Origin of the sequence: Rhodococcoides corynebacterioides, assembly GCF_019834675.1 — a bacterium.
Taxonomy (GTDB): Bacteria; Actinomycetota; Actinomycetes; order Mycobacteriales; family Mycobacteriaceae; genus Rhodococcoides; species Rhodococcoides corynebacterioides_A.
The window spans coordinates 1-57671 of record NZ_JABUBU010000004.1 but is presented as its reverse complement, the minus strand read 5'-3'; the positions used below and the strand labels follow the sequence as shown (position 1 = coordinate 57671).

Here is a 57671-nt window from a genome sequence, read left to right as displayed (position 1 = left end):
AGCACCGGCACGCAGTCGGCCGCGAGCACCACCAACGCGAGGTCGCGCTCGGTGGTGACCAGCGCGTCCGTCGCCGGGACGGTCTCGCGCACCGACCCGTCGACCACCGTGACGGTCCGTCCGTGGATCTGGTCCATGAACACGAGCCGATCCGGGGTCAGCCCGATCTTCTCCGCGAGTCGCCGCCGGTTCGCCGCGACGTCCGCCGGGCTGTCACCGACGTGGTCGCCGAGGTTGAACGCGTCGTAGGGAGGCTTGGACACGCCTCCGGCGCGTGACGTGGTCACGCGCCGGACGCGGTAGCCGGTCGGTCGGCCGGGAGCGCTCACCGACGCATGAAGGAGGGGACGTCCACGTCGTCGTCGCCCTCGTCGTCGGACACGCGCACCGGATGACCCGTCGCACGGGCGGCGCGCTCCCCGATCGGCGGGAGCGACGACTTGGTGGGGGCGTCGCGGAACACGGCGGGTCCGTCGTCCTCGGTATGGAGGTCGCCGGCCCGTCCGGACCCGACGGTGGCGGCGCGGGTCTGACCGGGCGCGGCCTCGACGGGGCGACGGGCGGGGCCGCTGCCGTCGAAGCCGGCCGCGATGACGGTGACCCGCACCTCGTCACCGAGCGAGTCGTCGATGACGGTGCCGAAGATGATGTTGGCGTCGATGTGGGCGGCTTCCTGCACCAGCGACGCGGCCTCGTTGATCTCGAAGAGGCCCAGGTCGGACCCGCCGGCGATGGAGAGCAGCACGCCGCGCGCACCTTCCATGGACGCCTCGAGCAGCGGGGAGTTGATCGCGGCCTCGGCGGCCTTGATGGCCCGACCCTCGCCGCGCGAGGAGCCGATGCCCATCAGCGCGCTGCCGGCGCCGGACATGACGCCCTTGACGTCGGCGAAGTCGACGTTGATCAGTCCGGGGGTGGTGATCAGGTCGGTGATGCCCTGGACGCCGTTCAGCAGCACCTCGTCGGCGGAGCGGAACGCGTCCATGAGGCTGACCGCCGCGTCGCCGAGCTGCAGCAGCCGGTCGTTGGGAATGACGATCAGGGTGTCGCACGACTCGCGGAGGGACTGGATGCCGGTGTCGGCCTGTCCCCCACGGCGCTTGCCCTCAAACGAGAAGGGACGGGTGACGACGCCGACCGTGAGAGCGCCGAGCTTGCGCGCGATGCTGGCCACGACGGGCGCGCCGCCGGTTCCGGTGCCGCCGCCCTCACCCGCGGTGACGAAGACCATGTCGGCGCCCTTGAGCACCTCTTCGATCTCGTCCTTGTGGTCCTCGGCGGCCTTGCGGCCGACCTCGGGATCGGCGCCGGCGCCGAGGCCGCGGGTGAGTTCGCGGCCGACGTCGAGCTTGACGTCGGCGTCGGACATGAGCAGCGCCTGGGCGTCGGTGTTGACCGCGATGAACTCGACTCCCTTGAGTCCCTGTTCGATCATGCGGTTGACCGCGTTGACGCCGCCGCCGCCGATGCCGACGACCTTGATTACGGCGAGGTAGTTGTGCGGGGGCGTCATGGGCTCTCGCCTTCCGTGGTTGGTGTGTGTCGTCGAGATGCTCGAGTCGAAACCCTCAACGTGAACCATAGGGTTATAGTTATGTCAAGTAGTTCGACCGGGCAAACGCTAGAGACCGCCGACTCCGGCGTCCGGGAGGCGCGCCGAGACGCACCGAGAAAAGCCGAGAATTCCGGCGGGTCCGTCGTGAGATGTCCTCACGCGGGTCACCTGACGGTCGGCAGGTCCGGACTCGACACGTCGTAGGTCCGGCCGGGCTGCGTGAGCAGCGGCAGAGCGATCGACGCCTTGTACTCGCCGTCCTCGCTGCTCCCCCACACCACGACCCGTCCGTCGACCAACGTGAGCGAGACGTTGGAGATGGTGGGCGCGTCGATCTGCACGACCTGCGACCGCAGCGGCGGCGGCAGCACCGCGAGCACGTCCAACGCCGCCCGCGTCTCGAGATTGCCGTACGACGGGCTCGCTGCCACCAGACGGACGACGCCCGGCGGCGGCGGTTCGACGGCGAAGTCGACCCCCTCGGCGTCCATCAGGTGCGTGCCGTCGGGTGCGTCGAAGAAGACCACCGGCACCCGTTCTCGCACGGTCACCCGGACCGTCGAGGGATAGACACGTTGGACGCGCACCGACGCGACCTTCGGAATGCCCGCGACACGCGTCGCCGCGGCGTCCGTGTCCACCCGCGGCAGCGGCGTGCCCTCGGCCACGGCCAACGTCGTCACGATTTCCTGCCGGTCCACCGCGGCGTTGCCCGTGACGTCGACGGTGTCGACGGCCCAGATCGGTCCGAACCACGACACCCCGAGGAACACCGCCGACGCGACGACCGCGGCCACGATCGCGACACGAGCACGACGGCCGATCCGCGGCTCCCGGGCGGGTCGGGTCCGATCGGAGGTCCGGGTGCGCCGCTCCGACCCCGACGACCGCGAGGACGACGACCGCTGGGACGACCGCGGGGCGCCCACGCGACGAGGCGCCGCGGGACGTCGCCGGCCGGTCGCGCGTCCCCCGCGCGCACCCGTCATCGGCCCGACCCGGACCGCGTGCAGCAGCCCACCGTCAGCCCCGCGGCAGAGTCGAGCGCAACGCGTCGAGAATCTGGGACCCGAGCATGGTGACGTCGCCCGCGCCCATCGTGACCACGACGTCGCCGGCCTCGACCAGATGCGCGACCTGGCGCGGCACCGCCGACAGATCCGGTTGGTAGTGCACCGGCTTGGTGACCGCGCGCGCGACGGTCGCACCGCTCACGCCCGGCACCGGTTCCTCGCGAGCGCCGTAGACGTCGAGCACGACGACCTCGTCGGCAAGGTCGAGAGCCGCGGCGAACTCGTCGGCGAAGGTGGCCGTGCGGGAGTACAGGTGCGGCTGGAAGACGACGAGCACCCGGCCCGGATGCTCGGTGTCCGCGGTGCGGACCAGGTCGGCGGCGGCGCCGAGCACGGCGCGCACCTCCGTCGGGTGGTGGGCGTAGTCGTCGAACACGCGCACTCCACGCTCGCGGCCGCGCAACTGGAACCGCCGGTGCACCCCGGCGAACCCGGCCAGACCCTCGACGACCGTGTCGGGATCGGCGCCGAGCTCGATGGCCGCGACCATCGCCGCCATGGCGTTGAGCGCCATGTGGCGACCGGGCACGCCCAGCCGCACCGTGCGGTCCCGCTCCTCCCCCGCGAGCCGGAAGTGGACGACGCCGCCGGTGTCCTCCGGCTTCCACCCGAGCAATCGTGCGCCGGTCTCCACACCCGCGAGGTCGACGTCGTCGGCGCCGTAGGCGAGCAGACGGACCCCCTCCGGCGCCCGCTCGGCGATCCGACGGGCGAGCGCGAGCGAGCCGGGATCGTCGGTGCACACCACCAGGGCGCCACCCGGACGCAGGCGCGCGACGAAGTCGTCGAACACCTGCATGTACGCCTCCTCGCTGCCGAAGTAGTCGAGATGGTCGGCCTCGACGTTGGTGACGACGACCAGGTCGGGGTCGTACTGCAGCAGCGACCCGTCGCTCTCGTCGGCCTCCGCGACGAACACGTCACCGGTGCCGTGGTGGGAGTTGGTGCCGGCCTCGTTGAGCTCCCCGCCCACCGCGAACGACGGGTCGGCGCCGCAGTGCTGCAGGGCCACGACCAGCATCGACGTGGTCGACGTCTTACCGTGCGTGCCCGAGACGAGGACCGTGCGGAAGCCCGCCATGAGGCGCGCGAGCACCGCGGGACGCAGCAGAACGGGAATCCCGCGCTCCCCCGCCGCCACCAGTTCCGGGTTTGTCTTGGGAATCGCCGCGTGGGTGGTCACCACCGCCGTCGGTCCCCCGTCGAGCATGTCGAGCGCCGACGCGTCGTGCCCGATGCGCACGAGCGCGCCGCGCGCCCGGAGCGCCTTGACTCCCCGACTCTCCTTGGCGTCCGAACCGGACACCGCGCCGCCGCGGGAGAGCAGGATGCGCGCGATGCCGGACATGCCGGCGCCGCCGATGCCCACCATGTGCACGCGCGAGAGATCCTCGGGCAGGTCGGCGAGGGCACCCTCGTCGGCGGGCAGGTGGGCGGCCGGGTTTCCGGACGGCGTGGACACGACCGAGTTCTCCTGGTTCACGAGGTCGGCTTCCGCCGAGTGCGAGCGGTCTCGAGCACGATGCGCGCCACCTCCGTCGCGGCGCCGCGGTGACCGGCACCGGCGGCGGCGACCCCCATGCGCCGGACCGCGTCGGGATCGGTGACGAGCGGAACGACGCGCGACGCGACCGTCTCGGGCGTCAGCTCCGCGTCCGCGATCACCACGCCACCGCCCGCGGCGGCCACGGGACGGGCGTTGAGTTCCTGTTCGCCGTTGCCATGGGGCAAGGGTACGTAGACGGCGGGCAGTCCGACGGCCGACACCTCCGCGACCGTCATCGCCCCGGACCGACACAGGGCGACGTCGGCCGCGGCGTACGCCAGATCCATTCGGCTCAGGTACGGCACGGCGACGTACGGCGCCTCGGGTGTGGACGCGACGTCGAGCGTGTTCTTCGGGCCGTGCGCGTGCAGGACCGACACGCCGGCCGCGGCGAGCGCGGGGGCCGCTCCGGACACCGCCTCGTTGAGGGATCGCGCACCCTGCGACCCGCCGAACACCAGCAACACGGGCCCGTCGGCGGGCAGGCCGAAGTGCGCGCGCGCCTCGGCGCGGACGGCGGCGCGGTCGAGGTCGGTGATGGTGGGACGCACCGGAATACCGATCACCTCGGCGTCCGCGCGGCCGCGGGCGTGGACGCCCGACTTCGCGACGGCGGCGAGCACGCGGTCGGCCACCCGCGCGCCCACCTTGTTGGCGACGCCCGCGCTCGCGTTGGCCTCGTGCACGATCACCGGGACCCGTCCGCGGGCCGCGAGGTATGCCGGCAGCGCGACGTATCCGCCGAAGCCGATCACGACGTCGGCGTCCACCTCCGTCAGCACCGCGCGGGTGGCGCGCACCGAGCGGACGACGTTCGCCGGCAGCGCGAGCAGCGGCCGGGACAGCCGCCGGGGCAATGGCACCGGCGGGATCAACTCCAACGCGTAGCCCCGCGCGGGCACCAACGTGGTCTCGAGCCCGCGCTCGGTGCCGAGGGCCGTCACGCGAACCTCGGGATCGAGCTCGCGAAGGGCGTCGGCGACGGCGAGCGCCGGCTCGATGTGGCCTGCCGTGCCGCCTCCGGCAACGACGACGGACACGGGGGCAGGGCGAGTCATCGGCGACGTCTCCGTTCCGGCGATCCGGGATCGTGGGGCACAGCAGCGCGCGGGCGGGCGGTCCGGGCCTGCGCGGCGGCGGGCTGGGCAGTGCGGGCCCGGTCCGCGCGGGGCTTGCCGGCGCGGGGCTGGCCGGCGCGCGACCGGTCGGCGCGGGTCTCGGCGGACCGCGCCCGGCCGGACCGGTCACCGCGTGCCCCGGCCGGCTGGGGCGCCGACCGGGCGGGCGCGCGGACCGGACCCGCGGCGCCGCGCCCCTGCAGCCGGGCGCGCTGCGCTTCGACCGGCGAGTACGGCTGCGGCACCGGCAGACGCAGCAGACGTCCGACCTTGCCGTCGTGCCCGGACGCCAGGGCGGCGACGGCTTCCGGCTCGTGCCGCGAGATGTTCGCGAGCAACCCGAGCACCAGCAGCGTGATCGCCGTGGAGGTACCGCCCGCGGACACCAGCGGCAGCTGCAGACCGGTCACCGGCAGCAGCCCGACGACGTAGCCGATGTTGATCGCGGCCTGCGCCAGGATCCAGACGGTGAAGGTGGCCACCAGGATCTTCATGAACGGATCGGGCACCCGCGCCGCGATCCGCAGACCCGTGAACACCAGCAGACCGAAGAGCCCGATGACGGCGACGCAGCCGACCAACCCGAGCTCCTCGCCGATGATGGCGAAGATGAAGTCGTTGTGCGCGTTGGGCAGGTAGCTCCACTTGGCGCGGCTCTGGCCGAGGCCGAGTCCGAACACTCCGCCGTCGGCGAGCGAGTACAGCGCCTGGCGGGACTGGTAACCGGCGCCCTGGGGGTCGTTGCCCGGATCGAGCCACTGCGTGACGCGGGCGGACCGATACCCCGCGGTCATCGCGAGAACGACGGCCGCGACGAACAGACCACCGACGATGGAGACGAACCACTTCAGCGGCAGTCCCGCGAACCACAACAGCGCCATGAGGATGATGCCGAGGGCCACGGTGGTCCCGAGGTCGGGCTGCAGGACGATCAGGCCGAAGATCACCATGGCGGCGGGCACCAGCGGGATGAGCAGGCCCTTGAGGTCCGCGCGCTCGGCGCGGCGGGACGCCAGCAGGTGGGCTCCCCAGACCGCGAACGTCACCTTGGAGATCTCGGACGGCTGGAGGCCGACGCCGCCGATCATGAACCAGCCGCGGGTGCCCTGCGCCACCGTGCCGATGCCGGGGATGAGCACCAGCACCAGGAGCACGACGGAGACGACGAAGAGCGGGAACGACCACGCGCGGATGACGCGAATGGGCAGCCGCAGCGCGACGACGAACGCCACGACGCCGACGACCGCGAAGATGACCTGACGGGTGAACATCGTGTACGCCGACCCGTCCTCGGCGTAGGCCTCGACGGACGAGGCGGAGAGCACCATGACGACACCGAGAGTGGTCAGCATCGCCGCGACCGTCACGACGAGGTGGAACGACGCGAGCGGCCGGTCCATCCAGGTGTCGACCGCGCGGGGTGCGCGCAGCGACCAGCGGGAGCGCGGGGCGCGGCCCGTGCTCATGCGGGGTGCCCCGGGCGGTCCAGCGGACCCAGATCCGCCTCGGTGAGCGCGGCGACGGCGGCGGTGAAGCTGTCCCCGCGGTGGCTGTAGTCGCGGAACTGGTCGAAGGACGCCGTGGACGGGGCGAGCAGGACGGTGGACCCGGGTTCCGCTCGGCGTGCGGCGGCGCGGACGGCCGACGCCATCACTCGCTCACCGTCGGTCACATCCGTCTCATCGGCCACAGCAGCATCGTCCCCCGGCGGTACGTGAACCACGGGGACATCCGGCGCGTGTCGCCCCAGTGCCGCCGCGATGGCGTCGCCGTCGCGGCCGAACACCACGGCCGCGGCGAGCCGCGACTTCACCTCCGCCACGAGGTCGTCCACCTCGGCGCCCTTGAGCAGTCCGCCCGCGAGCCACACGACGCGCTCGTGCGCGAGGATCGACGACCGCGCCGCGTGCGGATTGGTCGCCTTGGAGTCGTCGACGAATCGCACTCCGCCGAGGTCGCGCACCGTCGCCGCGCGGTGCGGACCCACCCGGAAGGCCTGCAGCCCGCGCGCCACGGCGTCGGCGTCCACCCCCACTGCACGGGCGAGCGCCGACGCGGCCAACGCGTCCTGCAACCCGGCCGGGCCCGCCGGCTCGATCTCCCCCGCCGCGACCAGAGGAACACCGTCGCCGAAGGCACGGTCGACGAGCATGCCGTCCTCGACGCCGAGGTCGCCTGCGGCGGGAGCCGACGCGGTGAAGCCCACCGTGCGCGGCGCGGCCGCCCGCTCCCGCAACGACGACGCCACGGCGTCGTCGAGTCCGACGACGGCGACGTCCCCGTGCAGAGCCTGCAGCTTCGCCTCGACGTACGCGTCCATCCCGCCGTGCCAGTCGAGGTGGTCGGCGGCGATGTTGAGGACCACTCCCGCGGCGGGCCGCACCGACGGCGCCCAGAACAGCTGGAACGAGGACAGCTCGACCGCGAGGATCTCGGCGCGGGGCGATTCGGACCGCAGCGCGTCGAGAACCGGGACGCCGATGTTGCCGCACGCCGACGCCGGGCGCCCCGAGGCGTCCAGGATCGACGCGAGCATCGACGTGGTCGTCGTCTTGCCGTTGGTGCCCGTGACCACGAGCCACGTCCGCGCGGGTCCGTGGACCTCGGCGCGGTCGACCCGCCAGGAGAACTCGATGTCGCCCCACACCGGCACGCCGACGGTGAGGGCGGTGGTCAGCAGCGGCGAGTCCGGTCGGAACCCGGGGCTGGTGATCACCAGCGCGAACTCGGCCACCGCCGCCCGGTCGGGGGCGATGCGGTCCATCGTCACGGTGTCCGCGCCGAGGTCCGCGCACGCGGCCAGGGCGTCGGGATCGGAGTCGGCCACGGTGACCCGAGCGCCGAGCGCGGTCAGCGTGGGCAGCAGCGCGCGACCCGACACCCGGCCACCGGCGACGAGGACGCGCCGGTCCCGCAGGTCGCGGGGGTCCGTCACCGCGTCGATGTCCCCGGCCACGATCAGTCTCCGACCGCGGCGAGGTACTCGCTGTAGAACAGGGCCAGACCCACCGCCGACGAGATGGCCGCGAGCAGCCAGAACCGGATGATGACCGTCGTCTCGGCCCACCCGCCCAGTTCGAAGTGGTGGTGGAACGGCGCCATGCGGAACACCCGTCGTCGGCTGGAGCGGAACACCGCGACCTGAATGACCACCGAGGCGGCCTCCGCGACGAAGAGCGCGCCGATGACGACCATGAGCAGTTCGGTGCGGGTGACGATGGACAGTCCGGCGAGCAGGCCGCCGAGGGCGAGCGAACCCGTGTCCCCCATGAAGATCTTGGCCGGTGCGGCGTTCCACCACAGGAACCCGATGCAGGCGCCCGCGGCCGCCGCACAGATCAGCGCCAGATCGAGCGGGTCGCGGACGTCGTAGCAGCCGGGACGCGGCTCGGTGGTGCACGACTGCCGGTACTGCCAGAAGGTGATGACGGTGTACGCGCCGAGCACCAGGGTCATCGACCCCGCAGCGAGACCGTCGAGGCCGTCGGTGAGGTTCACCGCGTTGGACCAGGCACTGACCAGCAGATAGCAGAACAGGATGAAGACGATGCCGCCCATTGACACGGTCGCGATGTCGCGGACGTAGCTGAGCTGCACGCTGCCGGGGGTCAGGCCCCCGGCCCCGTTGAACTGCAGCGCGAGCACGCCGAAGATGACGGCGGCGAACAGCTGGCCCACCAACTTGGCCGTCTTGTTCAGGCCCAGGTTGCGCTGCTTGCGAATCTTGATGAAGTCGTCGAGGAAGCCGACCACGCCGAGCACGGTGGTCAGGCCCAGCACCAGCAGCGCCGACACCGACGGCCCGTCGGCGTCGTACGCGATGCCGATCAGGTGCGAACCCCAGTAGCCGGCCCACAGACCGGCGAGGATCGCGACGCCGCCCATGGTCGGCGTGCCGCGCTTGGAGTGGTGGCTGGCCGGACCCTCGACCCGGATCTCCTGGCCGAAGCCCTGGCGCGAGAACGCCTTGATGAGCACGGGCGTCAGCAGGATGGCGACCGCCAACGCGATGCCACCCGCGAACAGAATCTGTCTCACCGAGTCTCCCCCTGCTCTGCGAGCATCGCCTCCGCGACGGTCCACAAGCGCACCGACTGCGACGCCTTGACCAACACCAGATCACCGGGCGCCACCTGCTCGCGCAACAGCTCGACGGCCGCGTCCGCGTCCGGCACCAACACCGACTCGTCGCCCCAGGACCCTTCCATCACCGCACCCTGATGCATGCCGTGCGAGGGGCGGCCGGTTCCGACGACCACCAACTTGTCCACGGCCAGTCGCACCGCGAGGCGGCCGATCCGATCGTGCTCGATCACCGAGTCCTCGCCCAGCTCCGCCATCTCGCCGAGCACCGCCCAGGACCGCCGCGCACTGCCGCGGTCGGCGCGGGCCATGGTGACCAGTGCCTTCAGGGCGGCGCGCACCGAATCGGGGTTGGCGTTGTAGGAGTCGTTGATCACGGTCACCCCGTCCGGGCGCGTGCGCACGTCCATGCGCCGCTCCGACGCGGCGCGGGCGTCGCCCAGCGCGGCCGCGATGTCGTCGACGGCCATCCCGCACTCGAGCCCGACGGCCGCGGCCGAGAGGGCGTTCGAGACCTGGTGTTCGCCGTGCACCTGCAGCGCGACCGGCGCCGAGCCGGACGCCGTGTGCAGCGTGAACGACGCGCGGGCCTCGGCGTCGAGGACGACGTCCGACGCCCGCACCTGCGCGCCGCCGCCGTGCCCGTAGGTGACGACGCGGGCGGTGGTCTTCTCCGCCATGGCGGCGACCAGACGATCGTCGGCGTTGAGGACGGCGGCACCCCCGTCGGCGGCGGCGGGCAGGGCCTGGACCAGCTCGGACTTCGCCTCCGCGATGTTCTCGCGCGACCCGAATTCCCCGAGGTGGGCGGTGCCCACGTTCAGCTCGACGCCGATGCGCGGCGGCGCGATGCGCGCGAGCTCGGCGATGTGGCCGCGCCCGCGAGCCGAGAGTTCCAGCACGAGGAAGCGGGTCGACTCGTCGGCCCGCAGCACGGTCCACGGGTGGCCGAGCTCGTTGTTGAACGATCCGGGCGGCGCGACGACGGTGCCCGCGCGCTCGAGGACCGCGCGGATCAGATCCTTGGTCGACGTCTTGCCCGACGACCCGGTGATGCCGACGACCGTCAGGCCGTTCTCGATCAATCCGGTCACCGACGCGGACGCGAGCGCGGCGAGCGCCGTCAGGACGGCGGGACCGGCTCCGGCCGGGTCGTACGCGGGCAGGTCCGGGCGTGGAGTCGGCTCGACCACGACGGCGGGGACGCCCACCGGCCGCGCCGCCAGCACCACGGCCGCACCGGCCGCGACGGCGTCGGCCGCGTGATCGTGCCCGTCGACCCGCTCACCCGGCAGCGCCAGGAACACCCCGCCGGCCGTGACCTTCCGCGAGTCGAATTCCACCGTGCCCGTGACCCGGACGTCCGGATCCGGCACGTCGTGCAGGGTCCCCCCGACGATGTCCGCGATCTCCCCGATCGACAGTGCTCTCATGACGTCCGGTCCTCCCCGAGTTCGTCGATGGACGGTCCGACTGTGGCCAGTCCGTCGATGGCCAGGGCCAGCGCCTCGCGATCGTCGAACGGATGCACGACGTCGCCCACCTTCTGGCCCACTTCGTGTCCCTTGCCCGCCACCAGGACCACGTCGCCTGGCCGCGCCCAGCGCACGGCGTAGGTGACGGCGTCGGCGCGCGGCGAGACCTCCACCACCTGCGCGCGGTCCGCCGGGGGGACGCTCGTCGCGCCCTCGAGAATCGCCGCGCGGATGCTCGCCGGGTCCTCCGACCGCGGGTTGTCGTCGGTGACGACCACCAGATCGGCCGCCGCGGCGGACACGGCGCCCATGACCGGACGCTTCTCCGCGTCCCGGTCCCCGCCGGCTCCGACGACGACGGCGACCCGTCCGGTGCTCTGGCGCCGCAGCGTGTCCAGGGCCACCTCGAGGGCGGCGGGCTTGTGGGCGTAGTCCACCACCGCGAGGAAGGGCTGACCGCGATCGACCCGCTGCATCCGTCCGGGAACGTCCACCGTGCTCATCGCGTCCGCGGCGACCTGCGGGTCGATGCCGACCCGAGCGGCCACGGCCGTCGCCACCAATGCGTTGGCCACGTTGTACCGGCCCGGCAGCCGCAGCTGCGCCCTGACGACGCGGTCTCCGATCACGGCGTCGAAGGTCTGCGTGCCGTCGGCGCGGGCCTGCCAGTTCCGAGCGACGACGGCCGTGTCGTCGCGCGACCCGTCCGCCGACACGGTGGTCACCGGGCCGGCGCCGCCCGCGATGTCGGCCATGCGACGTCCCCACTCGTCGTCGACGCACACCACCGACTCGGCGGCGTGCACGGCGGACTCGGCGGCGAACAGACGCGCTTTCGCGGCGAAGTAGTCCTCGAACGTGTGGTGGAAGTCGAGGTGGTCCTGCGAGAGGTTGGTGAAGGCACCGACGGCGAAGTGCGTGCCGTCGACGCGGCCCAGCGACAGGGCGTGGGAGGAGACCTCCATGACGACCGTGTCGCATCCCTGCTCGAGCATGGCCGCGAACATCGCGTGCAGGTGCGGCGCCTCGGGGGTGGTCAGAGCGGAGGGCACCGGGTCGGTGCCGATGCGGGTCTCCACGGTGCCGATCAGCCCCGGGGTGCGGCCGCCCGCCCGCAGCGCTGCCTCGACCAGATACGACGTGGTGGTCTTGCCGGACGTCCCCGTGATCCCGACGACGGTCATCGACGCGGACGGATCGCCGTAGACGGTCGCCGAGACCGAGCCGAGCACGGACCGCGGACGCGGGTGCACCAGCACCACGACGTCGGTCGCGAGGTCGGCGAGGATGTCCGCGCCCTCCGGATCGGTGAGCACGGCGACCGCCCCCCGCGACACCGCGTCACCGGCGAAGCGCGCGCCGTGCGCCCGCGCGCCGGGCAGCGCCGCGAAGAGGTCGCCGGGGCGCACGTCCTGCGCGCGCAGCTCGATCCCTGTCACCGCGACGTCCGACCGGCCGTCACCGCCCCCGGCGATGGCTCCGATCGCGTCGGCGAGCGTGCCGATCGGCGTGACCGGGGGCCGCTGCGGGCGGAGGGACGAGCTGGGCACGGTGGTGTTGCTCCTGGTGGTCGTGGGCGAAACAGCTGGTCACGCGGTGGGTGGTCCCACCGGCACGGGCGACGGCCCGCCGGCGCCGTCGAGGACGGCGAGCGGGCCGACGAATCAGATTACCGGCGCCTCGTGCCGCGCCCCGACCGGTCCGGTCGGGTCACCCCGCCTGGAGCACCAACCGGTCCGCCGCGGCGGACAGCGGCACCGCGTCGCGCTGCAGCATCCACGAGGCGATGGAGTGGAACAACGGCGCCGCGGACTGACCGCCGGAACCGTCCGCACTGCGCGTGGGGGCGTCGAGCATGATTCCGATCACGTAGCGGGGATCGTCCGCGGGCGCGATGCCCGCGAAGGTGATCCAGTAACTCGAGTTCGAGTAGCACTTGCACTCCGGATCGACCTGCTGCGCGGTGCCGGTCTTGCCGCTCACCTGGTAGCCCTCGATCCCGGCCTGCACGCCCGTGCCGCGCTGATCCCCCGTGTCGTTCTGCGTCACCGACCGGAACATGTCCCGCACCGTGCGCGCCGTCTCCGGGCTGACCACCTCGATGCCCTCGGGCTGCGGGGTCTCGGTGCGAGTGCCGTCGCGTCCGACCGTCGCGGACACGATGCGCGGCGGAACGCGCACGCCGTCGTTGGCGATCGCCTGGTACATGCCTGTCATCTGCAGCAACGTCATCGACAGACCCTGTCCGATGGGCAGGTTCGCGAAGGTGCCGCCCGACCACTGGTCGCGCGCCGGAACGCTGCCGGCGCTCTCGCCGGGCAGCCCGACGTCGGTGCGCTGACCCAGGCCGAACTTCTGCAGCATGTCCGCGTACCGGTCCTCGCCGACGCGCTGCGCCAGCATCAACGTGCCCACGTTCGACGACTTCCCGAAGACGCCGGTGGTCGTGTACGGCGCGACACCGTGATCCCACGCGTCCTTCACGGTGGCTCCGGCCATCGTGATGCTGCCGGGCACCTGCAGGACCTCGTCGGGGCGCGTGAGTCCGTCCTCGATCGCGGCCGCCGCGGTGACGATCTTGTTCACCGAGCCCGGCTCGAAGGGACTGGACACCGCCAGGTTGCCCATCTGCGCATCGGCCGGGTTGTTGCCGACGCCGATGGACGGATCGAAGGTGCCGTCGTTCGACATCGCGAGGACCTGACCGGTCTTCGCGTCCAGGACCACCGCCGACGCGTTCTTCGCGCCCGAGAGGTTCTTCGCCTGCTGCACCTGCTGCTGCACCTGGTACTGGATGTCGCTGTTCAGCGTCAGTTCGACGGTCGAACCGTCGATCGCCGGCTGCTGATCGCGCCAACTGCCGGGGATGACCGCGCCGTCGCTGCCCCGGTCGTAGGTCCGCGACCCGTCGGTGCCCGCGAGCACGGGGTCCATCGAGTCCTCGAGGCCGAGCAGTCCGTGGCCGTCCCACCCGGTGGCCCCGACGATGTTGGCCGCGAGCGCACCGCCCGGGTACTCCCGGATGTCCTGGCGTTCCAGTCCCACCTCGGGGAACTGCTCGGCGATCGACGCCGCGACCGCCGGATCGACGCTGCGGACCAGGTACTCGAAGGACGTGTCCCCCGTCATCTTGGCGATGAGGCCCTTCTCGGTGACCACACCGGCCAGGGTGTCCGCGACCCCCGCGGCGATGGCGTCGAGCCGATCGTCGGGCTCGGGCGCCGACGGGTCCTTCGCCTTGGCCTCCTCGAGTTCCACCCGCACCCGCTGCGGCTGGAACGTGAGGGCCTTCGCCTCCATGGTGAACGCGATCGGCTTGCCGTCCCGGTCCGTGATCGATCCGCGCGTGGCGGGGTCGACGACGGTCGTGGTGCGCTGACCGGCCGACTCCGCCGACAACGCCGGCGCGTCGACGCCCTGGATCCACAGCAGCTGCACCGTCGCGACGCCGAGCACGAGGAACATCGCGAAGCGGCCGTAGCGGAACCGGAAGTCGAACGTCTCCGTCCGCGATCCCCCGCGCCGGTTCGGCCCGCGTCCCCGCGGGGCCGGCGGGCGGCCCGAGTAGGCCGGACCGGAACGCGCCGGGTAGCGCGGCGCGGGGCCGCGGCTGCGGAGGGGGGGCTCGTCGCGTCGCTGGTTCACTGCGTGCCTCCGGTCGGCGGTGCCACGGGAACGGGCTGTTCGTCGACCGGCCCGGACGGTGCGGAGTTCTGTTGCGCGGGAGGAGCGGGTGCCGCGGGTGCGGGGCTCGCCGGTGCCGGGCTCGCCGGGGCCGGGTTCGCCGGGGCCGAATCGGCGGGAGCCGGGCTCGCCGGGGGTGCCGCCGTGGCGGTCCCGGGCGCACCGGTGGTGGGGGCTGCGCCGCGGTTCATCGGGGTCAGTGCCTCGCTCGACGTCGCCCCCGGGGCGGCAGCCGCGCCGGGGCGGGCCGGGGTGACACCGGCGCGACCGGGCGACGCCGCCGGCGCCGAGAACGCCGGGGCGGGCGGCCCCGCGGCCGGCGCCGGGGTTCCGACGACCTGAACGACGCCGTCGGGCTGCACGACCAACCGGGGCACGTCCTTGGTGGGGATCATGCCCAGCTCGGCGGCACGTCGCGCGAGTTCGGGCGCCGAGGCGGCGAGTTCGACGTCGCGCTGCAGTGCCGCAGCCTGTTCGCTGAGCCGCTGGTTCTCGGCTCGTGCGTCGCTGAGCTGGTAGGACTCCTCCGCGGCGCGGGTGCTGAGCAACAAGGTGCAGGCGAGACCGATCGCCAACAGACCGATGACGGCCGCGACGAAGGGAACGCGGGCGGCGACGGTACGACGGTCACGCGTCGTGGTGTCGACGTCCAGTGCCCGCGCACGTCGCTGACGCTTCTCGTAGGCACGTCGGGCCGCCCCAGTGCGGGCGGGCACGCGGACCGGCGCGACGGTGTCGACCACTCCGCCCGCTCGTCGGGTTCCGGTGGGCGCGTCCACGGATGCGCTCATGACGACCTCCTCGAGATGCGCTCGGCAGCACGCAGTCGCACCGGTGCCGCCCTGGGGTTGTCGTCGATCTCGGACTGCGGCGCCTTCTCCGCGCCGCGGGTGAGCAACCGGAACTCCGGCCCGCTCCCGGGCAGTTCCATGGGCAGACCCTCGGGAGTGGTCGACCGCGTCAGCGGCGTCAGCTCCTGCTTGACCACCCGGTCCTCGAGCGATTGGTAGGACATGAAGACGATGCGTCCGCCCACCGCGAGCGAGGTCAGTGCCGGCGCGATGGCGTCGCGCAGCGAGTCGAGTTCGGCGTTGACGGCGACTCGCAGCGCCTGGAACGTGCGCTTGGCCGGGTGCCCGCCGGTGCGTCGAGTGGCCGCGGGGATGCTGTCGTAGAGCAGTTCGACCAGAGGCCCGCTGGTGGTCCACGGCACCTGCTCGCGACGCCGGACGATGGCGGAGGCGATGCGGCCGGCGAACCGTTCCTCGCCGTACGTGCTGAGGATGCGGGCGATCTCACCGTGGGTGGCGGTGTTGAGGATGTCGGCAGCGGTCCGACCCGTCGTCGGATCCATGCGCATGTCGAGCGGCGCGTCGACCGAGTAGGCGAACCCGCGATCCGCGGAGTCGAGCTGCATCGACGACACACCGAGGTCGAACAGAATGCCGTCGACGCTGCCGACGTGCCCCAGCTCGGCGCGGTCCAGTGCGTTCTCGATGCCGTCGTACGTCGTGTGCACCAGAACCACCCGCTCACCGAAGCGGGCGAGCCGCTCACCGGCCATCGCGAGCGCGTCGGTGTCGCGATCGAGGCCGATCAGGCGCAGTCGTGGGTAGGTGGTGAGGAAGTGTTCGGCGTGTCCACCGAGGCCGAGAGTGGCGTCGAGGTAGACGGGGTCGCGGCCCTCGACGGCGTCGAAGGCGGGACCGAGCAGATCGTCGGCGCGGTGCAGCCGGACGGGAACGTGAGAGAAGGGGGACGGGGACCCCTGCTGCTCCGCCATCTCGCTCTCCCGCCGTGTCTCGCCGTGGTCTGCAGTCGTGTCGGTTGCGGTCGGTCTCGCCGTCCGTGGAGGGCGAATGCGCGCGAGGTCCCTGTCCGATTCAGGCACCTGGCGTCGGGGAAGTACGTCAGGGTCCTGGTCCGGCACTTGGCGTCGGGGAAGTACGTCAAGGTCCGGTTCGGGCAGAGGCCACGCGGCACTCGCCGCGGCCTCGGTCGGCTACAACATTCCTTCGAGCGATTCGTCCACAGCTTGCGAGAAATCTTCTTCGTGCTCCCGGGAGTAGGTCTCCCAGGACGAGGCGTCCCAGAGTTCGAGATAGTCCATCGAGCCGATGACGACGCAGTCCTTCGACAGGTTCGCGTACTCGCGGTGGGCGGCGCCGATGGTGATCCGGCCCTGCCCGTCGGGGTGCTGCTCGTCCGTTCCCGCCGCCAGGTTCCGGATGTAGGCACGGGCCCGCGGATTGGACCGCGATGCGGCCGCCAACCGTTCCGCCCGTTCCGCGAAGACGGCACGGGGGTAGATGGCCAGGCTGTGGTCCTGCCCTTTGCTCACCATCACCCCTCCTGCCAACTCGTCTCGGAACTTCGCCGGCAACGTCAGCCGGAACTTGTCGTCGAGCTTGGGCGTGTAGGTACCGAGGAACACCCGGCACCTCCCGCTCCTGTCCGTCGCGGCTTGCTCTCTCCGCTGACGGCCACATTACCCCACTTTCCCCCACTTTCAATCACTTCCTCCCCCCGGAGTAGTGACGTGTCATCGAAAGTGCAGTTCCGCCGCGGTGAGTTCTCGGGGGTGACGACGAGACCGGACGGCAGGACCCGGTTCCGCGACGCTGCTTCGACAGACGAACAGCGCAGCTCGAGTCGCTTTTCCGTGCGGGCGTGGAGGAAAGTGGGGGCCCGGACGACGTTCGCCGGCTCCGGTGGGGCGTCGTGGGGTGGCGCAGCTGGGCCGACACCCATACCGGAAGGCGCCGTCGGGCTCGGTGCCCGCACCTCGATCGCTCCGACTGAAATCCCGGCGAATCAGCGGGTCGAGGACACCGAGGCCCGACACCCGCGCGAGTTCTGCCACACGATCCGCCTCGACACGGCGGATCCGCGGATGTGCCCCGGATCCCGTAGCAAAACTCGCACCCTCGAGCCTCGGTGGACAGCAGTGCGGTGGCGGGCACGCACGAAAACGCCGAATGCGGCGCCTCGTGACGAGGCGCCGCATTCGGCGTGGAGATCAGGGAGTCGGCGCTGACGCCGACCCGTGTCGGTCAGCCCTGATCGAAGCGGCGGCGGAAACGCTCTTCCATCCGGGCCGAGAATCCGGGGCGCTTGGCGCCACGCTGACCCGAACCGCCGCGCGCAGTGGGGCCGGGACGACGTGCCCCGGAGGTCGGAGGCGCGGGAGCATCTCCCTCGCCGCCGTCCGACTCGGCCGCCGCCGCCGCACCGGGTTTCCGGACGAGCAGGAGGACGCCGGCGCCGAACATCACGGCGAACCCGACCAGGCTGATGATGGGGAACCCACCGGGTTTGAACGGCAACGCGACACCGGCGATCAGCAGCACGAGGCCGACGACGAAGAGCGCGATGGCTTGGAAGCGGCGACGAGTCGACGCGGCACGAATACGTCCGCCGCGCACGGTGGACGCGAACTTGGGGTCCTCGGCATAGAGAGCGCTCTCGATCTGATCGAGCATGCGCTGCTCGTGCTCGGAGAGTGGCACGGTACCTCCCCCGGCACTGGATGGGCTCTCACTCCCGGCCAGAAGTGAGAGGCGGCCGATCGGTCCGGCCACCTGCTGACGATGATACGAGCAGATTCGGTGGCGTACCACCTCGCTGCCACACCAGTATGCGGAAAAATCGGGCGGCGTGGTGGACCCGGTCCTCACGCGGACTGCGGGACCGCCTCGGACGGCGCCCGCAGACGGTCCTCGACCCGGTTCAGAAAGCGTCCGACCTGCGTGTAGAACTCGTCGGACTCCGCCGCGTCGAGACGGTCGGCGGACCCGGCCTCGATGGCGGCCCGCACCGCGGAGTAGCCCGAGAAGTACGCCGCCCAGTCGGCGAAGTCGGGCGCGGCGGTCTGCATCCGGACCCACGCGCTGCGCGGGGTGCCGCGCTTCGGCGTCGGGTCGACGCTGTCGAGCAGCGCCCCGGCCCCCCGGAGGGCGGCCACGTACGCCTCGAGGAACCGATCCGCCGCCGTCGGCGCGCTCGCCGCGTTCGCGAGCAGAGCGTCCGCACGCCGGAGCAACCCCGTCGCGCGGGACGGCGGACCGGCGGGCGCCGAGGGAGCTCCGAAGGTCAGCACCGTTCCGTGCCCGGCGCTCGCCCGGGTGCCGGCCCGAGTACTGCCGGCCCGCGTACTGCTGGGTGCGAAGCCTCTCACCATGGTCGAACCTCCTCGTGCACTCGGGCCGCTGTCCTGCTCGGGTTGCTGCTCGTCTGTCGCTTGTATGTCGTCCGCGTCGTCCTGTTCAACGGTGGGACGTGCGCGGTGATTCCGCCCGGCCGCCCGTGCGAAGAAGATCACGCCGGTCCGACACGAACCCCGCCCCGCACGTCCGGCCCGTCATCGCACGACCTCCATCGAACGTGTGTTCGATATCGAACAGTACCGTCCCACGCGCCGACGCGCCAGGGGTCGGGCGATGGGTACCGTGATCGAGTGCCCGGTTCCGTCGGGAGCGGAGGCATCACTCTGCTCGATCTCACTCCGCAGCAGATGCGTGCGCGGCTGACGGAGGCGCTCGCGGTGTACGTCGACGCGATGGGCTATCCGCCCGGCACCGACCTGCACCGGGCCCCGATGTGGTCGGAACACATCCTGCGTCCGGGCTGGCGCGCGGTGTGCGCCCTGCGGGACGACTGCGTGGTGGGCATCGCGTACTGCTATCGCGGCGACCACGGTCAGTGGTGGCACCGCCAGGTGCGCGACGGCATGCGCCGGGCCGGGTGGAGTCCGGGCCGTGCGGAATCGGTTCTCGCGGACTACGTCGAGCTCACCGAGCTGCACGTCGCACCGCACGTCCAGGGCGCCGGCGTGGGGAGCCGACTCCTCACCGCGCTGCTGGCCGACCGGAGCGAGCAGCGGGTGCTGCTGTCCACCCCCGAGGTCCACGCCGAGGACAATCGAGCGTGGCGCCTCTACCGACGCGCCGGATTCGTCGACGTGCTCCGTCACTTCCGGTTCGCGGGCGATTCCCGACCGTTCGCCGTCCTCGGGCGCGACCTTCCCCTGGACGTCGGCGAGCCCGACGTCCACCATCCGACCGCGGCGACGCCCGCGGCCACCATTACCGAGGAGCCGACCACGTGATCGACGCCGCCGTCATCGGTTCGGGACACAACGCTCTCGTCTCCGCCGCCTACCTGACCGACGCCGGCTGGTCGGTCCGCGTCCTCGAACGCGACACCGTCGTCGGTGGCGCGGCCTCCACCGTCGAGCGCTTCCCGGGACACAAGGTCGACCGCGGGTCGTCCGCGCACATCATGGTGCGGCAGACCGGGATCATCGAGGAGCTCCGCCTGGCCGATCACGGCCTGCGCTACCTGGACTGCGACCCCTGGGCCTTCGCTCCCCCGCCGCCCGGCACGGACGAGCCGGGCATCGTCTTCTCCGTCGATCTGGACGCCACGTGCGCCTCGATCGAGGCCGCGTGCGGACGTCGGGACGCGGACGCGTACCGACGGTTCGTCGATGTGTGGGGACCGCGCAGCGCCCGGGTCATGCGCTCGTTCGGCGCACCGCCCACCGGGCGCGCGTTCTTCTCCTCGTTCTGGGGCATGGACGCGTCGGACGGGGCCGCGGCCCTGTCGCGCGAGTTCCTCGCGTCCGGCGACGCACTGCTCGACCGCTGGTTCGACAGCGAGCGACTCAAGGCCGCGCTCGCGTGGTTCGGCGCGCAGTCCGGTCCGCCGATGTCCGAACCGGGCACCGCACCGATGGTCGCGTTCAACACGCTGATGCACACCACTCCGCCCGGTCGTGCGGTCGGCGGCAGCGGCGCGCTCTCCGTCGCCCTCGCCACCAAGATCGAGGCCGACGGCGGCACCGTCACCCTCGGCGACGCGGTCACCTCGGTGAGTCGGCGAGGCGAGGGATGGTCGGTCCGCACCGCGAGCGGCGAGGAGGTGCGAGCGCGCACGGTGATCGCCGGATGCCACGTCCTCACGACCCTCGATCTGCTCGACGCGGGCGGATTCGACACCGCGACCACCGACTCGTGGCGTCGTCAGATCGACGTGGGCCCGGGCATCGGCATGGTGGTCCGGGCCTCGACCTCCGCGTTGCCGCAGTACCCGAACACCGACGTCGCGGACTCGTCGCAGGGCCTGCAGTTGCTGGTGCACGACCGCGCCCAGCTGCGCCGCGCGCACGGCGCCGCCTCGGCGGGCGACCTGCCGCCGGCGCCGGTGGTGCTGGCCATGAGCTTCAGCGCGGTGGATCCGTCCATCGCGGCGCCCGGCGAGCACCAGGTGTCGCTGTGGTCGCAGTGGCACCCCTACCGCCTGGCCGACGGACGCTCGTGGCGCGGGGGATCGCCGGAGGTCGCGGAACTCGAAGGCGACCGCATCGTGGCCGAGGTCGACCGCTACGCCCCGGGGTTCGCCGACACGGTCCTGCGTCGGCACACCCAGTCGCCGTGGGACCTCGAGCAGGAACTGGGCTTGATCGGCGGCAACGTCATGCACGTCGAGATGTCGCTGCACCAGATGATGATGTGGCGTCCGATGCCCGCGCTGGCCGGGATGACGGTGCCGGGTGCGCCGTCCTTCTTCCTCACCGGGGCCTCGACCCACCCGGGCGGCGGCGTCTCCGGGGCGTCCGGTCGCAGCGCGGCCCGGCTGGCGCTCGCCGAGCGCGCCGGTTCCCCCGTGCAGCGGCTCGTGTCCCGGCTCGGCGCGATCGTGGGACGGTGACGTGACTCCCGCGACCCGGACCCCCGCCGTCGCGCTGGGGTTCGCCGCGGCGGCCGTGGCGGCGCAGATCGCCTACCCGCTGGCGTCCGGTTCCGTGAAGGACGCGATCACGTTCGCCGTGGTCGCGCTCCTCGCGGCGGCCTGCATCGCGCACGCTGCGCGCTCGCGCGGCGGTGGATGGGCCCTGACGATGGTGTTCGTCACGGCCGGAATCGGACTCACCGCCGAGATCGTCGGGACACGCACGGGCATGCCCTTCGGCTGCTACAGCTACGCGCAGGACCGCATCGGCCCGTCCGTCGCGCACGTCCCGGTCGTGGTCCCGTTCGCCTGGACCGCCGGGCTCTACCCCGTGTGGACGGCCGCGACCGTCATCACCGAACGCGCCCGGGCCGTCACCGCGCCCGCTCGCATCGCGACGCGCATCGGCCTGACGACCGTCGGCGTGGTCGGGTGGGACCTCTACCTCGATCCGCAGATGGTCGCCGACGGCCAGTGGACCTGGTGCAGCGCGTTCGACGGTCTGCCCGGACTGCCCGGTATCCCGTGGACCAACTACGTCGGATGGTTGCTGGTCGCGTTCCTCATGGCCGTGGCCATGGAGATCCTCGGCCGCGCCGTCCCGGAACGGACGGCGGTGTCGAGGTCGATTCCGCTGGGGCTCTTCCTGTGGACCTGGCTGGGATCGGCCCTGGCCCATGCGGTGTTCCTCCCCGACCTCGGGTGGTCCGCCCTGTACGGACTGGTCGCCATGGGTGTCGTCGGCGTCCCCTTCCTGCTGGCGGTACGTCGGCGCAGCGCCGCGCCGACCCCTCTGCGTGTCGATCGACCCGTGCACTGACGAAGGGTCTCCGGCTGGCACCATGACCGCTGTGCTCACGCCCGTCGAATCCCGCACCGCTCGCCCCGCCCGCACCCGCGCGGTGCGTCGCCTCGCCGTCGTGACGCTGATGGCGCTCGTGGCGGTGCTGCTGTCCGGGTGCCTGCGCGCTCAGGTGTCCATGGGCGTGTCGTCCGACGACCGCGTCTCCGGACGCATCGTGGTCGCCGTGGTGCCGTCCGCGGAGGGTGACACGGGCCCCGGTCTCGACGTGCCGAACAGCCTGTCCGGCAAGATCCGCGTGCAGCCCTACTCCGCCGACGGGTACGTCGGCAGCGAGGCGCTCTTCAGCGACCTGACGTTCGGCGACGTCCAGCAGCTCGGCGGCCTGTCCGATCAGGCGGCCGGGTTGTTCCAGCTCTCCCTGGCCCGAGCCGGTGACCTGGTGTCGCTGTCGGGTCAGGTGGACCTGGGCACGGTGCCGGCCGAGGGCAGCGACGTGCAGTTCACCATCGCCTTCCCCGCCCGCGTCACCACCACCAACGGGGCACGCGAGGGCGACAACGTGGTGTCCTGGGCCCTCCCCGCCGGCGAGCGGAGCACGCTGCGCGCCGAGGTGCGGTACTCGGATCCGAACACCCGCAGCTTCGCCGGATGGGCGGGCATCGTCTTCGGCGTGACGGTCGGCGTCGCCGCGATCGTCGGTGGGATGGCCTACGTCGCCCGCAACCCCGTCCGGCGGTCGCGCCGGCCCGAGGACGCCGTCCGGCCGTCACGTCGACCGACCGACGCACGCTGACCGTGTACGACCGCCTCGTGCGGATCGGTTCCCTGGCCGCCGCGGCCACCGCGGTGCTGACGGTGGTCAACGCCCGCACGGCGCCCGTGATCGCCCCGCGACGCGCGGCGGCGGCGGCACGGGAGTGGGATCGGGCGCAGGAGCAGGAGCGGGTCACCGTCTGCATCCCGGCGCGCGACGAAGCGGAGCGCCTCCCCGATCTGCTCGCCGATCTGCTCGCGCAACGCACCGCCGCGTCCCTGACGGTCCTGGTGCTCGACGACGACTCCACCGACGGAACGGCGGACGTCGCCCGATCCACCGCCGCGGGTGATCCCCGGGTCCGCGTGGCCACCCGTCGATCGGACGGGGCGGACGGCGTCGGCAAGTCGATGACCTGCATCGACCTCGGGCAGAGGGCGCTCGAGGAGACCGATCCGACGGTGGTGGTCTTCGTCGACGCCGACGTCCGACTCACCCCGGACGCCCTCGACGCAGCGGTGTCCTGCCTGCGCGCCCTGGACACGACCTTCCTCAGCCCCTGGCCGGGACAGGTCGCGGTGACCGCGGCCGAGCGGCTGGTGCAGCCGCTGCTCTCCTGGTCGTGGTCGGTGAGCCTGTACGTCCGCGGCGCCAATCGAGGGCGACGTCCCTCCATGGGCGTGGCCAACGGTCAGTTCCTCGTCATGGACGCGGCCGCGTACCGGGCCGTCGGGGGGCATCGCGTCACGCGCGGCGCCGTCGCCGACGACCTGACGCTGGTCCGCGAGTTCCGGCGACGGGGGTTCCCGACGGCCGTCGGCTACGGCGGCCGCGTGGCCACCTGCCGCATGTACGACGACGCCGCGCAGGTCTGGGCCGGCCACGGCAAGTGGCTGTGGTCGCAGTTCGGTCGGGGGCCCGTCGCGGTCGGCGTCGGGGCGCTGGTGTCGGCGATCTGGCTGATCCCGCCCACCGGACTGCTCGCGTCGTCGGCGATCACCCGCCGCTGGGCGGCGACGGGCTACGTCGCCGGCGTGGTCTCCCGCGTGGTGTCCCGCCGCGCGGAGGGCAGCCCGGACTCTCTCGCCCGCGACGTCGTCACGTCGAGTTGGCACCCGGCGTCGATCCTGGTGGGGACGGCGCTGGCGGTGTCGAGCGACCGCGGTCGACGCCGCGGCACGCTCACCTGGAAGTCACGCGTTCTCGACACCCGTCGCTGACCCGGTCATCGCGGGCGCCGGGCGCGCGAGGCCGAGGTTGGCGACGACCTCGGAGGTGGCCTTGGCGAAGTTCAGCGTGATGAAGTGCAGACCGGGGGCGCCTTCCGCGATCAGCCGCTCCCCCATCTCGGTGGCGAGGTCGATGCCCACGGCCCGCACGGCGGCCCGGTCCTCCTCGCTGCCGGTGCCCGCCGCGGCGGCGAGCCGCGCCCGCACCGACGCCGGCAGTTCGGAGCCGGAGAGCTCGACGGCACGCTCGATGGAGCGGATCGAGGTGATCGGCATGATCTCGGGGATGATCGGCTTCGCGCCCTGCTCGGGGTCGTACGCGGCGACGCGGTCGCGCAGGCGCAGATAGTCGTCGACGTCCCAGAACATCTGCGTGATCGAGTAGTCGGCTCCGGCGCGCAGTTTGCCGACCAGGAAGCGTGTGTCGTCCTCGAGCGTCGGCGACCGGTGATGACCGCCGGGGAACGACGCCACCCCGACGTGGAAGTCGCCGAGGTCCTTGACCAGCCGGACCAGGTCCTCGGCGTACTCGACGCCCTCGGGGTGCTTCTCCCAGGTGCCCAGGGGATCGCCGGGCGGATCGCCGCGCAGCACCAGGATGTTCGCGATGCCGCGGTCGGCGTACGCACCGACCATCGAGCGCAGTTCGGCGACGCTGTGGCCCACGGCCGTCAGGTGCGCCACCGGCACCAGGGTGGTGGAATCGGCGAGGTCGCCGGTGACCCGGACGGTGCGATCGCGCGTGGACCCGCCCGCGCCGTAGGTCATGGACACGAACGCCGGGTGCATCTGTTCGAACGCGCGCACGGTGCGCCACAGGCGGTCCTCGCCGGCCTGGTCGCGGGGCGGGGAGAACTCGACGGAGAAGGGCACGCGTCCGTGCGTGGCCGCTGCCAGGCGGTCGACGACGGACGGGGTGCGCGAGGCACGTGATCGTTCGGTCACTCGCACAGCATAGAAGCGGTGTACCGGGCGGTGACGGTGACGCGGTGTGACCGGCCCCTCGCCCGCGTCGTCGCGGGGGGGTCGTCTGTCGGCACGGGGGTGTCCGAATCAGCGTTAGAGTGCGGGCAGGCGGCGTCCTTGCCCGCCGGGTCCGCAGCCGTCGAGCGGCGCGGACCTCGACCCGCCCGTCCCTGCGCGTTCCCCGGAGGAAACCCTGTCTGCCGCCTCTCTCCCGACCACCGGCGTCGACCCCGTGCGCCGTGGGGATCCCGCGACCGTCACCGGCGACCGATCGGAGTGGCCCCGCGGGTCCTTCGTCCAAGCCGTCGAGGGCGTGCTCGACTCCTTCGTCGACTCGCGGCGACCGACGGTCGACACCGTCGGCCCCGTGTACGCCGAGGCGGTCGAGGAACTGCGGTCCTTCGTGTTGCGCGGCGGCAAGCGGATCCGCCCGTCCTTCGCCTGGACGGGCTGGCTCGGCGCGGGCGGTGACCCCGGGGGGCCCGACGCGGAGGCCGTGCTGCAGGTCTGCTCGGCCCTCGAGTTCGTGCAGGCCTGCGCCCTGGTGCACGACGACATCATCGACTCCTCGCTGACCCGCCGGGGATTTCCGACGGTGCACGTGACGTTCGCCGAACGCCACCGTCGGTCCGAGTGGATCGGTGACCCCGACGCGTTCGGCGAGGCGGTCGCGATCCTGCTCGGCGATCTGGCCCTGTGCTGGGCGGACGACCTGATCCGCGAGGCCGACCTGCCGATCGAGACGGTCCGGCGGGTGGGGCCGATCTGGTCGGCGATGCGCACCGAGGTGCTCGGTGGGCAGTTGCTCGACATCGCGGTGGAGGCGCGCAGCGACGACTCGCTCGACGCCGCCCTCCGCATCGACCGGTACAAGACCGCCGCGTACACGGTGGAGCGCCCGCTGCTCCTCGGCGGCGCGTTGGCCGACGCCGACCCCGCGCTGCTGGACGTCTACCGCACCTTCGGCGCCGACATCGGCATCGCCTTCCAGCTGCGCGACGATCTGCTGGGGGTCTTCGGCGATCCCGCGGTGACGGGCAAACCGTCCGGCGACGACCTCCGTGAAGGCAAGCGCACGGTGTTGATCGCCGCGGCGCTCGACGTCGCCGACCGCGACGATCCCGCGGCCGCCGAGACCATTCGCGCCGGATTGGGCACCGACCTGACGTCGGCGCAGGTCGACGAGATGCGGGCGCTGCTCTTCCGCCTCGGCGCGGTCGACGAGGTCGAACGCCGCATCACCACCCTGACCGAATGCGCACTCGCCGCGCTGTCCGGCGCCGACGTCACCCCCGACGCCGCGGACCGCCTCGTCGCCATGGCGCACGCCGCCACCAGGAGAACCACATGACGTCCACCCTCGCCACGGTCACGGGACCCACCGATCACGTCGTGGTGGTGGGTGCCGGTCTGTCCGGACTCGCCGCGGCGCTGCACCTGCGCGGATCGGGCCGCGAGGTCACCTTGATCGAACGCGCGGACACCGTCGGCGGTCGCGTGGGATCGGTGGCCGCGCCGGGATACCGCATCGACACCGGCGCCAGCGTGCTGACGATGCCCGAGCTCATCGACGAGGCACTGGCCGCCGTCGGTGCGACCCGCGAGTCGACCACGCCGCCCCTGCGTCTGCACGCGCTGCACCCGGCGTATCACACGCGGTTCGCGGACGGGACCAGCATCGACGTGCACTCGAACGCCGAGCGCATGGTGGCCGAGGTCGAGCGGACCTGCGGGCCGGAGGAAGCGGCGCGCTACCGGCGACTGCGCGGGTGGCTCGCCTCGATGTTCGACGCCGCGTACGACCGGTTCGTCGGCGGCAACTTCGACTCGCCGCTGGACCTGGTCGCGGAGCCCTCGTCGCTCCGCCGGACGCTGACGCTGTTGAAGCTCGGCGGGTTCGCCAAGCTCGGCGGCAAGGTCGACGCGTTCGTCCACGACGACCGGTTGCGCCGCATCTTCACCTTCCAGGCTCTCTACGCCGGGGTCGCGCCGGCGAAGGCCCTGGGCGTCTACTCCGTCATCGCGCACATGGACACCTCGCTCGGGGTCACGTTCCCGGAGGGCGGGATGCGGGTCATCGCCGAGTCGATGGCCGACGCGTTCACCACCGCCGGCGGCACCCTGCGCACCGGGGCGACCGTCCGCAGCATCGAGCAGGGCGGCGGTCGCGCGCGGGCCGTGGTGCTCGACGGCGGAGAGCGGATCGCGTGCGACGCGCTGGTCCTGACCCCCGACCTCCCCGTCGTCGACGCGTTGCTGGGCACCGCGGGCGTGAAGACCCCGCGTCGTCGTATCCGCGCGTCTCCGTCCGCGGTGGTGGTGCACGGCCGCGTGCCGGTGTCGGTCACCGAGACCTGGTCCGCGCAGTCGCACCACGTCATCGACTTCGGGGCCAACTGGGCCGAGACCTTCCGCGAGCTCACGGCGCGGCGCGGGAAGGGGTCGTTGATGAGCGATCCGTCGCTGCTCATCACTCGCACGTCGCTCACCGATCCGGGCCTGCGCGTCACGACGGACGGGGTCGAGTACGAGCCGATCTCCATCCTCGCCCCCTGCCCCAACCTCGACACCGCCCCGATCGACTGGGACACGGTGACCGAGCCGTACGTGCGCGAGTTGCTGCTCGAGATGGAACGACGGGGGTACGACGGCATCGCGGAGGCGCTGACGATCGATCACGTCGACACGCCGACCACGTGGGCCGAGCAGGGCATGATCGCCGGCACCCCGTTCTCGGCGTCCCACGTGTTCCGTCAGACGGGTCCGTTCCGTCGGCGGAACCTGGTGCCGGGGATCGAGAACGTCGTGCTGGCCGGGTGCGGCACCACCCCCGGGGTCGGGGTGCCGACCGTGCTGATCTCCGGACGGCTCGCGGCGCAGCGCATCGACGCCCTCGCCGGTCGGTCGCGCGTCTGACGCGTCCGGCGGCGGCGCACCGCGGCGGTCCGTGCGTGAACCGGTCCGCGATGCCTCTAAACTCTCTGTCGGACCGCACGCGGTCGGTCACACGTCGGGTTCGAGGCAATCGGGGAGGAACATGTCCACGCCCTCCCTCGGTCGGCTCGACGCGGGGACGGACCCGTCCGGTGTCCGCGGATTCCTGTCCGGCGCGGCGGGCCGCGCGACCCTCGTCGGTTTCGCCGGCGCCGCGCTGATCACCTTCGGCGGCTTCGGATCGGGTGCGGTTCGACGCCGCGATCCGCTGCTCGAGGAGATGCATCTGTCGTGGCTGCGGTTCGGACACGGCCTGGTGCTGTCCACCGCCATGGTGTGGATCGGCGTCCTGCTCATGATCGCCGCCTGGGTCCGCCTGGGCCGCGAGAGTCTCGCCCACCGCACCACGGTCGCGCGCCTGCGCTGGGTGGTGCCGGTGTGGATCGCGCCGCTGCTGCTCGCCGTCCCCATGTTCAGCCGGGACGCCTATTCCTATCTCGCGCAGGGCGCGCTGCTGCGTGACGGTTTCGATCCGTACGCCGTGGGTCCCGTCGCCAACCCCGGCATCCTGCTCGACAACGTCTCGAACGTCTGGACCACCACCACCGCCCCGTACGGCCCGCTGTTCCTGTTGCTCGGTGAGGGCATCACCTCACTGACCGGGGACAACGTCATCGCCGGCACCATGCTGCTCCGGCTGACGATGCTGCCGGGCCTCGCGCTGACCATGTGGGCCGTGCCGCGCATCGCCCGGCACTTCGGGGCCGATCCGGCGGTCGCGCTGTGGCTCGCGGTGCTGAACCCGCTGGTGCTGGTGCATCTCATCGGCGGTGTGCACAACGAGATGCTCATGGTCGGGCTCATGACCGCGGGCATCGCCGCCGTTCTCGATCACCGACACGTCCTCGGGATGGGTCTGGTGGCCGTGGCCGTGGCGATCAAGGCCACGGCGGGCATCGCGTTGCCGTTCATGGTGTGGATGTGGATGCAGCACGAGCGCACGCGCCTGCGCGCGGAGAACGACGCTCGTCGCGAGCGCGGCGAACCCACCCGCCAGGTGCGCACGCTGCAGCTCTTCGTCAAGGCGGCGGGCATCGGGTTCGTCGTGTTCGCGGCCGTGTTCGTGGTCTCGTCCGCCGTCGCCGGCGTCGGCATCGGGTGGCTGACGGCGCTGAGCGGATCGGCCAAGATCATCAACTGGCTGTCCCTGCCGACCATCCTGGCTCACTTCGTGACCGTCGGGACGGGCTGGTTCACCGGCGCCCGTCTCGGACCGGTGCTCGAGGTGACGCGCCTGCTCTGCGCGATCGCGCTGGTCGTGGTGCTCGTGACGGCCTGGTGGCGGTCCCGGCATTCCGAGCGCAGCTCGCTCCTCGGCATCCTGGTCTCGCTGGTGGCCATCGTCATCCTCTCCCCCGCGGCGCTGCCCTGGTACTACTCCTGGCCGCTCGCCGTCGCCGCCGGACTGACCATGTCCATCACCACGCTCACGGTGCTGGTCGGACTGTCCGCCTGGCTCATGCTGGTCTTCCAGCCCGACGGCTCCATCGGGCTGTACACGTTCCCGCACGTGGTGCTGGCCATCGTCGCCGCGGTCGTCGCCGCTCTGTCGCTGCGGCAGGTCGATCCCCTGCGACTGCGCTCGGTCACCCATCCGGACCCGGAGCCGCCGTTCGTCGGGGCGGACGCGGTGGAGCCGGCGCACCTGCCGGCGGACACGTCCGAGGCCGCCGTCGCGGCAGCGAACCCCGAGCACACCGTCGCGGCAGCGAACCCGGAGACGACTGCTGCGGAGTCCCCCGAACCGTCGGTGGACCGGTCCACCCGAGAGGTCAGCACGTGACGGATCTGCTCCGCGAGGGCTACGCCCTCTCCCGGGACGTCGCCCGCGAGCACGGCAAGACGTACTTCCTCGCGACGCGGTTGTTGCCGCCGGAGCGCCGTCCGGCGGTGCACGCGCTCTACGCCTACGCCCGCATGGTGGACGACATCATCGACGTGGACATGATCGCAGAGGCCGACGACGCCGCGGCCGTGGCGCACGACGAGGCGTTGCTCGATCGCATCGACGGGCGGTTCCGCGCCGGCCTGGTCGACGGGCCCGCGGCGGTGACGCCGCCCGCGGGCGAGGCCGTCACCGATCACGACCGGGTCCTCGCGGCGGCGGTGGACACCGCGCGTCGCTACGCCATTCCGGCGGAGTACTTCACGGCGTTCATGACGTCGATGCGGATGGACGTGCCGTCGTCGAGCATCTACACCGACCGCTACGCCACCCTCGACGATCTCCGGGTCTACATGTGGGGGTCGGCGGCGGTGATCGGTCTGCAGATGCTGCCGATCCTCGGCACCGTCGTCCCGGTCGAGGAGGCCTCCCCCGCGGCGGCCGCGCTCGGCGAGGCGTTCCAGCTGACCAACTTCGTCCGCGACGCGGGTGAGGATCTGGCCCGCGGTCGGATCTATCTGCCCGGGGACGTGCTGGCCGCGTACGGCGTGGACGAGGACCTGCTGCACTGGTGCCGTCGGACCGATCGGGTGGATCCGCGCGTCGCCCGCGCGCTGGCGGACGTCATCGCGACGTGCCGCGCGCTGTACCGCACCGCGGAGCCGGGCATCGATCTGCTCTCGCCGCGCGCCCGGCCGGGCATTCGGGTGGCGTTCGCGCTGTACCGGGACATCCTGGGCGCCGTCGAACAGGACGGCTATCGCTCGCTGTCCCGCCGCTCCGTCGTCGGGAATCGCCGACGCTCCGGGGTGGCCGCGCGCGCCGCCGGCCGCGGCCTGGCGGGGCGCATCCTGCCGACGGCGTCCTGACGTCGCCCTCGAACCCGGCGGCCCCCGGAATCAGGGGCCGTAGGAACCGGTGCCCTCGAGAACCGGGGCCTCTAGAACCCCATGGCCTGGGCGCGGCGGACGATCTCCCGGGCGTGGTCGCCATGCAGGACGTCCACCGGACGGCCGGGCAGGCTGGGGTCGTCCTCGAAGAGCCACCGCAGGATCGCGGTGTGATCGAACCCGCCGTCGAGGAGAACGGACACGGTGCCCGCCAGATGCTTGAGCGGCTGCCCGTGGTCGTCGAGGAACGCGGCCGGCACGGCCGGGACACGGTCGCGGCGGACGGCGATCAGCTTGTTCTCCCGGAGCATCTGGTGCACCCGGGTGACCGCGACGCCCATCGACCTCGACACGTCGGGAAGGGGCACGACCTTCTCGTCGGCGGGAATCACGTCGTCGCAGTAGGGAATGGCACTCACGGCTGACCACGGTAGTCACGGCGGTCGCCGGGGTCCAAGTCCGGACTGACTACCATCGAACGGCGGGTCGTCACTCGGCCCGGCCCCGTCCACGAGCAGGAGGTTCCCGTGACCGTGTCCGGTCCGTCGCTGCTCGGCACGTATCTGGAGCGGCGCTACCGCGTCGACGCGCCCATCGCCCGTGGCGGCATGTCGACCGTCTACCGCGGTCTGGACACCCGGCTCGACCGGCCCGTCGCCATCAAGGTGATGGACCCCCAGTTCGCCGGTGATCCGGAGTTCGTCCGTCGCTTCGAGTTCGAGGCCCGGGCCGTCGCGCGGCTCAACCACCCGGGGCTCGTGGCGGTCCACGACCACGGACGCGACGGCGACCACGCGTTCCTGGTCATGGAACTGGTCGAGGGCGGCACGCTCCGCGAGTTGCTGCGCGAGCGGGGCCCGATGCCGCCGCACGCCGCCGTCGCGGTTCTCCAGCCCGTCCTCGACGCCCTCGCCGTGGCCCATCGCGCCGGTCTGGTGCACCGCGACGTGAAGCCGGAGAATGTCCTGATCTCCGACGACGGCGAGGTCAAGATCGCCGACTTCGGATTGGTGCGCGCCGTCGCCGCCGCGACCACCACGTCGGCCAGCGTCATTCTCGGCACCGCCGCGTATCTGTCGCCCGAGCAGGTGTCGACGGGCACCGCCGACGCCCGCAGCGACGTCTACTCGGCCGGCGTCCTGCTGTTCGAGGTCCTGACCGGCCGCACCCCCTTCGACGGTGACACCTCCCTCTCGATCGCCTACCAGCGGGTGGAGAACGACGTTCCCGCACCGGGTTCCGTCGTTCCGGGCGTTCCCCGCCACCTCGACGCGGTGGTGCGCGACGCCACGCGCCGCGCGCCCGCGGACCGCTTCCGGGATGCCGGGACGATGGGCGACGCACTGCGCTCGGTGACCGCGACGCTCGGCCTGCCGAGCTATCGGGTGCCGGCCCCGGCCCGCTCGGCCGAGCATCTGTCCGCCGAGACGCTGCACGCCCCGCGCCCGTACGCCCCGCAGGCACCGCGCTCGCCCGACACCGCGATCGTGGCTGTTCCGGCGGCGTCGATCGGCAGCCCGTCCCCCACGCAGCACACCAAGATGGTCACCGCCGCCGAGCGACGCGATCCGCCCGCGGAGGCGTCGGGCCGCGGCGTGTTCGCCTATCCCGACTACGAGGCGGATCGGCGTCGGTCGCGCCGCGTGGCGCTCATCTGGCTCGCGATTCTGGTGGTCGCCGCCCTGGTGCTCGGCACTGTCGGTTGGTGGGCCGGGTCCGGGCGGTTCACCGCGGTACCGGCCGTCGACGGGCTCGACCGCACCTCGGCGGTGTCGGCCATCGAGGCGGCGGACCTGACCGCCACGGTCGAGGGCCGGTGGAGCGACGACGCTCCGGTCGACCGGCTGCTGGGCACCGACCCGTCGGCGGGATCGCGCGTCGAGCGCGGCGGCACGGTGGCCCTGCTGGTCTCGCAGGGCCGTCCCGCGGTGCCCGACGTGGTGCCCGGGGCGTCGCCCGACGAGATGACGGCGGCACTCGAGGACCGCACGTTCGTGGCGGTCGACGGCGGCGAGGCCTTCAGCAGTTCCGCCGACCGCGGCGACGTCGCAGCCCTGGATCCCGCGCCGGGGACGGTGCTGCCCGTGGGCAGCGAGGTCCGCGTGGTGACCAGCAAGGGTGCGCCGCCGGTCGACGTGCCGGACGTCCGCGGTCGCAGCGAGCAGGACGCACGCGCCGAACTCGATCGGGTGGGCATCACCGTCGCCGCCGTCGAAGAGGTGTTCGACGCCGACGTCGACCGGGGGTCCGTAGTCGCCACCGATCCCGCGGCCGGCACGGGTGTGACCGCCGGGTCGTCGGTGACGCTGCGGGTGTCGACGGCCGTTCCGGTGCCGTCGATGCTGGGCCGCACCGTCGGCTCCGCGCGGGAAGAACTCGAACGGCTCGGGCTCGACGTCCGGGTTCGGCAGGTCACCCGCACCGACCGGTCGCTGGTGATCTCCCAGACGCCCGGTCCCTCCGAGCGCATCGCGCCGGGAGGGACCGTGACGTTGGTGTCGCTGCCGTAGGGCCACAACGCCGAAGGGCAGCAACGCCACAGGACAGCGGCCCGGGCGGTCTCAGCCGCGCAGCATCTCCGCGACCAGGAACGCCAGCTCGAGGGACTGCTGGGTGTTCAGGCGGGGGTCGCACGCCGTCTCGTACCGGCCGGACAGGTCCAGATCCGAGATGTCCTGGGCGCCGCCGAGGCACTCGGTGACGTTCTCGCCGGTGAGCTCGACGTGGATGCCGCCGGGGTGGGTGCCCAGCTCGCGATGGACCTCGAAGAAGCCCTGGACCTCGTCGACGATGCGGTCGAAGTGGCGCGTCTTGTAGCCCGTGGACGCCTCGTGCGTGTTGCCGTGCATGGGGTCGCACTGCCAGATGACCTGGTGCCCGGTGGCCTGCACCTTCTCCACGATGGCGGGCAGCAGGTCGCGAACCTTGCCGTTGCCCATGCGGGAGATGAGGGTGAGGCGGCCGGGCTTGTTGGTCGGGTCGAGCCGCTCGACGTACTCGACGGCCATGTCCGGGGTCGTGGACGGCCCGATCTTCAGGCCGATCGGGTTGGAGACCAGTTCGGCGAACGCGATGTGCGCGCCGTCCAGCTGACGGGTGCGGTCCCCGATCCACAGGAAGTGGGCGGACAGGTCGTAGAGCTTGGGGTGCTCGTCGTCGTTGTCCAGGCGCAGCATCGCGCGCTCGTAGTCCAGCACCAGCGCCTCGTGGCTGGCGAAGATGGTGGCCTGCTTGAGGTTCGGGTCCGTCACGCCGCAGGCGTTCATGAACTTCAGGCCGTTGTCGATCTCGGAGGCGAGCTGCTCGTAGCGGGCGCCGGCGGGCGAGTTCTGCACGAACTCGCGGTTCCAGTCGTGCACCTTGTGCAGGTCGGCCATGCCGGCGCCGGTGAGGGCACGCACCAGATTCATCGCCGCACTGGCGTTGGCGTAGGCCCGCACGAGGCGCGACGGATCGTGCGCACGCACGGCCTCGTCGGCGACCAGGGAGTTCACCATGTCGCCGCGGTAGGACTTCAGGCCCAGCGCGTCGACGTCCGCGGAGCGCGGCTTGGCGTACTGACCCGCGATGCGCGCGACCTTGACCACCGGCAACGACGCGCCGTAGGTGAGGACGACGGCCATCTGCAGCAGGGTGCGGATGTTGCCCTTGATGTGCGGCTCGGTGTTGTCGACGAAGGTCTCGGCGCAGTCGCCGCCCTGAAGCAGGAACGCCTCGCCGCGCGCGACGGCGGCCAACTCGGCGGAGAGCCGCTCCACCTCGCCCGCCACCGTGATGGGCGGCACGCTCTCGAGAACCGTGCGCATCGCCTCGGCCTGATCGGCCGGCCAATCGGGCTGCTGCGCGGCGGGCTTGGCCAGCGCGGCGGCGAGCTGCTCGCGCAGGGCCTCGGGGAGCGGCGGGAGCTCGGGCAGGCGTTCGATCGGAACGTCGACAGTCCAGTTCACCAGACCAGGATAGGTGGTGACCGGTCACGGTCACGAGTCCGGTCGGGCGGTGCCGGACCACCCCGCGAGGTCAGCCTGCGGCGCGGGCGGCCTCGACGGCGCGGAACTTGGCCAGGTTGTGCCGCGCGTCGGCCAGCGCGTCGTGCGCGTCGTCCGGTGCGTCCGGCAAGGCGGGGGATCCGTGGTCCTGCCAGTACTGCTTCAACTCGCGGGTGAATCGCGGCATGACCCGCGGCAACGCCGTCATCGGCCCCCACAGCTGACAGAGCGCCACGTGGTCGTACGCCGCGACCCAGGCCCACATCTCGACGTCCCCGGCGCCTCCCGCGGTGACGAAGTCGAGGATCTCGTCCCGGATGCGGGCGCGGGACTGCCACAGCGACGACGAGTACGGGGGCAGCTTGGGCAGCACGTTCCGTCGGACCCAGGGACCGGCCCGCTCGGGATCGAACTCCGCCGACACCGCGTAGTATTCACGGCCGTCCTCGGCGACGATGCCGATGGAGACCAGATCGATCGTGCGACCATCCTCGATGAACTCGCAGTCGTAGAAGTAGCGCACGGTGGCCACCCTATCGGCCGGCCCCGGGACAGAAGGACCACGCATGCGGAGCACACCCGCGCCGACCGTCCACGTCGGCGACCCGCCCCGGTGGCGTCGGCCCCTGGTGCTCGCCGCCAAGGTCCTCACCGTCGTCGGCCTCCTGGCCGGCGTCGCGTTCAATCTGATCGGACTGCCTCCGCTCCGCGAGTGGGGCGAGATCTACCGCCTCGACCTCGACGTCTACCGCATCGGCGGCCGCGCCCTGCTCGACGGCGTAGACCTCTACGGGGTGCTGCCGGCCACCAGCGTCGACATCCCGCTGCCCTTCACCTATCCCCCGATGGCGGCCCTCGCCTTCGCCCCCATGGCGGTGCTGCCGCTGGCCGTGGCGTCGACCGTCATGACATTGATGACGATGGTGCTGCTCGCGGTGACCGTCGCCGTCACCGTGCGCTCCCTCGCGGACCTCGGCGCCCGCGACACCGCGTGGGTGGCCGCCGCCGGCACGGCTGCGGCGTTCGCGCTGGAACCGGTGTGGTCGACGTTCGACTACGGCCAGATCAACGTCGTCCTCATGTGTCTCGTCGTCCTCGACGTGCTGCCCCGCCGCACGCCGTGGCCCCGCGGTCTGCTCGTCGGGTTCGTCACGGCCATCAAGCTCACCCCGGCCGTCTTCGTCCTGTACTTCCTGCTCGCCCGACGGTTCCGCGCGGCGGCCACCGTGGTGGCGTCGTTCCTCGGGTTCACCGCGCTGGGGTTCGTCGCGACGGTCGACGGTTCGGTGCGGTACTGGACCGACGTGCTGATCGACTCCGACCGCATCGGGCACCCCGGGTACGTCGCCAACCAGTCGCTCACCGGCATGCTGGCCCGCCTCGGACTCGACGACGGGCCGCGCACCCTGCTGTGGCTGGCGTGCAGCGTCGTGGTTGGCCTGATCGCCGTCGTCGCCATGCATCGCGCCCTCGCGGTCGGCGACCGGCTCACGGCGCTGTGCGTCAATGCGGTTCTGGGACTGCTGGTCTCGCCCGTGTCGTGGTCGCACCACTGGGTGTGGTCGGTGCCGATCCTCGTGCTGTGCATCCACGCCGGGCTCGTGCGCCGGTCCCTCGCCCTCCCCGTCCTCGCCGTGATCGGCGCGCTGGTGCTGCACTTTCCCGCGCACTGGCGCCTCGGCCCCGGCCGATGGGACGGCTTGGGGTGGCCGATGTGGGATCAGATCCAGGCGTCGTCGTACGTGTGGTGGGGGGTGGCTTTCCTCGTGGTGGCCGCGGTCCTGCCGCGGCGCCGGACCCCGGAGCCGGTGGCCTGACGGGCCCGCGTGGAGCGGGACTCAGCCCGCGCGGCTGTCCGGAATCCGGGCGGCGCCGCCGTCGGAGCCCACCGCGTCACCCGACTCCTCGGTGGCCTTCTTCATGCTCGCGGCGTAGACGTCCACGTACTGCTGACCGCCGAGCTTCATGAGCTCGTACATGACCTCGTCGGTGACCGCGCGCTCGACGAAGCGGTTGCCGGCCATGCCCTCGTACCGCGAGAAGTCCAGCGGCTTGCCGATCTTCACGCCGACCTTGGTGGGCCGCGGCAGCTTGGAGCCGATGGGGTTCATCTTGGCCGTGCCGATCATGGCGACGGGGATGACGGGCACGCCGCTCTCGAGGGCGAGCCGGGCCATCCCGGTCTTGCCCTTGTAGAGCCGATCGTCCGGGGAGCGCGTGCCCTCGGGGTAGATGCCGAGGAGCTTGCCGTTCCGCAGCACCCGCAGACCCGCGTCGAGGGCGTCCTGGGCGGCGGACGCGCCCGTCCGGTCGATGGGAACCTGGCCGACGGAGCTGAAGAACCACCGCTGGAACCGGCCCTTGGCGCCCTTCCCGGTGAAGTACTCGCTCTTGGCCAGGAACGTGATGCGGCGCGTGACCACCAGCGGGAGGTAGAACGAGTCCAGGACGGCCTGATGGTTGCTCGCGAGGATGGCCGGACCGTCGACGGGGATGTTCTCGAGCCCCTCGACCTTCGGTCGCCCCAACGCGTGCAGCAGCGGACCGAGCAGGACGTACTTGAAGGCCCAATACCACATTCCCGACACGCCTTTCGTCGAACAGCCGCCCCCCGGATCCGCGACGATCGCGGGACGTTACGGGTCACGACTCTACCGTCGGTTTATGACACCAGCCACAGTTCGGACGTGCAGTCGGACACATCTCACGCAGCTGTTACCGACCGGTCATCCGCGGGACGCGCCGACCTCCACGCGAGCCAGCTCGGCGGCGCCGATCATGCCCGCGGCCTCCCCCAGTTGCGTGCCGCGGATCCGGGCGAGCGGTCGATGGCCGGCGCCGGTGATCTGGGCCGCGTAGTGCTCGCGTGCGGTGTCGAGGAACAGGGCCGACGACGTCGCGACTCCGCCCGCGATGACCATGCGATCGGGGTCGTAGACGTCCGAGACCAGGGCCAGTCCGATGCCGAGCCAGCGCGCGAACTCCGACATGGTCTCGATGGCGACCAGATCGCCGTCCTGCGCGGCCCCGGCGATCCGACGCCCGGTCAGGGACCCCGGGTCGAGGAACGCCTCCCGCGCCAACACCGTCGACCCGCGAGGGTTGGCGGCCAACAGCTCGATCGCCGTGTCCACCAACGCGGTGCCGCTGCAGTACCGCTCCCAGCACCCGCGCTTGCCGCACGCGCACTGACGCCCGTCGGGTACCACCTGCAGGTGGCCGAGTTCCGGGGCGATGCCGTAGCTGCCGCGGTAGAGCTTGCCGTCGATGAGCAGCGCCGCACCGATGCCGGTACCGATGGCGATCATGACCACGTTGCCCCCGCCGGCCGCGGCGCCGAACCGGTGCTCCGCCCACGCGGCCGCGTTGGCGTCGTGCTCGAGGATGACCGGGATGCCGAGGCGCTCGGTCATCTCCCGCGCCACGGGCCGGTTGATCCAGGGCAGGTGCGGTGCAAAGCGCACGACGGTGCGGTCGGAGTTGATGAAGCCCGCGACGGCGAGCCCCACGGCGGCGATGTCGTGGCGGCTCGCCAGCTCACGCACCGCGCGGTCGATCCCGTTCTCGAGCGCCCGCGACTCCTGGGGCGTCGGCGCCTGCGTGGAGTCGAGGACCTGACCGTCCACGTCGACCACCGACGCTCGAATGCTGGTGCCGCCCACGTCGATTCCGATGGTCAAGGGCTTGGCTCCGTGGCCGTGTGTTCTCACTGTCGTGCTCGGTCCTTTACTGCGTCGGCGGCGTCGAACGCTCCCGGGTGGGTTGCTGCGCCGTCGTCACGGTAATCGGCTGGTAGCCACCGGGGCGAACCGACGACGTCGATGCGCCGGACCCGGCGCCGTCCGCGGTCTCCGTTCGCGGGGCCGGGGAGGCCTTGGAGGCCTTGGAGGCCTTGGAGGACGCGGAGGACGCAGAGGACGCAGAGGACGCAGAGGACGCAGAGGACGCTGAGGACGCTGAGGACGCGGCGGTCGGGGACGCGTGCTCGTCGAGGTACGCGCGGACCACGGCGACCAGCCCGTCGAACTCGGTCGAGACCAGGGTGAGCAGATCGTGCCGTTCGCCGCGCAGCGCCGCCGCGAGCGCGCACAGCGGGCACCAGGAGCACCCGTCCCAGTGCGGGGCGTCGGGGTCGTCGAGTCGCCGCAGGGCGGGCTCGACCCGGTCGATGACGCGCTCGGCCAGGACCCGCAGTTCCGCCACGAGGTCACGGGTCTCCCCGGCGTCAGCCATCCCCGTCCTCCCGAACCGGGGCCGACGGTGCGGCGAGGTTCTCGGGCCACACGGCGGCGTCGGGAGTGAAGCGGACGACGAGTTCGCTGGTGGCGTCGGCCCCGTCGAACTCCGCGCCGGCGACCACGCAGCGTCGCAGGACCGACGCCAGCCGCAGCCGACGTCGCGCTCCCTGCGCACTCACGATCATGTCGTCCTCCACGCGTCCGACCGTCACCGTGGACGGATCCACGTACGGCAGCGGCACTCTCATCACGTACACCGACTCGAGCCCGCGTCCCGACTCGTGCTCCACCCGGGGCGCGAGCGCCGGAACCGATCCGGGCGCGGACGGGACCAGGTCGCCGATCTCGTCGCCGACCGCCGCCAGAGCCGTCGACCCTACCGGCTCGCTCGGCTGCTCGGTCACGGTCACGACGCGGACCCCCGGCAGCGACTGCTCCGCCGCACGCACCGCCGCGAGGTGCTCCGCGCGGCGCCGCTCGGCCCAGAACACGGCCGGATGCGTCCCCAGAACGGAGGTCGGGACCGCGCCACCGAGATCCGGTTGCACGCCGTCGATCACGAGGGCGCTCACCGCGAGGCCGTGGAACACCGTCCGCGTCAGCACGTCGCGGGCGCGGGCGACCGAGCGGCGGCCGGGTCCGGCGACGACGAGCGCGTCGGTGCGCGACGCGTCGCCGAGCACGGCGCCGATCCGGGTCACCGTCGCCACGATGCGGTCCACCACCTGGACCAGGACGGCGGCGCGCAGGTCGCCGCTCGTGGCGGCGACCACCCGCGCGTGCTGCGGCCAGATGCGGTCGAGGTACCCGGCGACCGACGTCGGCGTGGCGACGACGTCCGCCCACTCCCCCGCCGACGGGCCGTCGACGACGACGTGGTCGACGTCGGGCCGGTCGGCCAGGCGGATCACCTCGGCGAGACCGGCGACGGTCTCGGCGACGGGGACCCCGGTGAGTTCCTCGGCGTCGGGCAGGGACGGCCCGGCGCCGTGCTCGTGGGCGCCCGCGGCCATCGCGGCCAGGGTGCGGTAGCGCTCCTCGACCAGCGCGGCGGCGTCGAGTCGCACGATCTCGGGGCCGTCCACGGCGGAGCCGAGCAGCGCCGCGGGATCGGTGCCGTCCCACGCCACGAGCACCACGCGCGCGCCCCGTCGGTGGAGTCGCGTCGCCGTCGCGGCGGCGACGGTGGACCTACCGGCGCCGCCCGACCCCACCACGACGGTGAGGCGGGCGGGCGTTCCGGTCGCCTCGGCGGTCAGCCCTCGACCCTCTTCTTCAACTCCTTCAGGGCGGTGTCGGTGATGACCTTCTCCGCCTTGCGCTTGAACAGTCCGATCATGGGGATCGCGAGGTCGACGGTCAGCTCGTACGTCACCTCGGTGGTGCCGTCGCCGCGGTCGGCGAGACGGTAGGACCCCACCTGCGACTTCTGCATCTGGCCCTCGACGAGGTGCCACGACACGGAACGGTCTCCGTCCCAGTCGTATTCGAGCTCGTAGGTGTCCTTGACCATGCCGGCGTCGAGGACGAAGCGCACACGACGCGCGCGTCCGGTCGGACCGTCCTCGAGCACCTCGACCGACTTCGCGGCCTCGACCCACTCGGGGTACGCCGGGAAGTCGGCGATCACCGACATGACCGCCTCGGGCGTGCCACCGACGACGATGGATTTCGTGGTCTTGTCTGCCATGACTGCCCCTAGTCTTCGCGCGCGAGCGATCGTCGCGTCGGCACCATGATCGACGGTGCCACCGTCAGGTCCGCACGCCGGGGTCGGTTCCGGGGACGGACGTAGTGTGCGCGGGCGCCTCGCCCGGCGCTCGACCCGCCTCGAGCAGACCCTTCACCTCGAAGGACATGGCTTTGCCCGCGACCCGACGCGCGCGGTCCAGGACGGGCGCCGAGGCCGCCGGGTCGGTGGGCTCGGCGTGCAGGAAGTAGTGCAGGATCGCGCCGTCGAGGGAGGGCTCGAGCCAGACCTCCATGGTGCCCACCAGCTCCCCCGCGACGGCCCACCGCACCCCCTTGTCCCCACGATCCTCGGTCACCGTGACCGTCAGCCGCGGGAACCACGACCGCCACCGCCGGGGGTCGCCCACCACGGCCGCGATGTCGGCGGGAGGGGCTGCGACGAACGTCTGATCCGCCACCTGCACGCTGCTCATACGTGTCAGCGTCCCATGCGGCCACCCGCCGTCCGACAGGACCCGTGACGACTCACATCGAGACGGGTTTAGTGTGAATCCTCGTCCGAACCGCGTGACCGGTGCGACCCGTCCCGAACCCCCGGTCGGTCACCGCCCCGGACCGACACTCTCGACCCCACCCTCTCGACCCAAGATTCTCGACCCACACTCTCGACCACCCTCGACCACCGGAGCCGTCCGTGCGTGAATTCAGTGTCCCCGCCTCGTTCTCCGTCGACGACGGCGAATCCGCCGTCGACGCCGTGTTCGCGCACGAGCGGTCGCGTCCGAACGCCGTGGTCTACCGCCGCCAGGGTCGGTCGTGGACCGACGTCACGGCGGCCGACTTCGCCGCGCGGGTGCGTGCCGTCGCCAAGGGGCTGATCGCGTCGGGCGTCGAGCAGGGCGACCGCGTCGCCCTCATGTCCGCCACGAGATTCGAGTGGCCGTTGCTCGACTACGCGATCTGGGCGGCGGGCGCGGTCACGGTGCCGGTCTACGAGACGTCGTCGGCGGGTCAGGTGCGGTGGATCCTCGAGAACTCCGGCGCCCGCGTCGCGATCGTCGAGACGGTCGCGCACTCGAACATCCTCGCCGAGGTGCTCCCCGATCTCCCGCACGTGGACCACACCTTCCAGATCGAGGTCTCGCCGGAGAAGCAGGGCGCCGTCGACGTCCTCACCGACGCGGGAGCCGAGCTCGGCGACGACGCGGTGGACGCGCGCGTGGCGGCCCTGAAGTCCTCGGATCCGGCGACGCTGGTCTACACCTCGGGGACGACGGGCCGGCCCAAGGGCTGCGTGCTCAGCCACGCGAACCTCCTCGCGGAGAGCCGCGGCATCGCCGCCAGCGCACTCGGCGAGATGCTCACCGAGGGTCGGACCACCCTCATGTTCCTGCCCATGGCGCACGTCCTCGCGCGGGCCGTCTCGATCGCCGCGTTCGATCGCGGTGCCACGCTCGGCCACACCGCCGACATCCCGCGGCTCGTGGAGAGCTTCGGAGCGTTCCGCCCGCACTTCATCCTGTCGGTCCCGCGAGTGTTCGAGAAGGTCTACAACACCGCCCGCCAGAAGGCCCACGGTGACGGCAAGGGCCGCATCTTCGACACCGCCGCCGACACGGCCGTCGCCTACAGCCGGGCGCTCGACGCGTCCGGGCCGTCGCTGGTACTGCGCGCCAAGCACGCGCTGTTCGACCGTCTCGTCTACGGCAAGCTGCGGGCGGCGCTCGGCGGGCAATGCGAGTTGGCCATCTCCGGTGGCGCGCCGCTCGGCGAGCGCCTCGCGCACTTCTACCGCGGCCTCGGCATCACCATCTACGAGGGCTACGGACTCACCGAGACCACCGCGGCCGCGGCCGTGAACACCCCCGGACAGCAGCGCATCGGCACCGTCGGCAAGCCGCTGCCCGGCAACGCCGTGCGCATCGCCGACGACGGCGAGATCCTGCTGTCCGGCGGCGTCGTCTTCGGCGGCTACTGGAAGAACGACGACGCCACCGCCGAGGCCCTGACCGACGGGTGGTTCCACACCGGCGATCTGGGCACCGTCGACGACGACGGCTACATCGCCATCACCGGTCGCAAGAAGGAGATCATCGTGACCGCGGGCGGCAAGAACGTCGCCCCCGCCGGGCTCGAGGACTCGCTGCGGGCGAGCCCGCTGATCGGCCAGGCGATGGTCGTCGGCGATCAGCGTCCGTTCATCGGCGCGCTCATCACCGTCGACCCCGAGGCGTTCCCCGGGTGGAAGCAGCGCAACGGCAAGGACGAGTCGGCGACGGTCGCCGACCTCACCTCCGACCCGGACCTCGTCGCCGAGATCGACGCCGCCGTCGCCGAGGCCAACAAGACCGTCTCGCACGCCGAGGCCATCAAGAAGTACCGCGTGCTGGCGGTGGACTTCACCGAGGAGGGCGGCGAGCTGACCCCCACGATGAAGCTCAAGCGGAACGTCGTCGCGGAGTCCTACGCGAGCGACATCGAGGCCCTCTACAGCAAGTGAGCCAACCGGGCCGCGAGGTCGTCCCACCGCCACTCGGTGGTGACGAACTCGCGGCCCGCGGCGCCCATCGCCGCCGCGCGATCCCGGTCCTGCAGCACCCCGACGACGGACCGGGTGACGTCCTCGACGTCCGTGCCGTCCACCGTCGTCCCCGTCACGCCCTCGATCACCGTCTCCGGCGCCCCACCCGACCGACCGGCGACGACGGGAACACCGGTCGCCGACGCCTCCAGGAACACGATGCCGAGGCCCTCGACGTCCAGGCCCGCGCCGCGGGTGCGGCACGGCATCGCGAACACGTCGGCGATCGTGTGGTGGGCGGCCAGTTCGTCGGCGGGCACCGACCCCGTGAACACCACGTGCTCGGCCACCCCGCACGCCGTCGCCAACCGGCGGAGCGTGTCGCCGTACGGCCCGCCGCCGACGATCACCAGCACCGCGCCGTCGATCTGCTCGCGGATGCCGGCCAGCGCACGGATCAGAACGTCCTGCCCCTTGCGCGGCACCAGCCGGGACAGGCAGAGCACGGTCGGCCGATCCCCCAACCCGTAGCGCGCGCGCAGGTCCGCGCGAGCCGCGTCGTCGGGTCGGAAGACCGTCGAAACCACGCCCGGCGGAACGTGTTCGAGTGCCGCGTCCGCTCCGAAGGCGGACGCGAATCGACCCCGGGTGTAGCGGCTGACATAGGTGACGACGTCCGCGGTCGACCCGATGCGCCGCAGCGTCTGCCGCGCCGCGGGCAGCATCGACCACCCCACCTCGTGCCCGTGCGTCGACGCCACGACCCGCGACGCGCCCGCCCGGCGCAGGTGCGGACCCAGGACGGCCAGCGGCGCCGCGGCGCCGAACCACACCGTCTCGCATCCCCGGTCACGGACCAACTGCGCCGCCCGACGCGCGACCAGCGGTGTGGGCAGCATCAGGGTCGTCGGGTGCCGCACCACCTCGAACGGTTGCTCCGCGTCGAAGCGGACGTGCGTGTCCCCGCGCCACCGCGGCGCGTACACGACCAGGTCCTCCGGAGGCAGGAGCCGCGCGAACGTGTGCAGGTAGGACTGGATTCCCCCGCGGCGAGGCGGGAAGTCGTTGGTGACCAGCAGGGTTCGGCGCACCGATCAACCGTAGACGGTCAGGCGGGCCCCGCCGTCTTTCCTGCGACCCAGCGGCCCCATTCCTCCAGGAACGCCTCCGTGGGCAGACCCAGCGTGGCCGAGAGCGCGGCGTCGAGCCGCGTCGGATCCGTCGGACCGCCGGCGAGCGCGCGGTAGAGCGCGAGCAACCGCGCCTCGCCGAACCGATCCGCGACGAACGACGCGACCGACCAGGCGGACTCGTACGCAATGGACCCACGCGACCCCCCGGCCCCGAAGTCGTCGTCCTCCGGCAGCACCGTCGGCGGCCCACCGACGCGGACGACGGCGGACAGCGTCGGTGCGATCTGCGCGACGCTCAGCCCGGACCCGCGGTAGCCGGAGTAGTCCGCGACGCCCTCGAGCAACCACAGCGGCGCACCCTCGCCGGTGATCGCCCGGAGCGCGACGTGCGTCAGTTCGTGCTGGAGCACCGTGCGGCGCGTCGACTCGGTGAGGCGGCCCGGCGCAGATGCGCCGAACACCACGCGCTGACCGGTCACCAGGCCACCCCGCGCCGGGTCCGCGATCGTCGACGCGGCCACCGCCGGCGTCGTCGACCCGTTCGCCAGCGACGTGAACTCCGCATCCGACCCGGCCACGGTGACCACACCGCGCCGCGTCCAGCCCTCACCCACGAAATCCGACACCGCCGCGACCGCGGCCGGAAGGTCACCGGCCACCGCATCGAGGAACGCGCGCTGCTCGGGATGCCCGACGACGATCGAGGTCGTCGACCCGGTCTGCACCCGCACCGTCTCCACGGGTCCGAAGTCCCACGGTCCGCGCCACGTGGTCCGGCCGTACTGCGGACGCTCCTCGTCCGACACGATCCGCCACTCGTCGCCGCGGCGCGCGAGGACCAGCGACACGTCACGTCGGGTCGGCGCGGTGTCGGCGTCCGCGTAGGCGTAGCGCAGGGCCACTCGCGGCGCCCACACCTCCGTCGCGTCCACGGCATCCGCCAGGTCCGGCGGCACCGGCGTCTCCGGCTCGTCGAGAATCTCGTACCCGAAGTCCGACAACGGTACCGTCGCCACCACGTCGGCGCGTGCCACCTCCCGCGCGACGAACGCCGGATCGGCGGCGGGATCGAGGACCGCGCGGACGCCGTCGTCGTCTCCCGAGCGCACGGCGGCTCCCCACCGGTCCAGGAGCGCGGTGACGTCGTCGTGGCGTTGTCGGTCGGCGCTCGCGGGTGCCCGGGAGGACTCGGAGGAGTCGGTGGCACCCGTGTCGTCCGCGCCGCCCGCGGGCCCGGCGCACGCGGCGAGGATCAGGAGGGAGAGAAGGGCGGAGAGGGCCGCGGCGGCGCGCGGCACCGTCAGTATCGGCGGGCGCCGTAGAACGGCCACGACGCCATCGACTCCACCCGCACCGGAACGCCGAAGGTGCTGGCGTGCAACACGTTTCCGTTGCCGGCGTAGAGGCCGACATGGGTGGCGCCGGGGTAGAACAGCACCAGGTCACCGGGCTGCAAATCCTCCTTGCTCACCGGAGTTCCCCCAGCGGCCTGCGCCTGGCTCGATCGCGGCAACGTCTTGCCCACCTGCTGGTAGGCCCAGACGACCAACCCGGAGCAGTCGTACCCGTCCGGTCCGGTGGCGCCCCACACGTAGGGCTTGCCGATCTGCGTGAGGGCGGCCTGCAACGCACCGGACTGGGAGCCCGGGGTGAGCGACTTCAGGATGACCGACGGGTCGAAGCCCGGCGGGAACGCCGATCCGGCCAGCTGCGCCTTCTCGTTCGCCGAGAGCGCGCCGAACGCCGAGACGACGTCCGCGATCTCGGTCTGCAGGGTGCTCTGCTTGCTCTGAAGGTCGTCGCTCACCGCCGTGGCCTGTTCGGTGGCGGCGCGGGCCTCCTCGGCGGACCGAGCGGAGGCTTCCGCCGCCGCGGCCGCGGCGTCGGAGGTGGCGCGGAAGCTGTCGACCGTGGCGGCCGTGTCCTTGGAGATGACGTCGAGCGCCGCCATCTGATCGAGGAGCTGCTGCGGGGAGTCGCTGACCATCACTGCGAAGAGGCGGTTGGTCCGCGCTCCCTGGTAGTTCGCCCGGGCGATCTTGTCGACCTCGGGCCGCAGTGTCTCGAGCTGCGCCCGCGCGGCATCCGCGGCGGCGCGGTCGGCGGCCAGTCGGTCCTCCGCCTCGCGCTGCGCGGCGGACTTGGCGTCGAGCTCCATCTGCGCGTTGTGCATCGCCTCGGTGGTCAGCTCCGACTGGTGCGACAGGTCGGCGAGCCGGGTCATCGAGTCGGACACCGAGGCGCCCGGAACGGGGTCGGCGGACGCGGGCGCGGCGAGAGCGGCGGCGGCGGACAGGGCCGCGGCGAGAAGGAGACCGCCGACGGTGCGGCGAACGGGGGCCGAGGACGACACGGGCGGAACTTCTCCTTCGTCGATGGCCGGCGGGAACCGGCGGCGTCGAGGGCCGGAACGGGGTGAAACGACGAGGCACGCGACGCGTCTCGCGATCACGATCAGATTACGGCGAGGTCGGGCGGACCCGGCCGGCTTTGCGGAAACAGCCCGCGAACCCGTCGATCGGTCGTGAGAAACAACGAAAACCGAACCGGTGGTCGGCTCGGTTCTCGTCGCAACTCTCGTGGTGGAGCGGCAGATCAGGCGTAGCGGCGTGCGCCGTCGAAGGGCATCGACGACAGCGGAACGACCTTGACGGGCTGGCTCTCGGTCGACGCGTGGACGACGTTGCCGTTGCCGACGTAGATGCCCGAGTGCGAGCCGCCGTAGAACGAGATGACGTCACCCGGCTGCAGGGCGTTCTGGGACACGGGAGTCCCGGCCGCGGCCTGGTCGTAGCTGGTGCGCGGCAACTCGATGCCCGCCTGCTGGTAGGCCCACTTGACCAGGCCGGAGCAGTCGAAGGCGTTGGGGCCGGCAGCGCCCCACACGTAGGGAGCGCCGACCTTGCTCTCCGCGGCCTGAGCGGCCTGCGCACCGGCGCTCAGGAACGGCGCGGGGGCGACGGGCGCCGGGATCTGCGGCAGGCCGGGCGTCTGCGGGAGCGGGGGCAGCTGGCTCAGGATCTGGTCCGGAACCTCGACGGTGCCGATTCCGGGGATCTCGACCGGCGCTGCGAAGGCGGGGGCCGCGGGGACCGCGATGGCACCGGCGGTCAAGGCGCCGGCGACGAGAACGTTGCGCACGGGTCGTGCAGTGGTGCTGGGCTTGCGGTGTTTCGCCACGAGAAAGAGGTGCTCCGTTTCTTCCTGTCATCCGCCGACCGAGTTAGCTGACGGGTTCGGGCTGGGAAGATCAGCCCTACCCGGCGGAACGCGGATCGCGTTCGCGTCGGGATTCACCCCGGTGAAACGGTGGGTTCCCGGCTCGGACACCCGGAAGAGGTGTCCGATTGAGCGGTGACACTGCGACGCAGTCCGTGGGTGGATCTGCTCGACTCCGCAATGTCTCGGAAAGATTACGAAACCGTCTCCGCGATGTCGAGTCGACTCGTGACGTGTCGCAATTCGGTCACGGCCGAGACCTAGCCCGCCGCGTGTTCCGACCCACCCGACCGGTTGCCGCCGACCCCGCCGCGCCGCCCGAGTCCGCTGCCCCGGACCAACCGGAGGCGCGGGATCAAGCCGCCGTCCGCGAGCACCTGCATCGCCTCGCGTTCGTCCTGCTCGAGCCGCAATCGACGCGCTCGACCGAACTCCGCCGCACCGGAGTCGGCCACGGCCGACGGCACCGACGGAACCCCCAGGAGGACGGACACGACGCAGTCCGAACACGCGTCGCCCCGCACCGAGCAGTCCCCACAATCGACAATCATGTGATCTCCGTCTCATCGTCGTGTCGCTGACCGTCGGGCGGTGTCACAGCGCCGCCGCCCGTGTCGCCGACACCCGGCATGCACCGGACGTCGTCGACGAGGCGGACGCTAACCCCACCCACCGACACGGCCCGGTTGGAGGTCTCGACGCACGGACTCTGTCGGTGGGGGGCCCTACGGTGCGCGGCGTGGGAAGAACGAGACCGGAGGACGGAGTCGCCGGCGGACAGCTGGCGTTCGACGAGCTGGACACGCCGCTGCGCGACACCACCTTCGTCGTGGTCGACCTCGAGACCACCGGCGGCCGCCCGGGTGAGGACGCCATCACCGAGATCGGCGCGGTGAAGGTTCGCGGCGGCCGCGTGCTCGGCGAGATGGCCACCCTGGTCGACCCGGGGCGCAGCATCCCCCCGTCCATCGTGCAGCTCACCGGTATCACCTCGGCGATGCTCGTCGACGCTCCGCGGATCGAACGGGTGCTGCCCGCGTTCCTCGAGTTCGCCCGCGGGTGCGTTCTGGTCGCGCACAACGCCCGGTTCGACACCGGCTTCCTGCGGGCGGCGGCGGTGCGCATGGATCTTGCGTGGCCTCGATTCCAGGTGCTGTGCACGGTGCAGCTGGCCCGCCGGGTCCTCACCCGCGCCGAGGCGCCCTCGGTCAAGCTCTCGTCCCTCGCGACGCTCTTCACCTCGTCCACACGTCCGACGCACCGCGCTCTCGACGACGCCCGCGCCACGGTGGACGTGCTGCACGGGCTCATGGAGCGGGTCGGTAACCAGGGCGTGCAGAGCTACGCCGAACTCGTCGACTACCTGCCGACGATCACCGCCGCGCACCGCGCCAAACGGACGCTCGCCGCGGGACTCCCGCACGCCCCGGGGGTCTACCTGTTCCGCGGCCCGTCCGACGAGGTGCTCTACGTCGGGACGTCGAAGAACCTCCATCGCCGTGTGCGGACCTACTTCACGGGTTCCGAGACGCGCGGGCGCATGAAGGAGATGATCGCGCTCGCCACGCGGGTCGACCACGTCGAGTGCAGCCACGCGGTCGAGGCGGGAGTGCACGAGCTACGGCTCATCAGCGCCCACACACCGCCGTACAACCGGCGGTCGAAGTACCCACGCAAGGGCTGGTGGATCGCCCTGACCCGTGAGTCGTTCCCTCGCCTGTCGGTCGTGCGCACACCGGCTCCCGGGGCGATCGGCCCGTTCGCGCAGCGCACCACGGCCGTCGAGAGCGCGGCGCTCGTCGCCGAGCACCTGCGCCTGCGCTCGTGCACGCGGCGCATCCGTGCGTCCGGAGTCCACCACTGCGAGCAGGAATCGGTGGGCGGGTGCACCGCGGCGGGCAGACCCACCACCGCCGCCGAGTACGCGCCCCTCGCCGACGCCTTCCGGCGGTTCGCCGACGGCGTCGACGTGTCGGTGGTCGAGGAGGCCGTGGCACGGATCGACGCGCTGTCCGAGGACCTGCTCTTCGAGACCGCCGCTCGCGTGCGGGACCGCACGGCCGCCCTCCTGACGGCGTTGCGCACGGTGCAGCGTCTGGGCGCACTCGCGGCCGTCGGGCAGCTGGTCGCCGCGCGGCGTGCGGAAGACGGCGGGTGGGAGTTCGTCGTGGTCCGCCACGGCCGTCTCGCGGCCGCAGGGGTCTCACGGCGCGGCGTGGCGCCGATGCCCGTCGTGGAGGCGTTGATCGCCGGCGCGGAGACGGTGATTCCCGACGACACCCCGCTGCGCGGCACCACACCGGAGGAAGTGGCCCTGCTCGCCCGGTGGTTGGACTCGGGCGGCGTCCGCATCGTCGACGTCACGGACCGGTGGAGCGAGCCCGCGGGCGGCGCCGGCCGGTGGGCCCCCTGGGTCGCGACCGTGCGCGACGCGGGACGCCGCGAGCGGGAACGGACGATGGCATGGGCGTGAGCGCGGAGACGGCCGTGCGCGGGCACTCGGGCGAACTAGGCTGGCGCCATGATCACCGCCATCGTTCTGATCCATTCCGAGGTGCACACCATTCCGGAGACCGCCCGCGCGGTGGCGGACGTCGCGGGGGTCACCGAGGTCTACTCCTGTGCCGGGGACGTCGACCTGATCGCCGTGGTCAAGGTCCGCTCGCACGAAGAGATCGCCGACGTCGTCACCGAGCGCATCAACCGCATCGACGGCGTCGTCCGCACCGACACGCACATCGCCTTCAAGTCGTACTCGAGTGCCGACGTCGACGCGGGATTCTCCCTCGGGGAGTAGCCCCGCTCCGCTCAGGACGAGGTGAAGGCGGCCCACCGCTCCAGCAGCGCCGCGGCCGCGCCGGAGTCCACCGCCTGTGCGGCGGCCGTCGACGCGTCGGCCAGAGCGTCGACCAGCGAGCCCTCGACACCGCGATGCGCCGCGATGGCGCCCGCCGCGTTGAGCAGCACGGCGTCGCGCACCGGACCGCTCTCGCCGGCGAACACCCGTCGGGCCACGTCGGCATTGGCGTCGGCGTCGCCGCCCCGCAGTTCGTCGAGCGGGACCCGCGCCACCCCCAGATCGCGCGGGTCGAGGGTCTCGGTCCGGACGGCGCCGTCGTGCACGATGCGCACGGTCGTCGTGGTCGACGTGGTGATCTCGTCGAGGCCGTCGTCGCCCCGGACCACCAGGACCGAGTTGCCCCGCGTCGCGAACACTCCGGCCATCGTGTCCACCAGATCCGCGAACGCGCATCCCACCAGGCCCGCCCGCGGCGCCGCCGGGTTGGTCAACGGACCGAGCACGTTGAACACCGTCGGGATGCCGATCTCCTTGCGGGCCGCCGAGGTGTACCGCAGCGCGGGGTGGAACACCGGCGCGAAGCAGAACCCGATACCCAGCGCGCGCACGCTGTCGGCGACGCGCTCCGGCCCCTGGTCGATGCGCACGCCCAGCGCCTCGAGCACGTCGGCTCCGCCGCTCTTCGACGACGCCGCCCGGTTGCCGTGCTTGACCACGCGAACACCGGTCGCCGCGACCACCACGGACGCCATCGTCGAGATGTTCACCGTGTTCGAGCGGTCGCCGCCCGTGCCCACGATGTCGACGACGTCGTCGTCGATCGGGACGCGACGCGCGTGGCCCAACATCGACGAGGCGAGGCCACCCAGTTCCGCGGCCGTCGGGCCCTTGATCTTCAGCGCCACGCCGAACGCCGCGATCTGCGCCGACGTGGCGTTGTCGGACATGATCTCGTCCATCGCCCAGGCCATGTCGTCCGCCGTCAGGTCGTGTCCCGAGGCCAGTTCCCCCAGGACGGCCGGCCAGGTCCTCGGCACGTGCGGCGCGTTCATGGGCGCGAGCCTAGTGGGCGTCGATCCTCCTCGAACGCCGGATCCCTGGTCCGCCGATCACGAGGACACGGCCGCGGCCGGGTCGGGTTGGAGGGCGTCCCAGCCGAGAACCCGACCACCTCGCCGCTGCGCCAATCCCGCCATCCGGGATCGCTCCTGCGAACAGTGCAGTGCGTCGAGCACCTGCACCCGTTGCAGGACGACGACGGTCAGCTCCTCGCGCGGCGTCGGGGCGATCGGCGGGGTGTCGGCGAGCGGCCCGGACGTCGCCTCGCGGTACTCGTCCTGTCCCGCGACGGCCACGGCGTCCGCCACGTGCTCGCCCGGCAGCAGCAGATGATGGCGCAGCACCGCCTGCTCGTCGGGCCGCCACGGCGGCGTCGTCGACGCGGCGCGGTCGAGCGTGACCGAGCAGGCCTCGACGTCGTCGAAGCACGACGCGACGACCACGAGGTCCGTGCGCGTGGGGTCGAGAGGTGTCGGTTCACCCTTGCCGAACAGGCGCCGCCACCATCGTCCGGAACGCTTCTCGGTCATCACCCGAGATTGCCAGACGACGGCCCCGTCGCGGCCCGACACGGCCGACACTCGACCTCGAGTCGAGACTCGGACGTCTCGTCCGTCACGTTCCCGAAAAAAGTTTTCGCACCCCCGCCGACGTGCGGCGACCCACCCTATTGGACAGAAAGTCCAGTACGCGGGCTCGAGGGCGCTGCGACGGCCCCGATTCCGCACGCGCGCGCGAACGTCCGTCGACCCGCCGACCGCCGACCCGGCTATGCCATCCGTACTACGACGAGTCATACTTGCGAACGTGACGAGCGCAGTAGGTACTTCGGGATCCGCCATCACCCAGCGTGTCCACTCGCTGAACCGACCGAACATGGTCAGCGTGGGCACCATCGTGTGGCTGTCCAGCGAGCTGATGTTCTTTGCCGGTCTCTTCGCGATGTACTTCGTCGCGCGCGCGCAGGCGCCCGAGGGACAGTGGCCGCCGGAGCCCACCGAGCTGAACCTGACGCTCGCGGTCCCGGTCACCGCCGTGCTGATCGCCTCGTCGTTCACCTGCCAGCTCGGCGTGTTCGCCGCGGAGCGCGGCGACGTCTTCGGCCTGCGCCGCTGGTACGCCATCACGCTCGCGATGGGCACGTTCTTCGTCCTCGGCCAGGGCTACGAGTACTACCACCTGGTGCACGAGGGCACGTCGATCTCGAGCAGCGTCTACGGCTCGGTCTTCTACATCACCACCGGCTTCCACGGCCTGCACGTCATCGGTGGTCTGATCGCGTTCGTCTTCCTCATCGCGCGCACGCTCGTCTCGAAGTTCACGCCGGCGCAGGCCACCGCGGCCATCGTCGTGTCGTACTACTGGCACTTCGTCGACATCGTCTGGATCGCCCTGTTCGCCACGATCTACTTCATCCGCTAGCCGACCGCGCATCGAATCTTCCGATGACAGCCTCATCGGTCTCGTCCGACAAGCCGTCCCGACACGACAAGGGATACAGATGAGCTCCTCACCCCCCTCCACCTCCGGTGACGACGTCACCGGGACCGACGGTGCCGCCGACACCGCCGCGGCGGTCAAGGCGCGTCGTCGTCGGCGCGCCCGTCGTCGGGTCAGCGGTGCCATGGCGCTGTTCATGGGTCTCGTCGGTGCCGGATTCCTGGCCGCCGCGCTGACCCCGGACGCGCAGGTCGCCACCGCGCAGGAGGACACCGCCGCCATGGTCCGCGAGGGCCAGCAGATCTACGACACGTCCTGCGTGACGTGCCACGGCGTGAACCTGCAGGGCGTCCAGGACCGCGGTCCGTCGCTCATCGGTGTCGGCGAGGCCGCCGTCTACTTCCAGGTGTCGTCCGGTCGCATGCCGATGGCCCGCAACGAGGCCCAGGCCGAGCGGAAGCCCCCGAAGTACAACGAGGAGCAGGTCGACGCCCTCGGTGCCTACATCCAGGCCAACGGTGGCGGCCCCACCGTCGTGCGCAACTCCGACGGGTCCATCGCCCAGGAGTCGCTCCGCGGTGGTGACGAGGCACGCGGCAGCGAGCTCTTCCGGCTCAACTGCGCGTCCTGCCACAACTTCACCGGTCGCGGCGGTGCGCTGTCGTCCGGCAAGTACGCGCCGATCCTCGACCCGGCCAACGAGCAGCAGATCTACCAGGCCATGGTCACGGGCCCCCAGAACATGCCCAAGTTCTCCGACCGGCAGCTCACACCCGAGGAGAAGGCGGACATCATCGCCTACGTGAAGTCCTCGACCGAGACCCAGCCTCCCGGCGGTTACGGACTCGGCGGCTTCGGCCCCGGTACCGAGATGATCGCCATCTGGGTGGCCGGCATCGGCGCAGTCGTCGCAGCAGCATTGTGGATCGGAGTGAGGTCATGAGCGACGAAGGTCGCAAGGACGGCGTCGGCACCGCCGGCACCGACGCCGCCGACAACGGCGCAGAGGGTTTCGACCCCAATCGCAAGTACACCGACGAGGAACTGTCGGCCATGAGTCGTGACGAGCTCGTCGCGCTCGGCACCAACCTCGATCACGTCGACGTGGCGTTCCGTCGCCACCGCTGGCCCGTGCCCGGCACCAAGGCCGAGAAGCGTGCCGAGCGCAACGTCGCACTGTGGTTCTTCCTCGCCGGTCTGTCCGCGATCGCGTTCGTCGGCATCTACCTCTTCTGGCCCTGGCAGTACGCCGGCATGGGTGAGGACAACTACGGCCTGTACAGCCTGTACACGCCGCTGATCGGCCTCACCATGGGCCTCGCCATCATCTTCGTGGGCGTCGGCGCGGTGCAGTTCACCAAGAAGTTCATCCCCGAAGAGGTGTCCATCCAGGACCGCCACGACGGTGGATCGTCCGAGGTCGACAAGAAGACCGTCGTCGCGGAGCTGTCCGACTCGTTCGACACCTCCACGCTCGGTCGCCGCAAGATGATCAAGCGAAGCCTGGTCTTCGGTGGCGGCGCACTCGGCATCATGTCGATCCTTCCCCTCGGTGGATTGGTCAAGAACCCGTGGGCCGAGGGCGACGAATCCTCTCTGTGGGTGTCCGGCTGGACGCCGAACTACCTTGGAGAGACGATCTACCTTCGGCGATACACGGGCCGCGTCGACGACGTCGTCCTGGTTCGCCCCGAGGACTTGGACGCAGGTGCCATGGAAACGGTGTTCCCGTTCCGCGAATCTGAGCGCGGCAACGAAGAAGAGCTGTCGCATGCGCTCAAGGGCATCCGTAACGCCGTCATGTTGATCCGACTCCGCACCGAGGACGCGGACCGCGCCGTCAAGCGGGTCGGGCAGGAGAGCTTCAACTACGGCGACTACTTCGCCTACTCCAAGATCTGCACTCACCTCGGGTGCCCCACCTCGTTGTACGAGCAGCAGACCAACCGGATTCTCTGCCCGTGCCACCAGTCGCAATTCGACGCGTTGGAGTACGGCAAGCCGATCTTCGGACCGGCAGCCCGCGCTCTTCCGCAGCTTCCCCTGACGGTCAACGACGAGGGTTACCTCGTGGCCGCGGGTGATTTCATCGAGCCGCTCGGCCCCGCTTACTGGGAACGTCCGGCCGGAGTACACGAGCCGGAGAGCAACTCTGCGGCCTCGTCATCGGAAGGTGCACGATGAGTCCATCGATCGCCACGCTCGCCGCGAAGCAGGCGGAGGGAGTCGACTCCCGATACCACCTGTCCTCAGGCCTGCGCCGTCAGATCAACAAGGTCTTCCCGACGCATTGGTCGTTCCTGCTCGGTGAGATCGCCCTCTACAGCTTCATCATCCTGTTGCTGTCGGGTGTCTACCTCACCCTGTTCTACGACCCCTCGATGTCGGAGACGATTTACGAGGGCGCCTACGCTCCCCTGCGTGGCGTCGAGATGACCAAGGCGTACGCCACCACCCTGAACCTCTCGTTCGAGGTTCGCGGCGGTCTGTTCATCCGCCAGATCCACCACTGGGCAGCGCTGCTGTTCGCGGCGTCGATCATCGTGCACATGATGCGCATCTTCTTCACCGGTGCGTTCCGTCGCCCGCGTGAGGCCAACTGGGTCATCGGCTCGCTGCTGCTCATCCTGGCGATGTTCGAGGGCTTCTTCGGCTACTCGCTCCCCGACGACCTGCTGTCCGGCACGGGCCTGCGCGCCGCGTTCTCCGGTATCACCATCTCCATCCCGGTGATCGGCACGTGGATGCACTGGCTGATCTTCGACGGCGACTTCCCCGGCACGATCATCATCCCGCGCCTCTACGTCGCCCACGTGCTGCTGCTGCCGGCCATCATCCTGGCCCTGATCGCTGCTCACCTGGCGCTCGTCTGGTACCAGAAGCACACGCAGTTCCCCGGCCCCGGCCGTACCGAGACCAACGTCGTCGGCGTGCGCATCCTGCCCGTCTTCGCCGTGAAGTCCGGCGCGTTCTTCGCCATGACCTTCGGTGTGCTGGCCGTCATGGGCGGTGTCCTGCAGATCAACCCGGTGTGGAACCTCGGGCCGTACAACCCGTCGCAGGTCTCGGCCGGATCCCAGCCGGACTTCTACATGATGTGGACCGACGGTCTCGCTCGCCTCTGGCCCGCGTGGGAGCTGTACATCGGCAACTACATGATCCCGGCCGTCTTCTGGGTCGCCGTGATCATGGGTGCGGTGTTCGCGATCATGATCGCCTACCCGTGGATCGAGAAGCGGTTCACCAAGGACGACGCGCACCACAACCTGCTCCAGCGTCCGCGTGACGTGCCGGTGCGTACCGCCGCCGGTGCGATGGCCATCGCGTTCTACGTGGTCCTGACGCTCTCCTGCGTCAACGACCTCATCGCGTACAAGTTCTCCATCTCGCTGAACGCGATGACCTGGATCGGCCGCATCGGTGTCCTGGTCCTTCCGCCCATCGTGTACCTGATCACCTACCGCTTCTGCATCGGCTTGCAGCGCAGTGACCGTCAGGTGCTCGAGCACGGCATCGAGACCGGTGTGATCAAGCGTCTGCCGCACGGCCAGTACGTCGAGATCCACCAGCCGCTGGGCCCGGTCGACGAGCACGGACACCCCATCCCGCTCGAGTACCAGGGTGCTGCCATCCCGAAGAAGATGAACAAGCTCGGTACCGCCGGCAAGCCCGGCGCCGGTAGCTGGTTCACCCCGGACTCGGACGAGGAGCACCGCCTGCACGAGGAGCTCGCACACAAGGGCGAGCACGACCAGCTCACCATGCTCCGCACCTACCAGGCCAAGGTTCTGGCGCAGGGCAACGGGCACCCCAACGGCAACGGCTCGAACGGCAACGGGCACGTCCCCGACACCAACGGTTCCGCCAACGGCAACGGACACGGTCCGGACACCAACGGCCACTGAGCCACCACGTCCGACAGGCGTCACCCCACTCGGGGTGGCGCCTGTCGGCGTTTCGGGGGCAGCACTCCCCTCCCCCATTGCCCGCCCGGTCCGCTTCCGCTCGAGGCCCCTGGAGCCCGCGCGGATCGCCGGCCCGGCGCCACCGACGGCCCCTCCCAGCCCGATCCGCTGCAGCCTCAGGCATCCGCGCCGCCTGCAGCACGGGCGGATCCCTGGAACCCGCGCGGATCACTGGGCCGGGCCGACGGGCACGAGTCCGCAGCTCGCTCGGACCACCTGCTCACCTTTCGACCGGCGGAGTCAGGTACCTCGTGGCCCGCCCACTCGACCCGCTGCCGCTCCAGGCATCCGCGCCGCCTGCAGCACGGGCGGACCCCTGGAACCCGCGCGGATTACTGGGCCGGGCCGACGGGCACGAGTCCGCAGCTCGCTCGGACCACCTGCTCACCTTTCGACCGGCGGAGTCAGGCACCTCGTGGCCCGCCCACTCGACCCGCTGCCGCTCCAGGCATCCGCGCCGCCTGCAACACGGGCGGACCCCTGGAACCCGCGCGGATCGCCGGCCCGGCGCCAGCGACGGCCACTCGAGGCCCCTCCCAGCCCGATCCGCTGCAGCTTCAGGCATCCGCGCTGCCTGCAACACCTGCGGATCCCTGGAACCCGCGCGGATCGCCGCCCCCGCGGCCTCTGCGTCCACTTCAGGCACCCCACCGTCCAATCCGCTGCCGCTCCAAGCACACGCGCTGCCTGCAACACCTGTGGATGCCTGAAACCCGCGCGGATCACCGCCCCCGCGGCCACCGCCGCCCCACGAGCGCCCCGGCCACCATCCGTTGCCACTCCACGCACCCGCGCCGCCTGGAACCCGCGCGGATCGCCGGACCAAGCC

General features: G+C 71.7%; 51 protein-coding genes and 1 riboswitch (1 of these 52 running past the window's edge). Of the genes, 18 read left to right on the top strand and 33 right to left on the bottom strand.

All coding sequences use genetic code 11. From position 1 onward, the window contains the following. The 16 genes from pgeF to HQ603_RS08045 all read right to left on the bottom strand — a co-directional run. A protein-coding gene (gene pgeF / locus HQ603_RS08120; protein WP_222684041.1) for a peptidoglycan editing factor PgeF crosses the window boundary here: on the bottom strand, positions 1-329 show its 5' portion. Its footprint begins 418 nt before the window's first position; only the first 329 of its 747 coding nucleotides appear in the window; it begins with the start codon at positions 327-329; its stop codon lies beyond the left edge, outside the window. After that, positions 326-1513, bottom strand: a complete 1188-nt coding sequence (gene ftsZ / locus HQ603_RS08115; RefSeq protein ID WP_222684040.1) for a cell division protein FtsZ — start codon at positions 1511-1513, stop codon at positions 326-328. The genes pgeF and ftsZ overlap by 4 nt, the downstream gene beginning before the upstream one ends. Positions 1514-1719: 206 nt before the next feature. Beyond that, positions 1720-2352, bottom strand: a complete 633-nt coding sequence (locus HQ603_RS08110; protein ID WP_308126412.1) for a cell division protein FtsQ/DivIB — start codon at positions 2350-2352, stop codon at positions 1720-1722. Positions 2353-2578: 226 nt separating this feature from the next. Next, positions 2579-4000 (bottom strand): UDP-N-acetylmuramate--L-alanine ligase, encoded by a 1422-nt coding sequence (gene murC, locus HQ603_RS08105; RefSeq protein ID WP_222684143.1) that lies wholly within the window; start codon positions 3998-4000, stop codon positions 2579-2581. Positions 4001-4107: 107 nt separating this feature from the next. Next, on the bottom strand, positions 4108-5232 hold the full coding sequence (gene murG / locus HQ603_RS08100) for an undecaprenyldiphospho-muramoylpentapeptide beta-N-acetylglucosaminyltransferase (protein ID WP_222684038.1): 1125 nt from the start codon (positions 5230-5232) through the stop codon (positions 4108-4110). After that, on the bottom strand, positions 5229-6758 hold the full coding sequence (ftsW, locus tag HQ603_RS08095) for a putative lipid II flippase FtsW (protein ID WP_222684037.1): 1530 nt from the start codon (positions 6756-6758) through the stop codon (positions 5229-5231). The genes murG and ftsW overlap by 4 nt, the downstream gene beginning before the upstream one ends. Then, entirely contained in the window at positions 6755-8248 is a 1494-nt protein-coding gene (gene murD / locus HQ603_RS08090; RefSeq protein WP_308126411.1) for a UDP-N-acetylmuramoyl-L-alanine--D-glutamate ligase, read from the bottom strand. The genes ftsW and murD overlap by 4 nt, the downstream gene beginning before the upstream one ends. A 2-nt stretch (positions 8249-8250) precedes the next feature. Further along, positions 8251-9330, bottom strand: coding sequence for a phospho-N-acetylmuramoyl-pentapeptide-transferase (gene mraY / locus HQ603_RS08085; RefSeq protein ID WP_222684036.1), 1080 nt, complete (start codon positions 9328-9330; stop codon positions 8251-8253). Further along, the gene (locus HQ603_RS08080; protein WP_222684035.1) at positions 9327-10808 is read right to left on the bottom strand and encodes a UDP-N-acetylmuramoyl-tripeptide--D-alanyl-D-alanine ligase; all 1482 of its coding nucleotides are present in this window, start codon (positions 10806-10808) and stop codon (positions 9327-9329) included. Before HQ603_RS08080 ends, mraY begins: the two co-directional genes overlap by 4 nt. Further along, entirely contained in the window at positions 10805-12400 is a 1596-nt protein-coding gene (locus tag HQ603_RS08075) for a UDP-N-acetylmuramoyl-L-alanyl-D-glutamate--2,6-diaminopimelate ligase (RefSeq protein ID WP_222684034.1), read from the bottom strand. Before HQ603_RS08075 ends, HQ603_RS08080 begins: the two co-directional genes overlap by 4 nt. A 160-nt stretch (positions 12401-12560) precedes the next feature. After that, positions 12561-14495 carry a peptidoglycan D,D-transpeptidase FtsI family protein gene (locus HQ603_RS08070; protein WP_308126410.1) on the bottom strand — a complete coding sequence of 645 codons (1935 nt, stop codon included), beginning with the start codon at positions 14493-14495 and terminating at the stop codon, positions 12561-12563. Further along, positions 14492-15325: a hypothetical protein gene (locus HQ603_RS08065; protein WP_261773560.1), complete on the bottom strand. Its 834-nt coding sequence runs from the start codon at positions 15323-15325 to the stop codon at positions 14492-14494. Before HQ603_RS08065 ends, HQ603_RS08070 begins: the two co-directional genes overlap by 4 nt. Next, the gene (gene rsmH / locus HQ603_RS08060; RefSeq protein WP_222684033.1) at positions 15322-16317 is read right to left on the bottom strand and encodes a 16S rRNA (cytosine(1402)-N(4))-methyltransferase RsmH; all 996 of its coding nucleotides are present in this window, start codon (positions 16315-16317) and stop codon (positions 15322-15324) included. Before rsmH ends, HQ603_RS08065 begins: the two co-directional genes overlap by 4 nt. Positions 16318-16536: 219 nt before the next feature. Beyond that, a complete protein-coding gene (mraZ, locus tag HQ603_RS08055) occupies positions 16537-16968 on the bottom strand; it encodes a division/cell wall cluster transcriptional repressor MraZ (RefSeq protein WP_222684032.1) in 432 nt (143 codons plus the stop codon). A 619-nt stretch (positions 16969-17587) separates the two neighbouring features. Further along, positions 17588-18043: a DUF3040 domain-containing protein gene (locus HQ603_RS08050; RefSeq protein WP_222684031.1), complete on the bottom strand. Its 456-nt coding sequence runs from the start codon at positions 18041-18043 to the stop codon at positions 17588-17590. Between the two features lie 164 nt (positions 18044-18207). Continuing rightward, positions 18208-18714 (bottom strand): SAV_6107 family HEPN domain-containing protein, encoded by a 507-nt coding sequence (locus tag HQ603_RS08045; RefSeq protein WP_222684030.1) that lies wholly within the window; start codon positions 18712-18714, stop codon positions 18208-18210. A 333-nt stretch (positions 18715-19047) separates the two neighbouring features. Between HQ603_RS08045 and HQ603_RS08040 the strand changes: the two genes are divergently transcribed. The 5 genes from HQ603_RS08040 to HQ603_RS08020 are packed head-to-tail and all read left to right on the top strand — an operon-like array spanning position 19048 to position 24045. After that, positions 19048-19641: a GNAT family N-acetyltransferase gene (locus HQ603_RS08040; RefSeq protein ID WP_222684139.1), complete on the top strand. Its 594-nt coding sequence runs from the start codon at positions 19048-19050 to the stop codon at positions 19639-19641. Further along, positions 19638-21245: a phytoene desaturase family protein gene (locus HQ603_RS08035; RefSeq protein WP_222684029.1), complete on the top strand. Its 1608-nt coding sequence runs from the start codon at positions 19638-19640 to the stop codon at positions 21243-21245. Before HQ603_RS08040 ends, HQ603_RS08035 begins: the two co-directional genes overlap by 4 nt. 1 nt (position 21246) lies before the next feature. Beyond that, the gene (locus HQ603_RS08030; protein ID WP_308126409.1) at positions 21247-22086 is read left to right on the top strand and encodes a carotenoid biosynthesis protein; all 840 of its coding nucleotides are present in this window, start codon (positions 21247-21249) and stop codon (positions 22084-22086) included. A 22-nt stretch (positions 22087-22108) separates the two neighbouring features. After that, positions 22109-22864, top strand: a complete 756-nt coding sequence (locus HQ603_RS08025; RefSeq protein ID WP_442981439.1) for an LppM family (lipo)protein — start codon at positions 22109-22111, stop codon at positions 22862-22864. 2 nt (positions 22865-22866) lie between these two features. Continuing rightward, a complete protein-coding gene (locus tag HQ603_RS08020; RefSeq protein ID WP_222684028.1) occupies positions 22867-24045 on the top strand; it encodes a glycosyltransferase in 1179 nt (392 codons plus the stop codon). Here HQ603_RS08020 and HQ603_RS08015 read toward each other — a convergent pair. After that, on the bottom strand, positions 24019-24999 hold the full coding sequence (locus HQ603_RS08015) for a methylenetetrahydrofolate reductase (RefSeq protein WP_222684027.1): 981 nt from the start codon (positions 24997-24999) through the stop codon (positions 24019-24021). The two genes, HQ603_RS08020 and HQ603_RS08015, sit on opposite strands and share 27 nt — an antisense overlap. Positions 25000-25252: 253 nt before the next feature. Here HQ603_RS08015 and HQ603_RS08010 point away from each other — a divergent pair, with 253 nt between their 5' ends. From HQ603_RS08010 to HQ603_RS07995, 4 genes are all read left to right on the top strand, one after another. Then, positions 25253-26371: a polyprenyl synthetase family protein gene (locus HQ603_RS08010; RefSeq protein ID WP_222684026.1), complete on the top strand. Its 1119-nt coding sequence runs from the start codon at positions 25253-25255 to the stop codon at positions 26369-26371. Further along, entirely contained in the window at positions 26368-27936 is a 1569-nt protein-coding gene (gene crtI, locus HQ603_RS08005) for a phytoene desaturase family protein (RefSeq protein WP_222684025.1), read from the top strand. Before HQ603_RS08010 ends, crtI begins: the two co-directional genes overlap by 4 nt. A 121-nt stretch (positions 27937-28057) precedes the next feature. Further along, positions 28058-29797 (top strand): alpha-(1->6)-mannopyranosyltransferase A, encoded by a 1740-nt coding sequence (locus tag HQ603_RS08000; protein ID WP_222684024.1) that lies wholly within the window; start codon positions 28058-28060, stop codon positions 29795-29797. Further along, positions 29794-30768: a phytoene/squalene synthase family protein gene (locus tag HQ603_RS07995; RefSeq protein WP_222684023.1), complete on the top strand. Its 975-nt coding sequence runs from the start codon at positions 29794-29796 to the stop codon at positions 30766-30768. The genes HQ603_RS08000 and HQ603_RS07995 overlap by 4 nt, the downstream gene beginning before the upstream one ends. A 71-nt stretch (positions 30769-30839) precedes the next feature. On the opposite strand, the gene HQ603_RS07990 is transcribed toward HQ603_RS07995, so the two are convergent. After that, entirely contained in the window at positions 30840-31208 is a 369-nt protein-coding gene (locus tag HQ603_RS07990; protein ID WP_222684022.1) for an Rv2175c family DNA-binding protein, read from the bottom strand. Between the two features lie 108 nt (positions 31209-31316). Here HQ603_RS07990 and pknB point away from each other — a divergent pair, with 108 nt between their 5' ends. Continuing rightward, positions 31317-33299 (top strand): Stk1 family PASTA domain-containing Ser/Thr kinase, encoded by a 1983-nt coding sequence (gene pknB / locus HQ603_RS07985; RefSeq protein WP_371831024.1) that lies wholly within the window; start codon positions 31317-31319, stop codon positions 33297-33299. A gap of 51 nt (positions 33300-33350) precedes the next feature. Here the strand turns inward: pknB and HQ603_RS07980 are convergent, their stop codons facing one another. Next, on the bottom strand, positions 33351-34736 hold the full coding sequence (locus HQ603_RS07980; protein ID WP_222684021.1) for a class II 3-deoxy-7-phosphoheptulonate synthase: 1386 nt from the start codon (positions 34734-34736) through the stop codon (positions 33351-33353). Between the two features lie 70 nt (positions 34737-34806). Next, positions 34807-35298 carry a polyadenylate-specific 3'-exoribonuclease AS gene (locus tag HQ603_RS07975; RefSeq protein WP_222684020.1) on the bottom strand — a complete coding sequence of 164 codons (492 nt, stop codon included), beginning with the start codon at positions 35296-35298 and terminating at the stop codon, positions 34807-34809. 43 nt (positions 35299-35341) lie between these two features. On the opposite strand from HQ603_RS07975, the gene HQ603_RS07970 reads away from it, so the two are divergent. Beyond that, positions 35342-36592, top strand: coding sequence for a glycosyltransferase 87 family protein (locus HQ603_RS07970; protein WP_222684019.1), 1251 nt, complete (start codon positions 35342-35344; stop codon positions 36590-36592). A gap of 21 nt (positions 36593-36613) precedes the next feature. Here the strand turns inward: HQ603_RS07970 and HQ603_RS07965 are convergent, their stop codons facing one another. The 6 genes from HQ603_RS07965 to HQ603_RS07940 all read right to left on the bottom strand — a co-directional run bounded on the left by HQ603_RS07965 (position 36614) and on the right by HQ603_RS07940 (position 41178). Continuing rightward, a complete protein-coding gene (locus tag HQ603_RS07965; RefSeq protein ID WP_222684135.1) occupies positions 36614-37354 on the bottom strand; it encodes a lysophospholipid acyltransferase family protein in 741 nt (246 codons plus the stop codon). 147 nt (positions 37355-37501) lie between these two features. Continuing rightward, complete coding sequence (locus HQ603_RS07960; RefSeq protein WP_222684018.1) at positions 37502-38485, bottom strand: ROK family protein; 984 nt, start codon at positions 38483-38485, stop codon at positions 37502-37504. Positions 38486-38501: 16 nt separating this feature from the next. After that, complete coding sequence (locus HQ603_RS07955; RefSeq protein WP_222684017.1) at positions 38502-39008, bottom strand: hypothetical protein; 507 nt, start codon at positions 39006-39008, stop codon at positions 38502-38504. Continuing rightward, positions 39001-40230, bottom strand: coding sequence for an ArsA family ATPase (locus tag HQ603_RS07950; protein WP_222684016.1), 1230 nt, complete (start codon positions 40228-40230; stop codon positions 39001-39003). Before HQ603_RS07950 ends, HQ603_RS07955 begins: the two co-directional genes overlap by 8 nt. Before the next feature lie 38 nt (positions 40231-40268). Beyond that, positions 40269-40703 carry an SRPBCC family protein gene (locus tag HQ603_RS07945; RefSeq protein WP_222684015.1) on the bottom strand — a complete coding sequence of 145 codons (435 nt, stop codon included), beginning with the start codon at positions 40701-40703 and terminating at the stop codon, positions 40269-40271. Positions 40704-40767: 64 nt separating this feature from the next. Further along, complete coding sequence (locus HQ603_RS07940) at positions 40768-41178, bottom strand: SRPBCC family protein (RefSeq protein ID WP_222684014.1); 411 nt, start codon at positions 41176-41178, stop codon at positions 40768-40770. A gap of 221 nt (positions 41179-41399) precedes the next feature. Between HQ603_RS07940 and HQ603_RS07935 the strand changes: the two genes are divergently transcribed. Continuing rightward, positions 41400-43205 (top strand): AMP-dependent synthetase/ligase, encoded by a 1806-nt coding sequence (locus HQ603_RS07935; protein ID WP_222684013.1) that lies wholly within the window; start codon positions 41400-41402, stop codon positions 43203-43205. Here HQ603_RS07935 and HQ603_RS07930 read toward each other — a convergent pair. The 5 genes from HQ603_RS07930 to HQ603_RS07910 form a co-directional block, all read right to left on the bottom strand. Then, complete coding sequence (locus tag HQ603_RS07930; RefSeq protein ID WP_222684012.1) at positions 43193-44317, bottom strand: glycosyltransferase family 4 protein; 1125 nt, start codon at positions 44315-44317, stop codon at positions 43193-43195. The two genes, HQ603_RS07935 and HQ603_RS07930, sit on opposite strands and share 13 nt — an antisense overlap. A 17-nt stretch (positions 44318-44334) precedes the next feature. Further along, positions 44335-45690, bottom strand: a complete 1356-nt coding sequence (locus HQ603_RS07925) for a peptidase MA family metallohydrolase (RefSeq protein WP_222684011.1) — start codon at positions 45688-45690, stop codon at positions 44335-44337. Further along, complete coding sequence (locus HQ603_RS07920; protein ID WP_222684010.1) at positions 45660-46712, bottom strand: C40 family peptidase; 1053 nt, start codon at positions 46710-46712, stop codon at positions 45660-45662. Before HQ603_RS07920 ends, HQ603_RS07925 begins: the two co-directional genes overlap by 31 nt. 242 nt (positions 46713-46954) lie before the next feature. Continuing rightward, entirely contained in the window at positions 46955-47500 is a 546-nt protein-coding gene (locus HQ603_RS07915) for a C40 family peptidase (protein ID WP_222684009.1), read from the bottom strand. Between the two features lie 56 nt (positions 47501-47556). Continuing rightward, positions 47557-47723: riboswitch (cyclic di-AMP (ydaO/yuaA leader) on the bottom strand. A gap of 115 nt (positions 47724-47838) precedes the next feature. Further along, the gene (locus tag HQ603_RS07910; protein WP_222684008.1) at positions 47839-48129 is read right to left on the bottom strand and encodes a hypothetical protein; all 291 of its coding nucleotides are present in this window, start codon (positions 48127-48129) and stop codon (positions 47839-47841) included. 188 nt (positions 48130-48317) lie between these two features. On the opposite strand from HQ603_RS07910, the gene HQ603_RS07905 reads away from it, so the two are divergent. Both HQ603_RS07905 and HQ603_RS07900 read left to right on the top strand, forming a co-directional pair. Beyond that, positions 48318-50051, top strand: a complete 1734-nt coding sequence (locus HQ603_RS07905) for a DEDD exonuclease domain-containing protein (protein WP_222684007.1) — start codon at positions 48318-48320, stop codon at positions 50049-50051. A gap of 48 nt (positions 50052-50099) precedes the next feature. Continuing rightward, complete coding sequence (locus HQ603_RS07900; protein WP_222684006.1) at positions 50100-50375, top strand: Lrp/AsnC family transcriptional regulator; 276 nt, start codon at positions 50100-50102, stop codon at positions 50373-50375. Between the two features lie 11 nt (positions 50376-50386). Here the strand turns inward: HQ603_RS07900 and trpD are convergent, their stop codons facing one another. Both trpD and HQ603_RS07890 read right to left on the bottom strand, forming a co-directional pair. Further along, on the bottom strand, positions 50387-51430 hold the full coding sequence (trpD, locus tag HQ603_RS07895) for an anthranilate phosphoribosyltransferase (RefSeq protein ID WP_222684005.1): 1044 nt from the start codon (positions 51428-51430) through the stop codon (positions 50387-50389). A gap of 57 nt (positions 51431-51487) precedes the next feature. Continuing rightward, entirely contained in the window at positions 51488-51967 is a 480-nt protein-coding gene (locus HQ603_RS07890) for a hypothetical protein (RefSeq protein WP_222684004.1), read from the bottom strand. Positions 51968-52244: 277 nt separating this feature from the next. Between HQ603_RS07890 and ctaE the strand changes: the two genes are divergently transcribed. The 4 genes from ctaE (at position 52245) to qcrB (ending at position 56782) form a co-directional block, all read left to right on the top strand. After that, positions 52245-52859 (top strand): aa3-type cytochrome oxidase subunit III, encoded by a 615-nt coding sequence (gene ctaE / locus HQ603_RS07885; RefSeq protein WP_222684003.1) that lies wholly within the window; start codon positions 52245-52247, stop codon positions 52857-52859. A gap of 79 nt (positions 52860-52938) precedes the next feature. Continuing rightward, the gene (gene qcrC, locus HQ603_RS07880) at positions 52939-53820 is read left to right on the top strand and encodes a cytochrome bc1 complex diheme cytochrome c subunit (RefSeq protein WP_222684002.1); all 882 of its coding nucleotides are present in this window, start codon (positions 52939-52941) and stop codon (positions 53818-53820) included. Continuing rightward, positions 53817-55061 (top strand): cytochrome bc1 complex Rieske iron-sulfur subunit, encoded by a 1245-nt coding sequence (gene qcrA / locus HQ603_RS07875; RefSeq protein WP_222684001.1) that lies wholly within the window; start codon positions 53817-53819, stop codon positions 55059-55061. The genes qcrC and qcrA overlap by 4 nt, the downstream gene beginning before the upstream one ends. Further along, complete coding sequence (qcrB, locus tag HQ603_RS07870) at positions 55058-56782, top strand: cytochrome bc1 complex cytochrome b subunit (RefSeq protein ID WP_222684000.1); 1725 nt, start codon at positions 55058-55060, stop codon at positions 56780-56782. Before qcrA ends, qcrB begins: the two co-directional genes overlap by 4 nt. Positions 56783-57671 lie beyond the last annotated feature (889 nt).

Excerpts from the sequence above, each read along its gene's own strand:
- HQ603_RS07890 (WP_222684004.1), bottom strand. The coding sequence starts at position 51,967 with ATGACCGAGAAGCGTTCCGGACGATGGTGGCGGCGCCTGTTCGGCAAG.
- HQ603_RS07910 (WP_222684008.1), bottom strand. The coding sequence starts at position 48,129 with ATGATTGTCGATTGTGGGGACTGCTCGGTGCGGGGCGACGCGTGTTCG.
- ftsW (WP_222684037.1), bottom strand. The coding sequence starts at position 6,758 with ATGAGCACGGGCCGCGCCCCGCGCTCCCGCTGGTCGCTGCGCGCACCC.
- crtI (WP_222684025.1), top strand. The coding sequence starts at position 26,368 with ATGACGTCCACCCTCGCCACGGTCACGGGACCCACCGATCACGTCGTG.
- qcrB (WP_222684000.1), top strand. The coding sequence starts at position 55,058 with ATGAGTCCATCGATCGCCACGCTCGCCGCGAAGCAGGCGGAGGGAGTC.
- qcrC (WP_222684002.1), top strand. The coding sequence starts at position 52,939 with ATGAGCTCCTCACCCCCCTCCACCTCCGGTGACGACGTCACCGGGACC.
- HQ603_RS08040 (WP_222684139.1), top strand. The coding sequence starts at position 19,048 with ATGCGTGCGCGGCTGACGGAGGCGCTCGCGGTGTACGTCGACGCGATG.
- HQ603_RS07965 (WP_222684135.1), bottom strand. The coding sequence starts at position 37,354 with ATGTGGTATTGGGCCTTCAAGTACGTCCTGCTCGGTCCGCTGCTGCAC.
- murG (WP_222684038.1), bottom strand. The coding sequence starts at position 5,232 with ATGACTCGCCCTGCCCCCGTGTCCGTCGTCGTTGCCGGAGGCGGCACG.
- HQ603_RS07900 (WP_222684006.1), top strand. The coding sequence starts at position 50,100 with ATGATCACCGCCATCGTTCTGATCCATTCCGAGGTGCACACCATTCCG.
- HQ603_RS07970 (WP_222684019.1), top strand. The coding sequence starts at position 35,342 with ATGCGGAGCACACCCGCGCCGACCGTCCACGTCGGCGACCCGCCCCGG.
- HQ603_RS07940 (WP_222684014.1), bottom strand. The coding sequence starts at position 41,178 with ATGAGCAGCGTGCAGGTGGCGGATCAGACGTTCGTCGCAGCCCCTCCC.
- HQ603_RS08000 (WP_222684024.1), top strand. The coding sequence starts at position 28,058 with ATGTCCACGCCCTCCCTCGGTCGGCTCGACGCGGGGACGGACCCGTCC.
- murC (WP_222684143.1), bottom strand. The coding sequence starts at position 4,000 with ATGGTGGGCATCGGCGGCGCCGGCATGTCCGGCATCGCGCGCATCCTG.
- ftsZ (WP_222684040.1), bottom strand. The coding sequence starts at position 1,513 with ATGACGCCCCCGCACAACTACCTCGCCGTAATCAAGGTCGTCGGCATC.
- HQ603_RS07945 (WP_222684015.1), bottom strand. The coding sequence starts at position 40,703 with ATGGCAGACAAGACCACGAAATCCATCGTCGTCGGTGGCACGCCCGAG.
- HQ603_RS07955 (WP_222684017.1), bottom strand. The coding sequence starts at position 39,008 with ATGGCTGACGCCGGGGAGACCCGTGACCTCGTGGCGGAACTGCGGGTC.
- HQ603_RS08080 (WP_222684035.1), bottom strand. The coding sequence starts at position 10,808 with ATGAGAGCACTGTCGATCGGGGAGATCGCGGACATCGTCGGGGGGACC.
- HQ603_RS08025 (WP_442981439.1), top strand. The coding sequence starts at position 22,109 with ATGACCGCTGTGCTCACGCCCGTCGAATCCCGCACCGCTCGCCCCGCC.
- rsmH (WP_222684033.1), bottom strand. The coding sequence starts at position 16,317 with ATGGCGGAGCAGCAGGGGTCCCCGTCCCCCTTCTCTCACGTTCCCGTC.
- HQ603_RS08065 (WP_261773560.1), bottom strand. The coding sequence starts at position 15,325 with ATGAGCGCATCCGTGGACGCGCCCACCGGAACCCGACGAGCGGGCGGA.
- qcrA (WP_222684001.1), top strand. The coding sequence starts at position 53,817 with ATGAGCGACGAAGGTCGCAAGGACGGCGTCGGCACCGCCGGCACCGAC.
- HQ603_RS08045 (WP_222684030.1), bottom strand. The coding sequence starts at position 18,714 with ATGGTGAGAGGCTTCGCACCCAGCAGTACGCGGGCCGGCAGTACTCGG.
- trpD (WP_222684005.1), bottom strand. The coding sequence starts at position 51,430 with ATGAACGCGCCGCACGTGCCGAGGACCTGGCCGGCCGTCCTGGGGGAA.